This window comes from Clostridium sp. TJA085, from assembly GCF_058310235.1.
The window spans coordinates 403,701-452,662 of record NZ_JBZEEZ010000002.1 but is presented as its reverse complement, the minus strand read 5'-3'; the positions used below and the strand labels follow the sequence as shown (position 1 = coordinate 452,662).

Annotated in this window: 41 protein-coding genes, 3 tRNA genes and 1 rRNA gene (1 of these 45 only partly in view); 39 read left to right on the top strand and 6 right to left on the bottom strand. The window is 27.2% G+C overall.

Translation table 11 applies throughout. The annotated features are described in order from the left end of the window. The 4 genes from rrf to AC4FQW_RS09295 form a co-directional block, all read left to right on the top strand. Positions 1-88: ribosomal RNA gene (gene rrf, locus AC4FQW_RS09310) — 5S ribosomal RNA — on the top strand; the annotation flags it as partial. A gap of 7 nt (positions 89-95) precedes the next feature. After that, a tRNA-Phe gene (locus AC4FQW_RS09305) sits at positions 96-171 on the top strand. A gap of 10 nt (positions 172-181) precedes the next feature. Beyond that, positions 182-257, top strand: a tRNA-Ala gene (locus AC4FQW_RS09300). Between the two features lie 245 nt (positions 258-502). Beyond that, positions 503-1,246, top strand: a complete 744-nt coding sequence (locus tag AC4FQW_RS09295; RefSeq protein ID WP_491148693.1) for a peptidylprolyl isomerase — start codon at positions 503-505, stop codon at positions 1,244-1,246. Between the two features lie 152 nt (positions 1,247-1,398). Here AC4FQW_RS09295 and AC4FQW_RS09290 read toward each other — a convergent pair whose 3' ends face one another. The 3 genes from AC4FQW_RS09290 to AC4FQW_RS09280 all read right to left on the bottom strand — a co-directional run bounded on the left by AC4FQW_RS09290 (position 1,399) and on the right by AC4FQW_RS09280 (position 3,829). Further along, positions 1,399-2,064: an HAD family hydrolase gene (locus tag AC4FQW_RS09290; protein ID WP_491148692.1), complete on the bottom strand. Its 666-nt coding sequence runs from the start codon at positions 2,062-2,064 to the stop codon at positions 1,399-1,401. Between the two features lie 85 nt (positions 2,065-2,149). Then, on the bottom strand, positions 2,150-3,496 hold the full coding sequence (locus tag AC4FQW_RS09285) for a [Fe-Fe] hydrogenase large subunit C-terminal domain-containing protein (protein ID WP_491148691.1): 1,347 nt from the start codon (positions 3,494-3,496) through the stop codon (positions 2,150-2,152). Positions 3,497-3,753: 257 nt separating this feature from the next. Beyond that, positions 3,754-3,829, bottom strand: a tRNA-Pro gene (locus AC4FQW_RS09280). Positions 3,830-4,268: 439 nt separating this feature from the next. Between AC4FQW_RS09280 and AC4FQW_RS09275 the strand changes: the two genes are divergently transcribed. From AC4FQW_RS09275 to rsmI, 3 genes are all read left to right on the top strand, one after another. Continuing rightward, complete coding sequence (locus tag AC4FQW_RS09275; RefSeq protein ID WP_491148689.1) at positions 4,269-5,567, top strand: C40 family peptidase; 1,299 nt, start codon at positions 4,269-4,271, stop codon at positions 5,565-5,567. Between the two features lie 128 nt (positions 5,568-5,695). After that, a complete protein-coding gene (locus AC4FQW_RS09270) occupies positions 5,696-6,451 on the top strand; it encodes a tRNA1(Val) (adenine(37)-N6)-methyltransferase (protein ID WP_303127691.1) in 756 nt (251 codons plus the stop codon). Positions 6,452-6,455: 4 nt separating this feature from the next. Then, positions 6,456-7,301: a 16S rRNA (cytidine(1402)-2'-O)-methyltransferase gene (gene rsmI, locus AC4FQW_RS09265; RefSeq protein WP_491148687.1), complete on the top strand. Its 846-nt coding sequence runs from the start codon at positions 6,456-6,458 to the stop codon at positions 7,299-7,301. 91 nt (positions 7,302-7,392) lie between these two features. On the opposite strand, the gene AC4FQW_RS09260 is transcribed toward rsmI, so the two are convergent. Then, positions 7,393-7,632 carry an AbrB/MazE/SpoVT family DNA-binding domain-containing protein gene (locus AC4FQW_RS09260; protein ID WP_024614332.1) on the bottom strand — a complete coding sequence of 80 codons (240 nt, stop codon included), beginning with the start codon at positions 7,630-7,632 and terminating at the stop codon, positions 7,393-7,395. 569 nt (positions 7,633-8,201) lie between these two features. Between AC4FQW_RS09260 and AC4FQW_RS09255 the strand changes: the two genes are divergently transcribed. The 3 genes from AC4FQW_RS09255 to AC4FQW_RS09245 all read left to right on the top strand — a co-directional run bounded on the left by AC4FQW_RS09255 (position 8,202) and on the right by AC4FQW_RS09245 (position 11,333). Next, the gene (locus AC4FQW_RS09255; RefSeq protein ID WP_303127699.1) at positions 8,202-8,792 is read left to right on the top strand and encodes a DUF1836 domain-containing protein; all 591 of its coding nucleotides are present in this window, start codon (positions 8,202-8,204) and stop codon (positions 8,790-8,792) included. Positions 8,793-8,871: 79 nt separating this feature from the next. After that, on the top strand, positions 8,872-9,021 hold the full coding sequence (locus AC4FQW_RS09250; protein ID WP_491148709.1) for a YvrJ family protein: 150 nt from the start codon (positions 8,872-8,874) through the stop codon (positions 9,019-9,021). Between the two features lie 38 nt (positions 9,022-9,059). Further along, complete coding sequence (locus AC4FQW_RS09245) at positions 9,060-11,333, top strand: ATP-dependent DNA helicase (RefSeq protein WP_491148685.1); 2,274 nt, start codon at positions 9,060-9,062, stop codon at positions 11,331-11,333. Between the two features lie 120 nt (positions 11,334-11,453). On the opposite strand, the gene AC4FQW_RS09240 is transcribed toward AC4FQW_RS09245, so the two are convergent. Then, a complete protein-coding gene (locus AC4FQW_RS09240) occupies positions 11,454-12,332 on the bottom strand; it encodes an aldose 1-epimerase family protein (protein WP_491148683.1) in 879 nt (292 codons plus the stop codon). 189 nt (positions 12,333-12,521) lie between these two features. On the opposite strand from AC4FQW_RS09240, the gene AC4FQW_RS09235 reads away from it, so the two are divergent. Then, positions 12,522-13,370, top strand: coding sequence for a YihY/virulence factor BrkB family protein (locus AC4FQW_RS09235; protein ID WP_303127707.1), 849 nt, complete (start codon positions 12,522-12,524; stop codon positions 13,368-13,370). Positions 13,371-13,401: 31 nt separating this feature from the next. Here AC4FQW_RS09235 and galE read toward each other — a convergent pair whose 3' ends face one another. Next, positions 13,402-14,388: a UDP-glucose 4-epimerase GalE gene (galE, locus tag AC4FQW_RS09230; protein WP_491148681.1), complete on the bottom strand. Its 987-nt coding sequence runs from the start codon at positions 14,386-14,388 to the stop codon at positions 13,402-13,404. A gap of 147 nt (positions 14,389-14,535) precedes the next feature. Here galE and AC4FQW_RS09225 point away from each other — a divergent pair, with 147 nt between their 5' ends. The 28 genes from AC4FQW_RS09225 to AC4FQW_RS09090 all read left to right on the top strand — a co-directional run. After that, positions 14,536-14,892 (top strand): single-stranded DNA-binding protein, encoded by a 357-nt coding sequence (locus AC4FQW_RS09225; RefSeq protein ID WP_303127713.1) that lies wholly within the window; start codon positions 14,536-14,538, stop codon positions 14,890-14,892. A gap of 392 nt (positions 14,893-15,284) precedes the next feature. Then, the gene (locus AC4FQW_RS09220) at positions 15,285-15,599 is read left to right on the top strand and encodes a DUF6514 family protein (RefSeq protein ID WP_303127715.1); all 315 of its coding nucleotides are present in this window, start codon (positions 15,285-15,287) and stop codon (positions 15,597-15,599) included. 92 nt (positions 15,600-15,691) lie between these two features. Continuing rightward, positions 15,692-16,063, top strand: a complete 372-nt coding sequence (gene acpS, locus AC4FQW_RS09215) for a holo-ACP synthase (protein ID WP_491148679.1) — start codon at positions 15,692-15,694, stop codon at positions 16,061-16,063. 2 nt (positions 16,064-16,065) lie between these two features. Beyond that, positions 16,066-17,571 (top strand): NAD(P)H-hydrate dehydratase, encoded by a 1,506-nt coding sequence (locus tag AC4FQW_RS09210; protein ID WP_491148677.1) that lies wholly within the window; start codon positions 16,066-16,068, stop codon positions 17,569-17,571. Between the two features lie 60 nt (positions 17,572-17,631). Beyond that, complete coding sequence (locus AC4FQW_RS09205; RefSeq protein WP_303127722.1) at positions 17,632-18,312, top strand: germination lipoprotein GerS-related protein; 681 nt, start codon at positions 17,632-17,634, stop codon at positions 18,310-18,312. A 208-nt stretch (positions 18,313-18,520) separates the two neighbouring features. After that, positions 18,521-18,748: a hypothetical protein gene (locus AC4FQW_RS09200; protein WP_303127724.1), complete on the top strand. Its 228-nt coding sequence runs from the start codon at positions 18,521-18,523 to the stop codon at positions 18,746-18,748. An 8-nt stretch (positions 18,749-18,756) separates the two neighbouring features. After that, positions 18,757-19,110, top strand: a complete 354-nt coding sequence (locus AC4FQW_RS09195; RefSeq protein ID WP_303127726.1) for a type II toxin-antitoxin system PemK/MazF family toxin — start codon at positions 18,757-18,759, stop codon at positions 19,108-19,110. A gap of 288 nt (positions 19,111-19,398) precedes the next feature. Further along, positions 19,399-20,223: a transketolase gene (locus AC4FQW_RS09190; RefSeq protein WP_303127729.1), complete on the top strand. Its 825-nt coding sequence runs from the start codon at positions 19,399-19,401 to the stop codon at positions 20,221-20,223. A gap of 1 nt (position 20,224) precedes the next feature. Next, positions 20,225-21,169 (top strand): transketolase family protein, encoded by a 945-nt coding sequence (locus AC4FQW_RS09185; RefSeq protein WP_303127731.1) that lies wholly within the window; start codon positions 20,225-20,227, stop codon positions 21,167-21,169. Positions 21,170-21,836: 667 nt separating this feature from the next. Next, positions 21,837-22,691 (top strand): YitT family protein, encoded by an 855-nt coding sequence (locus AC4FQW_RS09180; RefSeq protein ID WP_303127733.1) that lies wholly within the window; start codon positions 21,837-21,839, stop codon positions 22,689-22,691. A 158-nt stretch (positions 22,692-22,849) separates the two neighbouring features. Then, positions 22,850-23,536 carry a cell division ATP-binding protein FtsE gene (gene ftsE, locus AC4FQW_RS09175; protein WP_303127736.1) on the top strand — a complete coding sequence of 229 codons (687 nt, stop codon included), beginning with the start codon at positions 22,850-22,852 and terminating at the stop codon, positions 23,534-23,536. Then, entirely contained in the window at positions 23,526-24,416 is an 891-nt protein-coding gene (gene ftsX, locus AC4FQW_RS09170) for a permease-like cell division protein FtsX (protein ID WP_303127823.1), read from the top strand. The genes ftsE and ftsX overlap by 11 nt, the downstream gene beginning before the upstream one ends. Before the next feature lie 145 nt (positions 24,417-24,561). After that, positions 24,562-25,812 (top strand): S41 family peptidase, encoded by a 1,251-nt coding sequence (locus AC4FQW_RS09165; RefSeq protein ID WP_491148674.1) that lies wholly within the window; start codon positions 24,562-24,564, stop codon positions 25,810-25,812. A gap of 8 nt (positions 25,813-25,820) precedes the next feature. Next, positions 25,821-27,086 carry a PDZ domain-containing protein gene (locus tag AC4FQW_RS09160; RefSeq protein ID WP_303127739.1) on the top strand — a complete coding sequence of 422 codons (1,266 nt, stop codon included), beginning with the start codon at positions 25,821-25,823 and terminating at the stop codon, positions 27,084-27,086. Between the two features lie 20 nt (positions 27,087-27,106). Continuing rightward, positions 27,107-29,080, top strand: a complete 1,974-nt coding sequence (gene uvrB / locus AC4FQW_RS09155; protein ID WP_491148672.1) for an excinuclease ABC subunit UvrB — start codon at positions 27,107-27,109, stop codon at positions 29,078-29,080. A gap of 193 nt (positions 29,081-29,273) precedes the next feature. Further along, the gene (locus tag AC4FQW_RS09150; RefSeq protein ID WP_303127744.1) at positions 29,274-29,720 is read left to right on the top strand and encodes a C-GCAxxG-C-C family (seleno)protein; all 447 of its coding nucleotides are present in this window, start codon (positions 29,274-29,276) and stop codon (positions 29,718-29,720) included. A gap of 222 nt (positions 29,721-29,942) precedes the next feature. Then, positions 29,943-32,768, top strand: coding sequence for an excinuclease ABC subunit UvrA (gene uvrA / locus AC4FQW_RS09145; RefSeq protein WP_491148670.1), 2,826 nt, complete (start codon positions 29,943-29,945; stop codon positions 32,766-32,768). Between the two features lie 156 nt (positions 32,769-32,924). After that, positions 32,925-33,398: an FHA domain-containing protein gene (locus AC4FQW_RS09140; RefSeq protein WP_491148669.1), complete on the top strand. Its 474-nt coding sequence runs from the start codon at positions 32,925-32,927 to the stop codon at positions 33,396-33,398. Between the two features lie 19 nt (positions 33,399-33,417). Further along, on the top strand, positions 33,418-34,638 hold the full coding sequence (locus tag AC4FQW_RS09135; protein ID WP_303127752.1) for an FtsW/RodA/SpoVE family cell cycle protein: 1,221 nt from the start codon (positions 33,418-33,420) through the stop codon (positions 34,636-34,638). Between the two features lies 1 nt (position 34,639). Next, positions 34,640-36,118: a peptidoglycan D,D-transpeptidase FtsI family protein gene (locus AC4FQW_RS09130; RefSeq protein ID WP_491148666.1), complete on the top strand. Its 1,479-nt coding sequence runs from the start codon at positions 34,640-34,642 to the stop codon at positions 36,116-36,118. A gap of 124 nt (positions 36,119-36,242) precedes the next feature. Next, on the top strand, positions 36,243-38,111 hold the full coding sequence (gene uvrC / locus AC4FQW_RS09125) for an excinuclease ABC subunit UvrC (protein ID WP_491148707.1): 1,869 nt from the start codon (positions 36,243-36,245) through the stop codon (positions 38,109-38,111). Between the two features lie 100 nt (positions 38,112-38,211). Continuing rightward, positions 38,212-39,120 carry a UDP-N-acetylmuramate dehydrogenase gene (gene murB, locus AC4FQW_RS09120; protein ID WP_303127756.1) on the top strand — a complete coding sequence of 303 codons (909 nt, stop codon included), beginning with the start codon at positions 38,212-38,214 and terminating at the stop codon, positions 39,118-39,120. A 262-nt stretch (positions 39,121-39,382) separates the two neighbouring features. Further along, positions 39,383-40,261, top strand: a complete 879-nt coding sequence (gene rapZ / locus AC4FQW_RS09115) for an RNase adapter RapZ (protein WP_303127758.1) — start codon at positions 39,383-39,385, stop codon at positions 40,259-40,261. Further along, positions 40,258-41,631: a gluconeogenesis morphogenetic factor MgfK gene (gene mgfK, locus AC4FQW_RS09110; RefSeq protein ID WP_303127761.1), complete on the top strand. Its 1,374-nt coding sequence runs from the start codon at positions 40,258-40,260 to the stop codon at positions 41,629-41,631. Before rapZ ends, mgfK begins: the two co-directional genes overlap by 4 nt. Positions 41,632-41,903: 272 nt before the next feature. Next, entirely contained in the window at positions 41,904-43,391 is a 1,488-nt protein-coding gene (gene malQ, locus AC4FQW_RS09105; protein WP_491148663.1) for a 4-alpha-glucanotransferase, read from the top strand. A gap of 223 nt (positions 43,392-43,614) precedes the next feature. Then, a complete protein-coding gene (gene whiA, locus AC4FQW_RS09100; RefSeq protein WP_303127772.1) occupies positions 43,615-44,565 on the top strand; it encodes a DNA-binding protein WhiA in 951 nt (316 codons plus the stop codon). A gap of 36 nt (positions 44,566-44,601) precedes the next feature. After that, positions 44,602-48,183 carry a DNA polymerase III subunit alpha gene (locus tag AC4FQW_RS09095; RefSeq protein ID WP_491148661.1) on the top strand — a complete coding sequence of 1,194 codons (3,582 nt, stop codon included), beginning with the start codon at positions 44,602-44,604 and terminating at the stop codon, positions 48,181-48,183. Between the two features lie 208 nt (positions 48,184-48,391). Further along, a protein-coding gene (locus AC4FQW_RS09090) for a DUF975 family protein (protein ID WP_491148659.1) crosses the window boundary here: on the top strand, positions 48,392-48,962 show its 5' portion. The gene runs 143 nt beyond the window's last position; the window shows 571 of its 714 coding nt (coding positions 1-571); its start codon is at positions 48,392-48,394; the stop codon falls past the right edge of the window.

The following is a 48,962-nucleotide window of genomic DNA, read 5'->3' as shown; positions in this document are numbered from 1 at the left end:
CCTTCCCATTCCGAACAGGAAAGTTAAGCTCTATAGCGCCAATGGTACTGCATGGGTGACCGTGTGGGAGAGTAGGACGTTGCCAGGTATGGTGTGGCTCGATAGCTCAGTCGGTAGAGCAGAGGACTGAAAATCCTCGTGTCGCTGGTTCGATTCCTGCTCGAGCCACCATACAAATTTTGGGGGTATAGCTCAGCTGGGAGAGCACCTGCCTTGCACGCAGGGGGTCAGGAGTTCGAATCTCCTTACCTCCACCAATTTTAAGATGTTCATTAGAACATCTTTTTTTACTTTTAAAAAGAATTAAATAAATTTATAAACAAATACTATAAAAACTGTGGATATTTTTATTTTAAAAGACAAAAATCTGTGGATAAATTTTAAATAATGAAGAAATTTCGTAATAAATATTTTGAAAAAATAATTTACGTTGTTAATTTATAAGTATATTGGTAAAATTAAATAGTATAATAAATTACTTATCTAAAAAGGAGAAGATAATATGGAAAACAAAATATTAGCAACAGTTGGTTCAGAAGAAATAACTGAAAAGGATTTAAATGATATAATTTCAAAATATCCAGAAGATAGAAGATTAATGTTTGAAAATGAAAATGGAAGAAAGCAATTATTAGAGCAAATAATATCTTTTGAATTATTTAATAATTTAGGAAAAGAATTAAAGTTAAATGAAACTGATGAATATAAAGAAACTGTTGAGCGTTTAGCTAAAGAAATATTAACTCAAATGACTATTTCAAAGGTATTAGCTGATGTAACAGTTACAGATGAGGAAGCAAAGGAATTCTATGAAGCAAATAAAGAAAGATTTGAAGAACAACCTACAGTTTCAGCTAAACATATTTTAGTTGACAATGAAGGGGATGCTATAAAGATTAAAGAAGAAATCGATAATGGAATGACTTTTGAAGAAGCTGCAAGCAAGTATTCAAGCTGTCCATCAAAAGAGCAAGGTGGAAATCTTGGAGCATTTGGTAGAGGTATGATGGTTCCTGAATTCGAAAAAGCTGCATTTGAAGCAGAAGTAGGAAAAGTGACAGAGCCAGTACAAACTCAATTTGGATATCATTTAATATTAGTTGAATCTAAGAATGATGCTAAAGTTAGACCTTTTGAAGAAGTTAAGGATGGAGTTGTTCAACAATTACTTCAAGAAAGACAACAAAGAAAATACTTAGATGTATTAAAAGAATTAGAAGGAAAATATGGCGTTACTAGAAAATAATAAGTACACATATATGTAAAGGGAATTTTCGAAAGAGAATTCCCTTTTTGTGTACCTATATTTAAAAATTAAATTTTATAGATTTTTTATTCTAATAATAATTTTTTATATGATATTATATTTATAATATCGTATAAAAAATAAATCAAGCTTTATATAACCATATCTTTTGATGGAATTAATTCAAAAAAGTCTGATATAAATTTATCTGATAGTGAAATTAAATTATCCTTGTCAGATAAACTTCTTTCGTCTTCTACTGCTACAACTTTCATATTAGCTTTTTTAGCACCTTTTACAGCTTGTACAATGTCTTCAAATACAATACAATTTTTAGGATTTACATTCAATTTTTTTGCAGCTAATAAATAAACATCTGGTTCATGTTTACCTACGGATACTTCATCTGTAATTGTTATAGAATCAAAATAAGAATATATTCCATTTTTCTTTAATGTTAGCTCTAATAATTCTTTAGAATTACTAGTAGCTAGGCCGATTTTTATATTTGATTTTTTTAGAAAATCAAGAAATTCTTTGACACCTTTTTTTAATTTTATATTATTTGAATAATGATAATTAGCCATATCATGCCAACAATTTTTTATTTCATCTAATGAATCTTTTAATTGGAATTTTTCTTTGAAGTATATAGCAACTTGATTAAAGCTTAAGTGTCCAATTTCAGCATTTAAATTTTCAGGAATTGGTATATTTTTATTTGTTAAATAATCAATATCTATTTTATCCCATATCCACATAGAGTCTATTAGTGTTCCATCTAGATCAAATATTGCAGCTTCTACGTTATCAAACATTCTGTACCTCCTTTTATGTTAATAAAAAACTGTAGGAATTAAAAAATAAAACCTACAGTTTATTATACAATAGTATTGAAAGCTATTAAAAATTTCTATGAAAAATTTTAGTTTTTTCTTCATCCAATAAATCTTCAAAATCATTTATACCCAATCTTTTAAATAAATCTATTATTATATCACTATGAGTTGGGATTTTTATAGGTGATGAATATGCAAATTCCTTTACATATTTAGTACCGTTATTTGTATCTATTAGTTTTTTAGGACCACCTACACATCCACCAATACATCCCATGCCTTCGATAAAGTTAAATTTAGTATTAGAACTTTGTATTTCGGTTAACAATTCTTTACAAGATTTAACTCCACTTGCACTTTTGCCTTTAAATAGTGATGCTTTATCAGGATATAATTCTTTTACCGCATCATTTATAGCTTTAGTTACACCGTTAGCTTTTGCGTAAAGTCTACCGCATCTAGAAGCATATTCACTGGTAACGGTTTCTTGTAATTGTGATGGATCTATATTTAGGGTTTCAAATAATCCTTTAACTTCTTCAAAAGTCAAAACTAAATCAACATCACCTATTAAATCTTTTTCCCTTGCTTCAGCTTTTTTAGCTATACAAGGACCTATAAATACAATTTTTACATCGCTATTAAGGTATTTTATAACTCTAGCAGCAGCTATCATTGGAGATACTGAAGGTGTTACATGTTTGACTAGAGAACTATAAACTCCTTTTATCATTCCAATCCACATTGGACAGCAACAAGAAGTTATAAGTAAATCATTGAAGCTATTTATATGACTATTAAATTCACAGGCTTCTTTTATTGTTAGCATATCAGCAGCAAATGCTACTTCTATCATATCAGTAAACCCGAGTTTTATAAAAGCAGTTCTAAGTTGATCCATTGATACATTTTCACCAAATTGACCAATTATTGCAGGAGCAACTGTTGCTATTACTTTAGTATTATTTTTCAATAATTCTAATAGTGGAAGTATTTCTATTTTTTCAAGATAATGTCCATCATCACAACTAGAAACACAAATACCACAGTCGGTACATAAATTATTATCAATATAAATATTATTATTTTTTGAATCTTTTAATATAGCATCAAATGGACATGCTTTTTGACAAACAGTTTTGGAGTTAATATCAGTATTACAAGAATTACATTTTGAAATTTTTTCAACTAATTTAGTTTTTACTGAGTAGTCAGTAATAGATTTCTTTAAGTTATAAATAAAGTTATCTCCTTTAGGCACAGATACTCCACATAAAGATGAAATAATATGTTTTAGAGTTTCATTTGAAAAATCATTAGATTTAAGAATTTTTTCTACTTCTTTATCAAAATTATCATTATAATAAGAAGAAATTAGTTTGTTAAGTATATCTTTATACTTTTTATTCATAGATTTCACTCCTAAGAAATTAATAGTAATCATGTTAATATTATTTATATTTTTGTCAATAATAATACTTAGAATATAAATTTTTATAGATTAAGGAGTTTTTAATTTATGGTATATTTTGCATTAGGGTATATAGGGATTTTTATAATAACATTATCATTGTGTAAAGCAGCTAAATTAGGAGATAAATATATAGAAGAAAATTATAAGGAATAGATAAATAAAAAAAAGACTATGAAATACTTCATAGTCTTTTTTGGTCGGGGTGACAGGTCTCGAACCTGCGACCTCATGGTCCCAAACCATGCGCGCTACCATCTGCGCCACACCCCGTAGCGACAAAAAATATTATATATGAATAAATAAACAATGTCAATATGTTTATAATTTATTAAAAAAGGTTACAATTTTGTAATTTATGTGTTATTATATATATGTCAATAAATTAATAGTATGTGAAAATTTTAGATATAATATTTAATTTATAAAATTACAGATTATAAATAAAATACTATGTTTATTGAAAAAAATACAATAAATTGTAATATTAATTTAAATTGTTTCAAAATTAATATTAATATATTTTTATTGCATATTACTGTAAACAATATCACGTCAGAAATAAAATGTTTCAAATTTTTTATTGACCTTAATTAATATGTAATAAATTACGGTTGTACCATTTATAATGTGATGTTATAATAATAAATGTATTTTTTTACTAGATACACATTTTGAAAGGGGGGAGGTTCTAGAAAGAACCGATTAACTCATGAAGAAAAAAATAGTTGCAGCTGTTATTGCAGGTATGTTAGTTATGAATTCTGCTATCCCTGCATATGCTACACCAAGTAATAAAGAAGTGAATCAAGCAAGAGATGAATATGCTGAATTAGGAGCAAAAATTTCAGGAATACAACAAAAAATAGACGAATTAAATGTTAAAATAGAACCATTAGTTGAAAAAGTAAAAAGTAATCAAAGTGAAATAGACAGTACTAAAAAAGCAATTGATACAACTGAAAAAGAAGTTGAGAAAACTAAGGAAGATATCAAAAAACAAGAAGGTGTTTTAGGTGGAAGACTTAGAGAGCTTTATAAAAATGGTGGACAAACTAGCTACCTTTCATTAATATTTGGAGCACAAAGTCTATCAGATTTAATAGGAAAAATTGATTCTGCAAGCAGATTAGTAAATATTGATAAAGATGTTGCAGATCAATTAATTGAAAATAAAAAAGATTTAGATCAAAAAGTTACATCACTTCAAGAAAAGAATAAAAAGTTAGAAGAATTAAATGTGGAAACTAAGAAAGAATTAGCTAATTTTGAAAATTTAAAGAAAGAACAAGAAAAATTATCAGAAGATGCTAAAGTAGCACAAAAAGAATTTGATTCAAAATATCTTTCAAAGATGGAAAGACAAATTATATCAGGACAAATTGATGTTATAAATAACTCAAATAGTTCAATTGATGCTTTAAAATCAGCAGTTTCACAATTAAAAGATTTAAAAGCTAATCAAATTAAGAGTCCAACTGTATTATCAGAAATAGATTCTGCTATATCAAAAGGACAAGATGCTATTTCTAAAAAGCAAAGAGAAGAAGCAGATAGACAAGCTGCTGCTAATAGAGGTGGATCAACAAGCAGTTCTTCATCAAATAGTGGATCATCAAACAGTGGTAGTGGATCAAATGGAGGTAGTGCATCTGTTCCATCAGCACCATCTGGAAGCGTACAAGCAGTTTTAAATGAAGCATATAAGCACCTAGGAAAGCCATATGTATTTGGAGCAACAGGACCAGATTCATTTGACTGTTCAGGATTTACAAGTTATGTATATCGTAAAGCAACAGGAATAGATATAACTAGAACTACATTTAGCCAAATTGGAGTTGGAAGACCTGTATCTAGAGATCAACTTCAACCAGGTGATTTAGTATTCCCACATACTGGACACGTTGGAATATATGTAGGTAATGGAAATATGATACATGCTCCACATACAGGAGATGTTGTAAAAGTATCACCAGTTTGGAAATTCTACGCAGCAAGAAGAGTATTATAATAAAATTTTATTTGACTTATAGAGATCTTAGAAGCTTCTAAGATCTCTTATTTTTTTATCGAGTTGTTAACTAATTTTTTATAATGTATAATTAAAAAAGAATTTTAGATGTAAAAGGATGATTACATATGCAAGTAAATAAAGATAATTTAGTAAGGTCTGATGAAAATATAGATGATTTACAACTTAATGGTTTAATGTTAATTCAAAAAAAGGACGGATTTAAATTTGGGATTGATGCTGTTCTTTTATCAGATTTTGCTAATGTAAAAAAGAAACATAAAGTAATAGATTTTTGTACTGGAACTGGTATAATACCTTTTTTATTATATGGTAAATATTCACCTATACATATAACAGGAATTGAAATACAAGATGATATGGTTGAAATGGCAAAAAGAAGTGTAGAGTTGAATAATATAGATAATATTAATTTTATAAATATAGATTTAAAGGATATAAATTATTTAAAAACTTTAGAAAAAGTAGATATTGTAACTGTAAATCCTCCATATAAACTTAATAATGCAGGAATAGTTAATCCATCAGATAAATTATCAATAGCAAGACACGAAATAATGTGTAATTTAGAAGATGTTATAAAGGCTTCAAGAACTGTATTAAAAGACAATGGTAGATTATTTATGGTACATAGGCCTGAAAGACTTATAGATATTTTTATGTTAATGAGAAAATATAAAATAGAGCCAAAAAGAGTAAGAATGATTCATCCTAATAAAAATAAAGCACCTAATATAGTTTTAGTTGAAGGGCAAAGAGATGGTGGAGCATTTTTAAAATGGGATACACCTCTTTATGTTTATAATGAAAATGGAAGTTATTCAGAGGAAATAAATAGAATATATGGTAGAGAGGAGAAGTAAAAAATTGAGTAATGGAAAATTATATTTAGTACCTACACCAATAGGTAATTTAAAAGACATAACTTTAAGAGCTTTAGAAGTATTAGAAAATTCAGATGTTGTTGCGGCTGAAGATACTAGACAAACAATTAAGCTATTAAATCACTTTAATTTAAAGAAAACTTTAATTAGTTACCATATGCATAATGAACAAGGAAAAAGTAATGAAATTTTAGATAGATTAAGATTAGGAGAAAATATAGCTCTAGTAAGTGATGCAGGAATGCCAGGAATATCAGACCCAGGTAGCGTTATTGTTAAAAAGTGCATAGAACAAGGGTTAGAGTTTGAGGTTTTACCAGGAGCAACAGCTTTTGCAACAGCATTAATATATTCTGGATTAGATAGTTCAGCTTTTACGTTTAGAGGATTTATTCCAAGAGATACTAAATCAAGAAAAGTTGTTGTTGGAGAATTAAAAAATCAGAAAGAAACTTTAATTTTTTATGAGGCACCGCATAGATTATTAAGTACGCTTACATTTTTAAAAGAAAATTTTGGAAATAGAAATTTATCAGCGTGTAGGGAACTTACAAAATTGCACGAAGAAATAGTAAGAGGAAAAATTTCAGAAGTAATAGAATATTTTAATAATAACAATCCAAGAGGAGAATTCGTTCTTGTAATGGAAGGATTAACTGAAGAAGAAATAGAAAAAGAAAAAAGAGCAAGTTTTGAAGAACTTTCAATTGAAGAACATATAATAAAATATATTGAAGAAGGAATGAGCAAGAAAGATGCTATAAAAGCAGTAGCAAAAGATAGAAAAGTTCCTAAAAATGAAATATATAAGTATTCAACTAATATATAAAAAAAGGCCACTAAGAATAAACTTAGTGGCTTTAGTTTCATTATGATATAAATATATTTTAGGGGAATATATTTATATGTAATATAAAAAACTATTTTTTTAATTCTGCTAAACAATTTTTGCAGATGTTCTTTCCTTTATAGTTAACTACGTCTCTAGCGTCACCACAGAAGATACAAGCTGGCTCATATTTTTTTAATATGATTTGCTCTCCATCTACATATATTTCTAAAGCATCCTTTTCTGCTATATCTAGAGTTCTTCTTAACTCTATAGGAATAACTATTCTTCCTAATTCATCTACTCTTCTAACTACACCTGTTGATTTCATATAAGTTTCCTCCTTAAATTATACACTTAATAATAAATTATCTAAAAATCCACAAATTTCGACAATTCACTATGTTATCTTACCAAAATTGTAATTTAAAGTCAACATTAAAAATATTAAGTTTTATTTAAATGCAAAATTTGCTGATAAGATTATATTAATAAATATACTACCAAAAATTAGAAATGTCAATACTTTACAAATTTAAAATAAAAGTTTACATTTATTAACTTAAAATACATTAATCTGTATAAAAAATTAAATATAAATAATATAAATTAAAAAAATATGTATAAAAATAGAAAAACATTGAGATAATTAATAAGTTATATAATAAATTAAATATATGAAAAAAATAGAGAAAGTTGTTGAATTTTAAATATTAATTATTATAAGATAACAGAGGTATATTATTTAATAAGATAAATTCATTTTGTATAAATAAACATTTTATAAAAAACTTTTAAATAGTATAATAAAATATAATAATGGTAAAAATAACTTGTAATAAGTTTATTCATACTATATAATAAGTATTGAAACTTGTATGGAGGTAAAGGTGGTAAATAATGAATAAAAAAATTGATGCAAACTATATTAATGAACTTACTGAAGAAATGTCAAGAAGTAGTATGATTTCATATGATGAATTGCCAAAGTACGATTTATTTTTATCACAAGTTATAGATTATTTAAATGATAAATTTACTGATGATAAATATACAAATAATATAGTTCAAAATTATATTAAAAGTGAAGTTATAAGCAAGCCTGAAGATGGTAAAAAGAGAGGATATACAAAGATACATTTAGCTCAGCTTGTTTTATTAAGTTATATGAGACCTATCCTTACTACAGAAGAAATTAAAAAGGTATTTAGTTTAGCATTCAATGAAATTAATGATAGGACAGATGATATAATATCATGGGAAACGGCGTATAAAATTTTTGCAGAAACGCAAAAAGAAAGCTTAGAATCATTTTTATCAAGCTCTGTAGAGACGGAAGAAAAGTTAGATAAAATAATTAAAAGTCTTAACTTAGAAAATAATGATGAAGAAAGAATTAGGATATTTTTATTAGTAGTATCTTTAATAGCACAAGCTAGTGTAATTAAAAAGTTAGTACAAAAGATAGTAAAAGAATATCATTCAGAATAGATTTTATAGATGGTTTTATACCATCTTTCTTTTTTATATTTTAAAAATATGCATATTTTTAAAATATAAGGAGGTGTTAATATTGGAAAAATTTATTGATATTATAGGAAATGTAGGTTTTCCTATTGCTATTTCATTATATTTACTTATAAGAATAGAAGGAAAACTTGAAATTTTAACTAATAGTATAAATAATTTATCTAATACAATGAACAAATTTGAAAAATAGTCATGATATTTTCCTATGTTAAGAGAGGGTGTGATATTGTGAAACGTACTGTAAGAGAGTCTGTAAGAGGATTAGTTGAGTTTATACTGAAAACTGGAAGTATAGATAATAGGTTTTCTATATCTAAAAGAGCTATTGAGGGAATAAAAGCTCACCAAAAGCTTCAAAAAAGTAATCAAACCTTATATAAAAGGTATGATAAAGAAGTGTATTTAAGTGAAGAATTCAATTTTGAAAATTTTACACTTAAGCTTGATGGTAGAGCTGATGGAATTATATATGATAATGAAGATATTATAATAGAAGAGATAAAATCTACCTATAAGCCTTTTTTAGAAATCAATGATAGGAATGAAGTGCATTGGGCGCAAGCTAAAGTTTATGGATATATGTATTTACTTAAGAATAAATTAATGAGTATATATATTCAATTAAGTTATTATCAATTAGAGTCTGATGAAGTAAAAAGCTTTAAAAGACAGTATACTTTTAGTGAATTAGAAAATTTCTTTAATGATTTAATTAATAAGTATGAAAAATATATAAAATTACAATCCAATCATAAGTATAGTAGAAATAAATCTATAAAGGAATTAAATTTTCCATTTGTTAAATATAGAGATGGTCAATTAAAAATGGCTAAGGCTGTTTATGGTACAATAAAAGAAGGAAAAGAATTATTTGTTCAAGCTCCTACGGGAATAGGTAAAACTATATCTACTATTTTTCCAGCTATAAAGGCTATAGGTGAAGGACATATAGAAAAAATATTTTATTTAACTGCTAAAACTGTAAATAAGAAAGTTGCAGAAGATACATTTAATATTTTAAGGAACAAAGGATTGAATTTTAGAAGTATAACAATAACTGCTAAACAAAAGATTTGTTTAAATGATAAGATTAGTTGTAATCCGGATGAATGCAAATATGCAATTGATTATTATGATAAAAGTAGAAATGCTATATATGAACTTTTAAAAGAGGAGAGGAATATTAATCGTGATTTAATTTTAGAAATTAGTAATAAGTATGGTATTTGTCCTTTTGAATTATCTCTTGAATTAATTAATTGGTGTGATGGGATAATTTGTGATTATAATTATATTTTTGATAAAAGAGTTGGTTTAAAAGGCGTTATTGATGATATTGGAAATGAAATTTCAGTATTAGTAGATGAAGGTCATAATCTTGTTGATAGAGCTAGGTCTATGTACTCAGCTTCCTTAAACAAAGAGAAGTTTTTAAAATTAAGAAGAAATTTAAAGAATAAAAGTAAAAAGTTATATAAAACAGTCAATAAGGTAAATTCTTATTTTATTGATTTAAGAAAAGAATGTGAAAGTATAGAAAAAAATAGTTATTATCAAACAGAAGCTCCAAAAGATTTATATAAAATTTTAAGGAGCTTTATGAATCAAAGTGAAGATGAACTTATAAAACTCAAAGATGAGCCTTATTATGATGAGTTATTAGAAGTTTATTTTGATATAAATAGTTTTTTATCTATTAGTGAAGAATATGATAAGAATTATGTAACTTATATTGAACAGAATGGGCAAAATATAAGTATAAATTTATTTTGTGTAAATCCATCAGAAAAGATAAAAAGTATAATTAAGAAATTAAATGGAACAATAATATTTTCAGCTACATTATCACCAATTGAATATTATATAGATTTACTTGGGGGGAGTGATGAATCTTATAGGTTAAGATTAAAATCACCATTTGATAGTAAAAAATTTAATGTAAGAAGATGTTCTATAAATACAAGATTTAAATTTAGAGAATCTACAATTCAACATATAGAAAAAGAAATTAGTTATTTTTTAAGTAAAAATAAAGGAAATAGTATGATATTTTTTCCTTCATATGAATATTTAGAATTATTTATGAGAAATTCTAAATATGATTTTAATGGATATAACTTGTTGATTCAAAAAAGAGAAATGGATGAGATAGATAAAGAAAACTTTATAAGTGAATTCAGAAACAAACAAAATGTAGTTGGATTATTTGTATTAGGTGGAGTTTTTTCTGAAGGTATAGATTTACCAGGAGATATGCTAATAGGAGTAATTATTGTTGGTGTTGGATATCCTAAGATATCTATGGAAAGAGAAATAATAAAGGAATATTTTAATGAAAAAGGATATGATTATTCATATATATATCCTGGGATAAATAAAGTGTTTCAAGCGGTAGGAAGAGTAATAAGAACAGAAGATGATAAAGGTAGTGCATTATTAATAGATGATAGGTATTTTAATAAAAAATATGATAGATTATTGCCAAGTGATTGGAATTTGTAAATAAGATATATAAATTTAATTTTAAGTATAAAATAAAACCAGTAGACTTTTGTATTTCTACTGGTTTTATTTATTATAATTATAACCTTAATTTAAGGTTATAATTTTTTATATAAGCTTTTACTCTGATAATGTTATAGTATAGCTAACATTGAAAGTTTGACCTATATTTAACTCTTGTATTCCTGATTTGTCTTTTAATTCACCATTAAAATCAAAGAAATCAGCATGTCCATACCAAGGTTCTATGCAAACGAATGGAGCTCCTTCAGCTTTTGACCATAATCCCATAAATGGAAAGCCTTCAAAGTTCATAGTTAGGAATTTTGAGTGGTTTTTAGATTTTAATGATACTTCATTTGATTTTAAGTTATCAAATACTAAAGCATCGTTTTTGAATAATTCCTTACTTAAATTTATTATATTTTCATTATTTAATAATTCTTTTCTATCTTTAACAAAATAGCCGTCTTTATTTAAAAGCATTGTACTAACAGTTTCTTTTTTATTAAATTCAAAGTAATAATCATCTATTGTTTCATTAGGTTCTATTGAACATAAAAATGCAGGGTGAGCACCTATTGAGAAATAGATTGTTTTATTATCTAAATTTTCTACTATATAAGATACTTTTACACTGTTTTTTATAAGAGTATATTTAATTTTTAATGAAAATTTATAAGGATAAACTTTTAAAGTAGCCTCTGAATATTTAAGTTCAAAAGTTATAGAGTCAGAAGTTTTTTCTATCATTTCATAATTAGAAATTCTTCCAAGACCATGTTGAGGAAGTTCATAAACATTACCTTCAGCTTTATACTTTCCGTCTTTAACTTTACCTACAATTGGGAAAAGTACTGGTGAATGATACTTCCAATATTCTGGATTACCATTCCATAAAAATTCTGTATTACTTTTTTTTGAAATTAAATTATGTAATTCAGCTCCATAAGTACTAGCTGTGATTTTAACTAATTCATTTTCAAGTGTATATAACAAAAAATCACTCCTTTTATTTATGAAATAAATATACAGTAAATTATACTATAATTGGAAACGTTAATAAATACATAATAGATTTAATAATAAAAATAATATATAATAAATAAGTTTTGCTACAATTAATAATAAATGTTATATTATACAATAGAAATAATATAAAAAAATAATTTTTATGTTGGTGAAGATATGAAGAGTAAGAAGAAAAATGTATGCAAAAAATCTTTTTTAGATACTATGCTGTATTTGTTTGTAAAAGTAAAAAGAGATGATTTATTTGCATTAGGTTCACAAATGGCATATTATTTAATACTATCGTTTTTTCCGTTTTTAATATTTTTAATAACATTAATAGGTTTTATTAAATTAAATTCAGACCAAGTTTTATTAGGATTACAGAACCTTGTTCCAACTGCTGTATTTGAGTTAACAGCTAATACTATTGAAGAGGTTGTAAATTCGCAGAATACAGGTATATTAGGAGTTTCTATTATTTTGACAATATGGTCAGCATCATCTGCTTTTAGAGCTGTAACTAAAGGGGTAAATAAAGCTTATAATATACAAGAAAATAGATCCTTTATAAAAAGATCTATAATAGGAATGTTAAGTGTGATAGCTTTAGCATTAACTATTATATGTACTTTGCTTATGCTTGTATTTGGAGATATAATAGGTAATTTTTTGAATGAATTATTACCTTTTGAGCATATAATAAATTTTATTTGGAATATTTTAAGGTATTTAATAATTATAATTATGATGATTGTAGTTTTTGCTAGTATATATAAGGTTACTCCGGCGAGGAAGGTTAAATTTATAAATGTACTTCCAGGTGCCATAATAAGCACTATTGGGTGGTTAATAGTATCATTAGGATTTTCTTTTTATATAAATAATTTTAGTCATTATTCACGATTATATGGAAGTTTATGGGCAGTTTTTGTTCTTATGATTTGGCTTTTTATAACTTCGATGGTATTTATATTTGGAGTTGAAGTTAATTCGGTTTTAGATGATGAAAAAGAAAGGATGTAATAATTATTACATCCTTTCTTTTTATTAAAAATTATTTTTCGAATCCATTTGGATGGTTTTTATGCCAATTCCAAGCAGTTTCTATTATAGTTTCAACACTATTAAATTTAGGCTTCCAATTAAGTTCTTTCACAGCTTTATCGCTTGATGCTATAAGAACAGCAGGGTCCCCAGCTCTACGTGGAGCAACTTCTGCAGGGATTGGATGGTTAGTTACTTTTCTAGCTATTTCAATCATTTCCTTAACTGAAAATCCAGTTCCATTTCCTAAATTATAAATTCTACTTTCTCCGCCATTCATAAGTCTTTCAAGTGCAAGAGAGTGAGCTGATGCTAAATCTGAAACATGGATGTAATCTCTTACGCAACTTCCATCTTCAGTATCATAGTCATCTCCAAAAATCATTATTTTTTCACGCTTTCCTAATGCTACACTAAGTATTAATGGAATTAAATGAGTTTCAGGTGAATGATCTTCTCCAATTTTTCCATTTATATGAGCTCCGGCAGCGTTAAAGTATCTAAGAGTAGTGTACTTTATACCGTAAGCGTGATCACACCATTTTAATATTTTTTCTACTAAAAGTTTAGATTCACCATAAGCATTTGTTGGAATGGTTTCACTTTCTTCTAGTATAGGAACCTCCTTAGGTTCACCATAAGTAGCTGCTGTAGAAGAAAATACTATATATTTTACGTTATGTTCTTTCATAGTTTCAAGTAAATTTATAGTTCCATAAACATTATTATTAAAGTACTTTAAAGGTTCCGTCATACTTTCACCAACTAAAGAATAAGCAGCAAAATCAATAACAGCATCTATTTTATTTTCAGTAAATACTTTATTTAATACGTCTTTATCTCTTAAATCTCCTATATATAGTTTTCCTCCCAAAAGTGCATCTTTATGACCTTTTTCTAAGTTATCTAAAACAACAACATCATTTCCTTTTTCTATTAATTCTGCAACCATATGGCTTCCTATATAACCAGCACCACCGCAAACTAATATTGTCATTAAATCACTCCCTAATTATTCAATTTATAACTCTATTTACTAACATAATAATTATATCATTAAAAATTAACAAATTTAAACTATAAATATGAATAATTTTATTAATTAGGGAAATAATTCTAGGTATATTATTCAGGAGGTATATATATGAATAAAATAGTTTTATTAGGAAAATTAATTAAAGACCCTGAACTTAAACAATTAGATAATAGTGATAAAGTAAATACTAGATTTATTATTGCAGTTGAAAGAAGCTTTAAATCATTAGATGGAGTTAGAAAATCAGATTTAATACCTATAAGTGTTTGGGGAAAAAAAGCAGAAGTAATATGTAAGTATTTAAAGAAAGGAAATTACATAAGTATAAGTGGAAGACTTAGAACTGGAAGCTATGAAGATAAGGATGGAAATAAAAAATATATAGCTGAAGTTGTTGCGGAAGATTTTAAATTTGTTGGTGGTAGAATTAATAATGTAAGTGAATATAAAAGAGAAATTAAATAAGCATAAAAAAATAAATGTAAAAAATTATAAAAAATTTTCTAGAATATATTGTAATTCATTTAGAAAGTATGTTATAATAAATTCAAGTTATGGTAACGTATTCACGTTTCAATTATGGTTGTTTAGGGGAATTATGAGAAAAAAAGAAAGCTGTGGGAGCTTTCTTTTTTTATATCTATATGGAAAATTTATACTTAAACATTAATCGACATAGTGACAATAAAAAGTTAAAGAAAGTATTGTACTATGTAAAAAAAAATACATTTTATAGGAAAATTACGAAAGATGTCAATAAAAAAATAATTATACAAACACTCTTTGACATATTTCACACAATATCTATGATATATTGAAATAGAAGGGTTATTTTAATATATTAAAGGGGGATGGAAATGATTAAGGAGAATTTTGTATTTTCAAGAATTAACAATGGAATAGAAAGGAAGTATTATTACAAGTTAATTAAGAGTATAAGAGGAAATGAAGACGTATTTGGAATAGAAGTTGAAAGGGTAGACATAAAAGGAGACATAATCATAGATTCTTTTAAAGATTCTATTGAATTAATATCACCAGTAGAAGAAAAGGTAAAAAAATTATTAAAGATGCTTTATGATAATCAAGTATCACCTATTCATTTAATAGATATAATAGGTCCATTTGCAGATGAATATGTAAATGATTTTAAAGAAATTAATTTTAATTAATCTCATATAATATTTTTTATAAATACCTAAAAGAAATATTTATATTTATAGTAAAATATAAATATAAATGTATTTTTAAGAAGGTGAAATAATTGATATTTGGAATAGGGACAGACATTATAGAAATAAATAGAGTTGAAATTGCATCAAGGAGAAATCCAAAGTTTCTTGAGAAAATGTTTACAAAGAGAGAACTTGAGTTTTTAAATAGTAGAAAATTTAAATCTGAGACTTTAGCTGGATCATTTTCAGTAAAGGAAGCTGTAAGTAAGGCATTAGGAACTGGGATAAGAGGTTTCACATTTAAAGATATTGAAGTTCTTAGAGATAACCTAGGAAAGCCTGAGGTTATATTAAGTGAGCATATAATAAGTATCTTTAAATTAAAAAATATAAACATACATGCTAGTATATCTCATAATAATGATACTGTAGTATCGTTTGTAGTAATAGAGGTGTTGTAAATATGGAAATTTTAGGTAGAAAAAAGTGTATGATTATAGATAAGGAAACTATAGAATGCATAGGAATTCCTTCTATTGTACTTATGGAAAATGCAGCAAATTCAATTATTAAAGAAATTGAGGAATTTGGTGATAAGGTTGTTATATTTTGTGGAGTTGGAAATAATGGTGGAGATGGACTAGCTATAGCTAGAAAGTTACATTTACTTAACAAAAGTGTAAAAGTTATTTTAGTTGGTAATGATGAAAAATTAACTGAGGATAATAGAAAGAATCTAAAGATATTAGAAAATATAAATATAAATGTAATTAAATTAAATAAACCAATAAATTCAATTAATAGAAGCTATATAATAGAAGAAATAAGAAATTCGCATTATGTAGTTGATGCTATATTTGGAGTAGGTTTAAATAGAGAAATAAAAGGTATATATAAAGAAGTAATAGAATTAATAAATAAGTTTTCTAAATTTACAGTTTCTATAGACATACCCTCAGGGCTAGACTCAGATACAGGAGAGATTCTTGGGGTAGCAATAAAAGCTAATAAAACATTTACTATAGAAGTTATGAAAAAAGGATTTTTTCAAACAAAAGCTGTAAACTTAATTGGTGATATAGAAATAGTAAAAATTAATATTCCAGAATTTATAAAAGAAAAAAATAGCGAAAAAACTTACATAATAGAAAAAAATAAATATAAAGAAATGATTCCAATAAGAGATATCACTGGACACAAGGGGAAATATGGCAAGGTTTTAATAATAGCAGGTAGTAAAAAATATAGTGGAGCAGCATTTATAACAACTGAAGCTTGTGTTAGAACAGGTAGTGGATTAGTTACATTATTATCTCACAAGGATATAGTAAATTCATTAAAATGTAGATTAATAGAGGCTATTGTTGATGAATATTCAATAGTTAAAGATATTAAAGATTTAAATTGCTTTGATGTAATAGCCTGTGGACCAGGACTTAGTACTGAAGAAGAAAGCGTTAAAGTATTAGATAAAATAATAAAAGAAAGCAAATGTAAACTTATTTTGGATGCAGATGCTTTAAATATAATAAGTCAAAATAAATATATGCTAGATAGTTTAAAAGGTAGGGCTATAATAACACCACATCCAGGTGAATTAGCAAGATTAATGGGAGTTTCTATTAAGGAAATTGAATCAAATAGAATAGATATAACAAGAGATTTTGCCAAAAAGTATCAAATTATAGTATTACTTAAAGGGTATAATACAGTTATATCAGATGGAAAAAACACTTTTATAAATCCAACTGGAAATAGTAAGATGGCTTCAGGAGGAATGGGTGATTGCTTAACTGGAATAATAACCTCATTTGTAGGTCAAAAAGTATCTATGATAGATTCTGCATTGCTTGGCGCATACATACATGGATATATAGGAGATACACTTTCAAGTTCTAGATATTCAGTTAATGCAAGAGATATAATAGAAGAATTACCAAAAACAATAGAAAAATTATGTGAAAATTAGAATAAATCTTACGTTAGCTTAATATTAGTATTAATAAACAATTAAGCTACGGAGGTTTAAATGAAAGTTTTAGATAAAATAAAAAGTAATTTTAATAAAAAACAAAAAAATGTTAAATCAAAGGATAATAATCTAAAAAAGAAATTATTAATAACAGTTTTAATGATAATACCCTTTATTTCAATAATACTTATAATATCATTAAGACATGTGGTAACCCCAACTAATGAAGATATATTAAATACTGTTAAAAATTTAGATGATTATACATCTATAGTTGAATATACAATAACAAATGATAATGGAACATACAATCAAAAGGCGGAATTATCTTATTGTAAAGATAACGGTATAAGGTTAGATTTTGGGGAAGAGCTTACAAAAATATATACTGATGATAGTATAACTATGATTTACAATAAAACAAATGAAAAGTATGAGGTAGATAGAGAACTAGATAGAGTATATGACTTAGCCGCGATGAAAGAACTTTTTAAAAACCCAATTTTAGAATTTAAAGAAGGACAAGAAGAGTGGGGAGATTTAAAATATTTAAAGGTTGAGTTTGATTTAGTAACTAAAAATCTTCATATTGATAGGGCAACTTTATATATAGATAAAAATAAGAAAGAACCAATGGTTTTAAAAATATTTGATAGTAATAATAAAGAAAGAATAAAAATAGAATATAGAGAATTTTTGAATAAAAAGTTATGTGAAAAGGATAAGTTTAAAAAATAAAAATCAGCCAAAGATCAAATCAAAACATTACAAAGGGTTAAATAATTAATTTAAGTGTACATATAGGATAAAAAAATGGGTATCAAATGATTTTAAAAAAATTTAAAACAAATTTAAATATATAATACAAATCCTTTGACATTGTGACATACTTTTATATATAATTTGAATATACATAAAATTCTTTGTTGAATTAGGAGGAATTATCATGTCACGTCAAAAGGATTTAGAAAAGTTAGGTCAATTAGAAGAAAGTTGTAAATATAATGGAGATAATTTAATAGTATATATAGATAGGGAAAATAATAAAGAAATTGAGGATATTATGAAAAAAGGATATCAAGAGATGGCTTTATTAAATTTACAATTAGCTTTAATGACAGAACATGAATTAGTTGATGTTGATGATTATGAGACATGGCTTTGCGGAGTGTGATAATTCTTATGACGACTATGGTAGTAAAAAGAGGAGATATATTTTATGCTGATTTGAGCCCTGTTATTGGATCAGAACAGGGAGGGATAAGACCTGTTATCATAATTCAAAATGATATAGGTAATAGATATAGTCCTACAGTTATTGTGGCAGCTATAACATCTCAAATTAATAAAGCAAAATTACCAACACATGTTGAGATATCTTCAGAAGAATATGGGTTAAATAGAGATTCTGTAGTTCTACTAGAACAAATTAGGACATTAGATAAAAGAAGGCTTAAGGAAAAAATAGGACATATGACAGATGAAGATATGAAAAAAGTAAATAAAGCTTTATTAATAAGCTTAAATTTAATTTAAAGTAATTAACAAAATTTTAATAAAAGATGAACAAGCTATGCGAATGTAATCATTTGCGTAGCTTTTATTGTTTTATAATATCTATTAATTATATAAAAGTTCAATAAAAGATATGCAAAGGATATACTATTACAAATAGAGTATACTAAAGTGTTAAATATGAGATACTAATTCAAAATAGTATATATTATTATGTATACAAAGTGGAAAATATATGATAAAATAAAAAACGTAAATAGCGGAAAACTAAATCTATATAATGTTAAATTAATACTGGGAGGATAAAAAATGAAAATGAATAAACAAGAGCTAATGGACACAGCTAAAATTATAAGAAAAGACATAGTATCAATGTTAACTGAATCTGCATCAGGACATCCAGGTGGATCATTATCAGCTGCAGATATAGTAACAACATTATTCTTTAATGAAATGAATATTGATCCAAAAAATCCTAAAATGGAAAATAGAGATAGATTTGTTTTATCAAAAGGTCATGCTGCACCAGTTTTATACAGTGCTTTAGCAAGAAGAGGATTTTTTAGTCCAGAGGAGTTAAAAACTTTAAGAAAATTTGGTTCAAATCTTCAAGGACATCCTAATATGAATGATTTACCAGGAATAGATATGTCAACTGGATCACTTGGTCAAGGTGTATCAACTGCTGTTGGAATGGCTCTAGCAGGTAAGGTCGATAACAAAGATTATAGAGTATATGCTCTACTTGGGGATGGAGAATTAGAAGAAGGTCAAGTATGGGAAGCTGCAATGTCAGGAGCCCACTACAAATTAGATAATTTAACAATATTTATAGATTTTAATGGTCTTCAAATAGATGGAGATATAACTAAAGTAATGAACCCTTCACCAATAGATAAAAAGTTTGAAGCTTTTGGTTGGAATGTATTAGTAATAGATGGACATAATTATGATGAAATATTAGAAGCTATAGAAAAGGCTAAAAATCATAAAGGTCAACCAACTGCAATAGTATGTAAGACTGTAAAAGGAAAAGGTGTTTCATTTATGGAAAATGAAGCAAGCTGGCATGGAACAGCTCCAAGCAGAGAACAATGCGAAGAAGCTTTAAAAGAAATTGGAGGGGACAAATAATATGAGTAAAAAAATAGCAACAAGAGAATCATACGGAAAAGCATTAAAAGATTTAGCTGAAATCAACAAAAATGTTGTTGTATTAGACGCTGACCTTTCAAAATCAACAAAAACTGCAGAATTTAAATCAGTTGCACCAGAAAGATTTTTTAACATGGGAATAGCTGAAGCTAACATGATGGGTGTAGCAGCAGGTATGTCAACTTGTGGTAAAATACCTTTTGTTAGTACATTTGCTATGTTTGCTGCTGGTAGAGCATTTGAGCAAATAAGAAACTCAATTTGTTATCCAAGACTAAATGTTAAAATATGTGCAACTCATGCTGGTTTAACAGTAGGAGAAGATGGAGCTTCACACCAAGCTATTGAAGATTTATCATTAATGAGAAGTATTCCAAACATGACAGTTATAAATCCATCAGATGATGTAGAAGCGCAAGCTGCTATAAAAGCTGTTGCTGAATTTAATGGTCCTTGTTATGTAAGACTTGGAAGAGCTGCAGTTAATGTTATAAATGATAATGCTGATTATAAATTTGAAATAGGTAAAGGAGTTACTTTAAAAGAAGGTAACGATGTTACTATAATAGGAACAGGTATAATGGTTGATACAGCTATAGAAGCTGCAGAAATTTTAAAGGCTGAAGGAATAAATGCAAGAGTTTTAAATATTCATACAATAAAGCCTATAGATAAAGAACTTTTAATAAAAGCAGCTAAAGAAACTGGTGCAATAGTAACAGCAGAAGAACACAACATAATTGGTGGATTAGGTTCAGCTGTTTCAGAAGTTTTATGTGAAGAATATCCTGTACCAGTATTAAAAGTTGGTGTTATGGATACTTTTGGTGAAAGTGGAAAACCAAACGAATTATTAGAAGCTTATGGATTAACTGCAAAAAATGTAGCTGAAAAAGCAAAGAAAGCTATAAGTTACAAAAAGTAATAGAAAAAATTACCTTATTTATGATATAACAGTATAGTGAAGGCTATACTGTTATTTTTATATATAAAATTATGTATTTAAATTATGAGGGTAATATGTAGGGTGATTTAAATCGTATGGGTTCATAAAATTTAGAAACGAATTTAAATTGTATTTAATCAGAATACTTTAATTTATGTAATAAAAGCAATAGAAAAAATTTAAAATAAGCTCCTTTAGAATATGTATTTGAATTTCAATATAAATAGTGAACTTACATTATATTAATGATTAGTTGTATAAATTAGTATTGGCAAGAGATATATACAGAAATATGTATTTTATTAAATAGAATTGTTATATATAAAATTATAAATACATTAAATATATTTAACCAAGTTATTATTTTTACTAAAACCTATGATTAAAAAATTACATAATAAAAGCTATCAATAGAAAATAAGCTTTATTAATTATGAAATTTATATACTAGAAATAAAAAGTTATTTTAAAAGTACAAGTTATTAAGCTTAGAAAATTTATAAAAGATAACAATTAAATAAGCCTTTATAATTATCAATACTTTGTTATTCAAAGGATTTTGTAGCGTAGGATAGTATAATTAAAGCTAGAGAAACTAATAATAAAGTATTGAAGAATATTTTATTAAGAATTGGGGTGTTAACTAATGGAAAAGAGAGTATTAAAAGATTATGTAATAATAACATTGGGGGTAATATTAGTAGCAATATCAGTAGAATATTTCTTCGCACCAAATAACTTAGCAGCTGGAGGAGTTACTGGATTTGCTATAGTGGTAAATAATTTTATACCATCAATAGGTGTAGGTATTATAACATTAATAATAAATATTATTTTATTTGCTGTTGCATTTATATTTATAGGTGGAAATTTTGGAAGTAGAAGCGTTTATGCAACCTTAATGCTTTCAGTAGTTATGTGGATTATTGAAAAATTTCTTAATCCTTTTGCAATAACTCATGATTTAGTTATTGCTACAATAATAGGAACACTTATATCAGCTTTAGGAATAGCTTTAGTATTTAATGCTAATTCATCAACAGGTGGAACAGATATTTTAGCAAAAATTATGAATAAGTTTATGCATATTGATATTGGTAAAGCTTTATTAATAGTAGATCTTATAATTACAATTTCAGGAGCTTATGTGTTTGGATTGGATTTAGGTTTTTATTCAATGTTAAGTGTAATAATACTTGGTGTATCAGTTGATAAGTTTATAGAAGGGTTTAATTCATGTAAACAAGTAATGATTATAAGTGATCATACAGAAAAAATAAGTAAGTTTATACTAGAAGAGCTTGAAAGAAGCTATACCGCAATAAAAGGAGTAGGTGGATTTTCTAAGAAAGAAAGTTATATAATATATACAATTCTAAATAGAAATGAATTTATAAAATTAAAGAAACATATAAGAGATGTAGATAAAAGGGCTTTTATTACAGTTGGAGAAGTTCATGAAGTTTTAGGAGAAGGCTTCTCAGATATTAATGAAGCATAATTCTACAAAAAATTTAATAAGTTCTTGTAGAAATTTATCTTAATACAAAAAACTTAATAAAATATTATATTATATGTGTAGATACATGTGATATAATGGTTCTGTATAATGGACAAGGGGTTTATGGAGGAGTCCAATTTATAAGGAGTGTTTAGAGAATGATAGAATTTAAAAATGTATCTAAGGTTTATGATAATAACGTAAAAGCTCTATCAGATGTCAACGTAGAAATAGCATCAGGTGAATTTGTTTTTCTAGTTGGTCCATCAGGGGCAGGTAAATCAACATTCATAAAAATGTTATTAAAAGAAGTAGAACCTTCTTCAGGAGAAATAGTAGTTTCAGGTCAAAATTTAGCAGATATAAAGAGAAAACAAACACCATATTATAGAAGAAAAATAGGAATGGTATTCCAAGACTTTAGATTAATACCTAATCTTAATGTTTATGAAAATGTTGCCTTTGCTATGAAAGTAGTTGAAGCGGCACCAAAAGAAATAAGAAGAAGAGTTCCGATGGTGTTATCATTAGTTGGATTATCACACAAATATAAGATGTTTCCACATGAGTTATCAGGAGGAGAACAACAAAGAGTTTCTTTAGCAAGAGCAATAGTTAATAATCCATCAATTTTAATTGCTGATGAGCCTACAGGAAACCTTGACCCTGATACAGCGAAGGAAATAATGGAACTTTTAGATGATATTAATAAGGCTGGTACAACTGTTCTTATGGCAACACATGCTCAAGAGATTGTTAATGATATGAAAAAAAGAGTTATAGCTATTGAGAAAGGTGAAATTGTAAGAGACGAAAAGAGAGGTAGGTATAATGATGAAAATTAATACAGTAAATCATTTTATTTCTGATGCCTTTAAAAGCTTGAGAAGAAATAAAACTCTTTGCTTTGCATCTGTTATCACAGTACTTATTACATTTTTTGTTTTAGGTATATTCGTACTTATAAGCAAAAATGTAGGTTTAGCTCTTAATGATGTGCAGTCAAAAGTAGACGTTAGAGTATACTTAAAAGATGATATCAAATTAATTGAGCAAAGAGAAGTTGAAATAAAGTTAAATGAGCTTCCAGGTGTTAAAGAAATACAATATGAATCAAAAGAACAAGCATTTAAAAATTTCCAAGAAAGCACTAAGGAAAGTAAAGGACTATTAGAAGGATATAATTTAAATAATAATCCTTTCCCAGCATCATTTGTAGTAAAATTACAAGACCCTAGTTATGCAAAATCAATAGCAGATGCTGTTCAAAGTATGCCAGGGGTTGAAAGTATAGGAAATCAACAAGATATAGTAAATACAATTACTAAAGTAGTAAATGCATTTAGAGTTTTAGGATTTGTTTTATTTGTAATACTAACTGGTGTTGCTGTATTCTTAATTATGAACACAACAAAATTAACTGTTTACTCAAGAAGAAGAGAAGTTGGTATAATGAAGTTTGTTGGAGCTACTGATTGGTTTATTAGATGGCCATTTATAATTGAAGGAATGATAATAGGACTTATAGGTTCAGTATTAGCAATAATATTCTTAGTACTTGCATATAATGGATTTGTAAGTTGGATTTCAGATAAAGTACTATATATATCATTACTTCCAGTAAGCTATGTTGGAACTAATTTATTACTATACTTTGGATTAGGTGGATTAGTAGTTGGTGGTGTATCAAGTTATGCTTCATTAAGAAAATTCTTAATAGTATAAAATTATTAAATATGAATAAAATATTATTATAATAACTCAGTAGGAAGAAATTCCTACTGAGTTTAGTTTAATATGGAAAAATTTTATAATTTAAGTTATACTATTAAATTATATGGCTTGAGAAGATTGAAAGGATGTTGTGGTTATGTATCAGTATAATAAAAAGAAAAATCAAAACAACAAAAAGGTTATCTACATAATGTTAGGTACTCTTTTTGTTGTTTGTTTATGTTTAGGAAGTTTTTATTTAGGGAACTTATTTGCTACTAAGGGATTAGTTCTTGCAACTACTAATTCAAAGGTTGATAAAGAGCTTAAGGAATTTAATAACGTTAATGAATATAAAGAATTATTTAAAGTTAGAGATGCATTAATAAAGAATTACGATGGAGAAATTAATGATAGCATAGCCGCAGAAGGAGCAATAAAGGGAATGGTTAATTCTCTTGGAGATCCTTATACAATTTATATGAATAAAGATGAATATAAAAAGTTTAAAGAACAAAACTCAGGGGAATATATGGGTATTGGGGTGTATGTTGGTGTTAAAAATGACAAGGTTACAGTTATATCACCAATTGAAGATTCTCCAGCATATAAAGCGGGAATAAAAAGTGATGATGTTATTGTTGCTGTAAATGGACAGCAAGTAGGTAATGATGTAGATAAGGCTACTTCATTAATTACAGGAAAGGAAAAAGAAGAAATAACTTTAACTATAAAGAGAGCTGGTAAAGATACATTTGATGTTAAAGTAAAAAGAGATGTTATAAAAACTGATTCTGTAAAAGGTGAAATGATAGAAAAAAATATTGGTTATATTCAAATAAAATCATTTAATGCAAATGTTACAGAAGATTTTAAGAAAGAAATAGAAGATTTAAAATCAAAGGGTATGAAAGGATTAATATTAGATTTAAGGGGAAATCCAGGTGGCTATCTTAAGGAAGCGGTTGGGGTTGCATCACAATTCATACCAAAGGGAAAATTAATAACGTATACGGTAGATAAATATGATAATAGGTCAGAAGAATTATCAAAGGGTGGTATAGCAGAAGGAATGCCATTAGTTGTACTTGTTGATAAAGGAAGTGCCAGTGCATCAGAAGTTGTTACAGGAGCTTTAAGAGATTATAATGTTGCTACAATTATAGGAACTAACACATTTGGTAAGGGGATAGTTCAAGCACCAGTAGAATTTAAGGATGGAAGTGCACTTAAAGTTACTATATCAAAGTATTACACACCAAATGGAGAAAACATTCATAAAAAAGGAATAAAACCAGATATTAATGTAGAGTTATCTAAGGATGTATTAGGAAAACAATATAATAGAAGTTTAGATAATCAATTTAAAAAAGCATTAGAGATTATAAACCAAAAGGTAAGTAAGTAGGAGGAAAGATGGACTTAATTTTAAACGCAATAAAATCAGTAGCATATATTTTTATAGATCCATTATTTATAATATTTTTAATTGCTATGTCCTTTGTGTTTTATGTAAAAAATAAAAAATTAGCTTTTATGCAAAGAATGATTATAGGGGAGAATATTAATTCTCCCTTAGAATTAACTTTATCTCAAATAACATTAGGAATAATTGCAGGCTTTCTTGCAAGTATATTAATAAGCATTTTAGGAATAACGTTTAAAGAGGGGTCAGGTATAGAGTTAATATTTAGTTTGACTATTTTATCTATATTTTTTAGAGGAAGAGCAATTAAACTTCCTTACTTAGCATTTATTTTTGGAGCTTTAAGTATAGTGTTTACATATTTTAAAATTGGGGGAAGTGATATTAATTTATTTAGAATAAATATTACTTCTTTAATAGCACTTATAGGAGTTATATACATATTAAAAGGTTTTTTAATTATATTTGATGGTAGCAAAGGATCAATGGCAGTATTCTCTAAAAAAGAAGAAAAAATAATTGGAGGATATGTATTGAGTAGAAATTGGATGTTGCCAGTTGCAATATTTATAGCATTAAAATTGAGTGGAGATAGTGCCACAACATCAGACGTTATAAATACTCCATCATGGTGGCCTTTATTAAACTCAAGTAGTATACTTGAATTAATAAAAGTTTCAGTTTTAGTAATGGTTCCTTTTTTTACTTTAATAAATTATAGTGCAACTACTTTTACTAAAACTAAAAAAGAAAAAAGTAGATTAAGCGGAATATATACAATTTTATATGGAATTATAATTATTTTAATTTCAATATTAACAAAGTTTGGACTGGCTATGGAAGTATTAGCAATAGCACTAACCCCTATAATATATGAATTTATATTTAGGTTTGAAAGAAAAATGGAAGATAAAAGAGAACCTATATTTTTTAGTGATGACGCAGGAATATGTGTTTTAGATGTAATTCCTTTTTCAAGAGGATATAATGTTGGAATTAAAGCTGGAGATAAAATAATAAGATTAAATGGTAATAAAGTATTAAATGAAAAAGAAATATATGCATCAATTACTAATAATTATATGAGTGTGGAATTAGAATTAATAGATTTATGTGGAAATAATAAAAAAGTAATGTTTGAAAAAGGAAAAATGCCAGGAATATTACTTGTACCAAAATCTATAGATGAAAATAAGAAAATTAATTTAACGAAAGAAAAAATATTAGAAATGGTTAAAAAGTTAAAGAATAAATAAATTTGAGATGAGGTGAAGTTATGGGTGAATTTAAAATAAAATCAAAGTTTAAGCCTATGGGAGATCAACCAAAAGCTATAGATAAGTTAGCTAAATCTATTAATGAGGGAAATGAATTTCAAACTCTTTTAGGTGTTACAGGTTCAGGTAAAACTTTCACTATGGCAAATATAATAGAAAGAGTTCAAAAACCTACAATAGTGTTAGCACATAATAAAACATTGGCAGCACAACTTTGTTCAGAGTTTAAGGAGTTTTTTCCAGATAGTATAGTTGAATATTTTGTTTCTTATTATGACTATTATCAGCCAGAAGCTTATGTACCTCAAACAGATACATTTATTGAAAAAGATGCATCTATAAATGATGAAATAGATAAGCTTAGACACTCAGCAACATCAGCATTATTTGAAAGAAAAGATGTAATAATAGTTGCTTCAGTATCTTGCATATATGGATTAGGTAATCCAGATGAGTATAAAAAGCTTACAATAAGTCTTAGACAAGGTATGATAAAAGATAGAGATGAAGTAATAAAGAAACTTATTGAAATCCAATATGAAAGAAATGATGTTGATTTTTCTAGAGGAACATTTAGAGTTAGAGGAGATTCTTTAGATATTATTCCAGCATCATCTTCAAGCAAAGGAATAAGAGTAGAATTCTTTGGTGATGAGATTGATAGAATTAGGGAGTTTGATGTTCTTACAGGAAAAATTTTAGGAGAAAGAAATCATGCGCAAATTTATCCAGCATCTCACTTTGCTGCATCAAAAGAAGTTTTAGATAGGTCAATAAATAGAATAGAAGAAGAACTTGAAGACAGGCTTAAAGAGCTTAATTCACAAGATAAGTTGCTTGAAGCTCAAAGGCTTAGACAAAGAACTAATTTTGATATAGAAATGATAAGAGAAATGGGATATTGTAGTGGGATAGAAAATTATTCAAGAATACTAGATGGAAGAGCGCCAGGAACTCCACCAAAAACATTGTTAGACTATTTTCCAAAAGATGATTACTTAATGTTTATTGATGAAAGTCATGTGACGCTTCCTCAAGTTAGAGCTATGTATGCTGGAGATAAATCAAGAAAAGATTCGCTAGTTGAATATGGATTTAGACTTCCATGTGCATATGATAATAGACCATTAAAATTTGAGGAGTTTGAAAAGAAAATAAATCAAGTTGTGTTTGTTAGTGCTACACCTGCAAAATATGAAGAAGAACATTCAAAGGTTGTGGCAGAACAAATAATAAGACCTACAGGACTTTTGGATCCTGAAATTGTTATTAAACCAGTAAATGGACAAATAGATGATTTGTATAGTGAAATAATAAGTACAACAAAGAGAGGTTTTAGAACCTTAATAACAACATTAACTAAAAAAATGGCAGAAGACTTAACTAAGTATTTAATAGAACTTGGTGTAAAAACAACTTATATGCATTCAGATATAGATACAATTGAAAGAATGAAAATAATAAGAGATTTAAGACTTGGAAAATATGATGTTTTAGTTGGAATAAACCTTTTAAGAGAGGGACTTGATATTCCTGAAGTTGCTTTAGTTGCAATTTTAGATGCTGATAAAGAAGGATTCTTAAGATCAGAAACTTCACTTATTCAAACAATAGGAAGAGCAGCTAGAAATTCAGAAAGTAAAGTAATAATGTATGCAGATACAATAACAGGTTCAATGGATAGGGCTATTAAAGAAACAGAAAGAAGAAGAGAAATACAAAAGGAATACAATAAAGAGCATAATATAGTTCCAAAGACAATAATAAAGGATGTAAGGGAAGTAATAGAAGCTACTAAAGTGGCTGAAGAAGAAACTAAGTATGAAATAGAACATCAACCTAAAAATATGACTAAGAAAGAAAGAGAAGATTTAATTAAGAAATATACAGATGAAATGATGGATGCTTCTAAAAATCTTCAGTTTGAAAGAGCTGCTGAACTTAGAGATATGATAAATAAACTTAAAAAATAATAAAAAGCTAATCGGTATTTTAAAGATTATCGGTTAGCTTTTTTATTTATAAGATAGACCAAATTTATAAATTATTAAAGGAAAATAATTAAATAACAGAAGTGTTTTAATAAAAAAAGTGAAAGAAATATAACAGAATATAATTAAATAATATGATAAAATTATTTTGTATATAATTTAGGAGGCGTTAATTATGAAAGATGAAAGATTACTTAGAATAAAAGAAACAGCTGAAAAATATTACAGAGATGGACAACTGTTCTGTTCAGAATCTATAGTTAAAACTTTAAAAGATGAATTTATGCCAGAGTTAAGTGATGACGTAATAAAATTTGCATCAGGATTTCCAGTAGGAATAGGGAGAGCTGGATGTACATGTGGAGCTTTAACAGGTGCTGTAATGGCTATAGGAATGATATTTGGTAGAAATGAACTAGGTGGAGAAGAGGTAAATAAGACTTTAGAACTATCAAAAGAATTACATGATAGATTTAGAGAAGCAAATAAGCTAACTTGCTGTAGTGTGTTAACAAAAGGTATGGTTATGGGTTCAAAAGAACACAAAGATCAATGTGTAAGATTTACAGGAGAAATGGCAGAGGCTGCTGCTGAAATAATAATAAGAGAAAAAAATTTATAATAAAGAGTTTATACATAAATGAAATAAAAGCTAAACAATATAATATTATATTGTTTAGCTTTTTTTATTCAAATAAAGTATATAATTATTAAATAATATTAATTATTAAAGAACTGAATGAATGGTATAATTGACAATAAAGAGAGATAAATTTAAAATTAATAATGAGAATATATGTTCGTGTATTTAATTATAAACTTAAGTTAAAAGAGAGGTAGTTATATGAAAGATAAAATTATAATAAAAGGAGCTAAAGTACATAATTTAAAAAATGTTAGTTTAGAAATACCTAGAGATAAGTTAATTGTATTTACTGGACTTTCAGGTTCAGGTAAATCATCATTAGCTTTTGATACATTATATGCTGAAGGTCAAAGAAGATATGTGGAATCTCTTTCAGCTTATGCAAGACAGTTTTTAGGTCAAATGAATAAACCAGATGTTGAAAATATCGAAGGATTATCACCAGCTATATCAATAGACCAAAAAACAACAAGTAAAAATCCTAGGTCAACAGTTGGAACTATAACAGAAATATATGATTATTTAAGATTGCTTTACGCAAGAGTAGGAATTCCACATTGCCCAAAGTGTGGAAAAGTAATAAGCAAACAATCTGTAGATCAAATAATTGATAAAGTTATGGCGTTAGAAGAGAGAACAAAAGTTCAAATTTTAGCACCAGTTATAAGAGGTAGAAAAGGAGCTCATGAAAAATTATTAGAAAATATAAAGAAAAATGGTTTTATAAGAGCAAGAATAGATGGTGAGGTATATGACCTTACGGAAGATGAAGTAAAATTAGAAAAGAATAAAAAGCATAATATAGAAGCAATTGTAGATAGATTAGTAATAAAAGAAGGAATAGAAAAAAGGTTAACTGATTCAATAGAAACGGCATTAAAGCTTGGAGAAGGATTAGTTATTATTAATGAGATAGGTGGAGAAGATACTCTTTATAGTGAAAATTTTGCTTGTCCTGATTGTAATATAAGTATTGAGGAATTAGCACCTAGAATGTTTTCTTTTAATTCACCTTTTGGTAAATGTGATTATTGTGATGGACTTGGTTCATTAATTGAAATAGATGAAAATTTAATAATACCAAATAAAGATTTAAGTATAATGGAAGGTGCCATAGCTTGTTGGGGTGAAGGTAGACTAAAAGAAGATTCATGGACATTTGCCTTTTTAAAAGCTTTAAGCAAAGAATATAACTTTGATTTAAATACACCAATAAAAGATTTATCAAATGAAGTTGTTAAAGTATTGTTATATGGAACAGAAGGTAAAAGATTAAAGGTTGATTATGTTAAAGATGGTGTAAAAGCAACATATAATTCTGTATGGGAAGGTGAAATAAATGCCCTTCAAAGAAGATATAGAGAAACAAATTCAGATTTAATAAAAGGTGAAATAGAACAATACATGAGTAATAAACATTGTCCAAAATGTAAGGGGGCAAGACTTTCAAAGGAAGCATTATCTGTAACTGTTGGTGATAAAAATATTTATGAATTTACTCAAATGTCTATAAAAGATGAATTAGATTTTATAAAATCTATAAAATTTTCAGAAAAAAATAAAATAATAAGCGAGCAAATATTAAAAGAAATTATTAGTAGATTAGAATTTTTAGTTAATGTAGGATTGGATTATTTAAATCTTTCAAGAAATTCAGGTACATTATCAGGTGGAGAGTCTCAAAGAATAAGACTTGCTACACAAATAGGTTCAGCCCTTATGGGTGTTTTATATATTTTGGATGAACCAAGTATAGGACTTCATCAAAGAGATAATGATAGACTTATAGGGACACTAAAACATTTAAGAGATGTTGGTAATACAGTAATAGTTGTAGAACATGATGAAGATACAATGAGAGCGGCTGATTACATTGTTGATATTGGTCCAAGAGCTGGAGAGCATGGTGGAGAAATTGTTGCGGCAGGTACATTAGAAGAAATAGAGAAAAATGATAACTCAATAACTGCTCAATATTTAACAGGAAAGAAAAAAATAGAAGTTCCGAATGAAAGAAGAAAAGGTAATGGAAATAAAATTACTGTAGTTAAAGCTAAAGAAAATAATTTAAAAAATGTAACGGTAGACTTTCCACTTGGAGTATTGACTATGGTAACTGGAGTATCAGGTTCAGGAAAGAGTACATTAGTTAATGAAATTCTTTATAAAGGATTAAATAAATTAGTTAATAAGAGTAAAAATTCAGTTGGAAATCATAAAGAAATTAAAGGTTTTGAAAATATAGATAAGATAATAGATATAGATCAAAGTCCTATAGGAAGAACACCGCGTTCAAATCCAGCCACTTATACAGGTACTTTTGATATAATAAGAGAATTATTTTCGCAAACACCAGAAGCAAAAATGCGTGGATATAAACCAGGAAGGTTTAGCTTTAATGTAAAGGGTGGAAGATGTGAAGCTTGTTCAGGAGATGGAATTATAAAAATTGAAATGCAATTTTTATCTGATGTATATGTACCTTGTGAAGTTTGTAAAGGAAAGAGATATAATAGAGAAACTTTAGAGGTTAAATATAAGGGGAAAAATATAGATGATGTTCTTAATATGACAGTGGAAGAAGCGTTAGAATTTTTTGAGCATATACCAAGAATAAAAAATAAGCTTCAAACATTATATGATGTAGGACTTGGTTATATAAGACTTGGTCAACCATCAACACAATTATCTGGTGGAGAAGCACAAAGAATAAAGCTGGCATTTGAACTTTCAAAGAGAAGTACAGGAAAAACTTTATATATATTAGATGAACCAACAACAGGTCTTCATATAGACGATGTTAATAGATTAGTTGGAATACTACAAAGGTTAGTTGATTCAGGAAATTCAGTTATTGTTATAGAACACAATTTAGATATGATAAAATGTGCTGATTATATAATAGATTTAGGACCAGAAGGTGGAGATAAAGGTGGTACCATCTTGGGAACAGGAACACCTGAAGAAATATGTAACATAAAAGATTCATATACTGGCCAATATTTACGTAAGATATTAAAGTAAAATAAAATTATGAAATAATTAGCTAGGTTTTAAGATATTTTACTTAAATACCTAGTTAATTATTATATAGTTTATTAATTGTAAGATAAATGTATGAATTTAATGGTATTTTGGTGTATAATCAAAAAGATAAAGTATTTTTTTTGAGGTGAAAAGATGGATTTTTCAAAATTTATTGCAGGTGTATTTGGAATAATTTTTATAGTAATATTATATTTCATAATTGTATACGCCTTAAAAATAATGGCTAAAGATGTTAAAAGCGGTGGAAATCCAAGTACTGCCAATAAAAAAGCTAGCAATAGAAGACCTATACCTAATAAAAAGAGATATCTAGGTATAGAAATAGTAAAGGCTGGTGAAAATACATCGCTAAAAGTTGGGTCGGTAGTCCCTATAAGAGATTTAGCCACAATAGGTAGAAGAAGTAACAATACCATAATATTAACTGATAAATATGTATCAGGAAACCATGCTAGAATAATGGCAAAAAATAATGTACTTATTTTAGAAGATTTAAATAGTACTAATGGAACATATTTAAATGGTGAAAAAATAAATGGTAAGGTTAAGTTATTTCCAAAAGATCAAATTGCTATAGGAACAGCTATATTCAAGGTTATTCCTTAGATAGTGGTGGGGTGATTAAATGAAAAAAGACAATAAAGAAAGAATAATGCTTGGATTAACATATTTATTATGTATAGCTCTTTTTACTAACCTAGCACTTTTAAAAGCTCCTATAGATAAAGATGCATTATATTTAGGTGGAATATTATGTGTAGTTATATTTATTGCTAATTTGATTGTAAGAAAATTTTATCCAGAGGGAGATAAGTTTATTCTTACATTTTCGTGTATTTTAGTAGTTATAGGTATAGCTATGCTTTATAGACTTGATCCAAAGGTTGCAGAAAAACAACTTATTTGGTTTTTAGCAAGTATAGTAGTATTTATTATAGTACTTAAAGCATTTCCTAACTTTAAAAATTTTGCTAAGTATAAAAATTTATACATGATTGGTGTAATAGTGTTTATGCCTATGGCACTTTTATTTGGTAAAGTAGTTTTTGGAGCTAAAAACTGGGTAATAATAGGTCCTATAAGCTTTCAACCTTCAGAGTTTGGTAAAATAGCATTGGTTTTGTATTTAGCAGCTGCTCTTAAGGAATATAAGGTTGGGGATAATTCAAAGGGGAACTTTAAAAATCTTATAAGACCAGGACTTGTAGTAATGTTTAGTTTAGGTTGTATGGTTCTTCAAAGAGATTTAGGGTCTGCACTTATTTTCTTTGGAATATCCGTAACTATGCTGTATATTGCAACAGGAAAGAAAAAGTATATATTTACATGTTTAGGACTTTCAGTAATAGGTTCAATTGGAGCATATAAATTTTTTGGACACGTAAGAGATAGAGTTTTAATATGGAAAAATCCATGGGAATATGCTCAAGATCAGGGATATCAAATAGTTCAAGGTCTATATGCTATTTCTTCAGGTGGAATGTTTGGATCAGGACTTGGAGAAGGGTATCCACAATATGTGCCAGTACATACAACAGACTATATCTTTGCGATAATATGTGAAGAACAGGGTATGATATTTGGTATAGGAATAATGATATTATATTTCTTATTATTTTATAGATGTATAAGAACAGCATTTGTAACTGATGATGAATTTTCACAATTAAGTGCAGTAGGATTTAGTGCTATGATAGTTTGTCAGGTACTTGTTATTATTGGTGGAGTATTTGCAGTAATACCATTAACAGGTATAGCATTACCTCTTATTAGTTACGGTGGTTCATCAATATTAACAATGTTTTTTGCATTAGGAATATTACAGAAAATATCAGAGGAGGGCTAGAATGAAAGGTGATATTAAAAATAGTGTAACAAAAGTAATGATTGTTTTCTTATTTTTACTTATAGCCCTTATATCATATATGGCTTATTTTCAGGTGTTTAAAGCTCCTAAAATTTCAGAGATGCCAGGTAATCAAAGATCATGGGCTAAGAGAAATGAAGTTTTAAGAGGGGAAATAAAAGATCGAGATGGGAATGTAATTGCAAAAAGTGTAAGAGAAAAAAATAATACTCAAAAGAGAGAATATGAGTATGGAGCTTTGTATGCTCATCCAATAGGATATGTTGATAGTAGATTTGGAATATCAGGGCTTGAAAATTCTTATGATAAACAGCTTACAACTTGTACATCATCAAGTTTCAATGAATTACTTCATAATTTTAGTATAGATAATTTAAAAAAAGCTTTTGAAAATAGAAATAATGATAAAAATAAAATAGGAAATACAGTAATTACTACTCTTGATACAAATTTACAAAAAATAGCATATAATGCTTTAGGAAATAATAGAGGTGCAGTTGTCGCACTTAATCCTAAAACAGGAGAAGTTATAGCATCTGTTTCAAAGCCTAGTTTTAATCCAAATAATTTAGAAGCTGAAATGAAGAAAGCAAATTCAGGAGATAAATTAAATAGTCCACTTATAAATAGAGTTACAGCAGGAAAATATCCACCAGGATCAACATTTAAAATAATAACAACAGCAAGTGCGCTTGAAAATATTCCAGATGTTACAGGCAAGACCTTTAATGATAGTGGTGAAATTAAATTCCAAGATGGAAAAAATTTAGCTAATGCAGGTGGAGCTTCATATGGAAATATTGATTTAAGAAAGGCATTTATAGTTTCAAGTAATGTTGTTTATGGAACACTTGCTATGCAACTTGGAAATGATAAGTTATTAAAAACAGCAGAAAATTTTGGATTTAATAGTCAGATACCAGCAAATGGTTTTACTATATCTCCAAGTGAATTTCCAAAGCTTGAAAGTTATCAAATTGGTGATATAGCAAGAAGTGGTATTGGGCAAGCAAGTATACTTGCAACTCCTATACAAATGGCACTAGCAACTTCAGCAGTTGCAAATAATGGTGTTATAATGGAGCCACAATTAGTAAAAAGTGTTGTTGATGACAAAGGAAAAACTGTTGAAACAATGAAATCTAAAGAATATAGAAAAGCTATGACTGAAGGTCAAGCTACAATTATTAAAGGATATATGCAAGGATTGGTTCAAAAAAATGTAAAAAGTGGAAAATGGAGTTTCTTTGATGGAATAAATGCTGCTGGTAAAACTGGAACAGCAGATCACAATAATGCAGATGGTAGTCCTGCAACTCCACATTCTTGGTTTGTTGGATTTGCTCCGGCAAATGATCCTAAGATAGTTGTGGCAGTCATAGTTGAAGAAGGTGGATTTGGAGCTGGAAAAGCTGCAACAGTTGCTGGAAAAGTAATGAATAGTGAATTAAATAAATAAAAAAGAGCATTTATAAATGCTCTTTTTTATTTATTTAATTTATCTATAATTTAATTATATTTTTATTTTGCTTAAGTGATATAATTATTTATATAATAATTATTATAGCTTGGAGGTGATTAGAATTTTTGATTTTGAATATCAATTAAAGATATTACCAGATAATCCAGGTGTTTATTTAATGAAAAATAATCTTGGAGAAATAATTTATGTTGGTAAAGCAAAAAATTTAAAAAATAGAGTAAGGCAATATTTTAGAAATTCAAAAAATCATTCAGAAAAAGTAAGAGCTATGGTGAAAAATATAGCTGAATTTGAATATATAATTACTGATTCTGAAATTGAAGCATTAATATTAGAGTGTAATTTAATAAAAAAGCATAGTCCGAAATATAACATATCTTTAAAAGATGATAAATTTTATCCTTTTATAAAAATAACTACTAATGAAGACTTTCCAAGAGTTTTTATAACAAGAAATTTTGCAAAAGATGGTAATAAGTATTTTGGACCTTATACTAATGGAGCTGCCGTATATGAAACTATAAATTTAATAAGAAAAGTTTTTCCAATAAGAACTTGTAAAAGATCTATAACTGAATATGGAGAAAGAACAAGGCCTTGTTTAAATTTTCATATAAATAAATGCAATGCACCTTGTGGAGGTTATGTCTCGAAGGCTGATTATGGAAAAATGATAAATTCAGTAATTGATATATTAAATGGAAAAGATAAAGATGTTACTAAAGAGCTTAAAGAGAATATGGAAGAGGCTGCTAATAATTTAGAATTTGAAAAAGCAGCATCTTATAGAGATAAAATATTAGCAATCGATACTTTAGTTCAAAAACAGAAAATGTTTAAAATAACTGATGAAGATGAAGATTTTATAAATATATATAGTGATGAAAAAGATAGCTGTGTTCAAGTTTTCTTTTTAAGAGAAGGAAAAGTAACTGGAAGAGAGCATTTTATGATTGAAAATACTTTTGGTGAAGAAGAAAGCGAAGTTATATCTAAATTTATAGTTAGTTTTTATAGTGGGGCTTCTAAAATACCTAAGAATATATATTTACCATATGTTGATGATCATGATATTTTGGAAGAATTATTAACAATAAAAAGAGGATCGAAGGTTTGGATTAAAATTCCTAAAAAAGGCGAGAAGAAAAGTATGTTAGATATGGTAAAGGAAAATGCTAAAATAACTTTACAGCAATTTAAAGATAAAATTTTAAAAGAAAAAGAAATAAATAAAATTTCTTTAGAAGAACTTGCGCAGTTACTTAATTTAGATGATATCCCAAATAGGATAGAAGCTTATGATATATCTAATATACAAGGGGTAGATTCTGTAGGAAGTATGATTGTTTTTGAAAATGGTAAAGCAAAAAATAGTGATTATAGAAGGTTTAGAATAAAAACTGTAAAAGGTGCCAATGATTATGATAGTATGAGAGAAATATTGACAAGAAGATTTGAACATGGTTTAAAAGAAATAAAAGAGATTCAAGAAAGAAACTTAGTATTTTCAAATGGTAAATTTTCTAACTTTCCTGATTTAATAATGATGGATGGAGGAAAGGGACAAATTAATATAGCTTTAGAAGTTCTAAATAAACTAAGGATAGAAATACCTGTATGTGGACTTGTAAAGGATGATAAGCATCAAACTAGAGGTATTATATATAATAACGAGGAGCTTATAATAAATAGAAGTTCAAATCTTATGCAACTTATAAGAAGAATACAAGATGAAGTACATAGATTTGCAATTACATATCATAGATCACTTAGGGATAAAAGAACACTTCATTCTATATTAGATGATATACCTAATATAGGGGCAAAGAGAAGAAAAGAGCTTCTTATGAAATTTGGTAGTGTTGAAAATGTTAAAAAGGCAACTTTACAAGAATTATTGGATACGCCGAGCATAGATAAAAAAGCAGCTAAAAGTATAATAGAATATTTTAATGGAACTAAAATTTAATTAAAATAATATAAATGTAATAGTAAAAGACTTGTTTTAATTTCCAATTTAGAATATACTAATTAATTGTAAAAAAAATATATTTCAAGGAGTTTTATGGATGAATAAGTATAGTGGATTATTCAAAAACATATATTCAGAAAATCAAATAGAGTTAAATGCAAAAATGCGTGATCATATATATTTCAAGGTTGGTGGACCAGTAGATGTGTTGCTTAAGCCTAATACAAAAGAGCAAGTAGTTAAAACTATAAAAGTTTGTTTAGAAAATAACATTCCTTATTATGTTATAGGAAATGGTTCAAACTTACTTGTTAAAGATGGTGGAATAAGAGGAGTAGTAATTAAGCTTACAGAACTTAATTCAATAAGAGTAGAAGGTAATAAGATTATTGCTGAAACTGGAGCACTTTTAAAGGATGTTTCAAATGAAGCTTTAAACAATAAGTTAACAGGTTTGGAATTTGCTTGTGGTATACCAGGATCTATCGGTGGAGCTGTATTTATGAATGCAGGTGCTTATGGCGGAGAAATTAAAGATGTTATTGAAAGTGCAGAAGTATTATTAGAAGATGGAAGTATAGTAAGTCATAATAATGAAGAGTTAAAATTAGGATATAGAACTTCAAAAGTTATGACTGAAAATGGAATAGTTTTAGAAGCTACTTTTAATTTAAAAAATGGTGAATATGATGATATAAAGAATGTGGTTGAAGACTTAACTCAAAAAAGAGAATCTAAACAACCGTTAGAATATCCATCAGCAGGAAGCACATTTAAAAGACCAGAGGGATATTTTGCAGGAAAATTAATTCAAGATGCTGGACTTAAAGGTTATTCAATAGGTGGAGCAGCTGTATCATCAAAGCACTCAGGCTTTGTTATAAATAAAGGTGGAGCAACAGCTAAAGATATATTAGACCTTATAGCTCATATTCAAAAAGAAGTTAAAGATCAATTTGGAGTAGATCTTCATCCGGAAGTTAGAATAATAGGAGAAGATTTATAATTTAATAATTTATAATTTTTAAATAAGCTCATTTTTATGAGCTTATTTTTTATATATTAAACATCAAAAATAATTTTATATTTAATAATGAAAAAAATAAAGAGTTTATTAAGTTATTTAAATAGTCTATAAAATATAAAAGTAGTGATTTATAATATAATTTATTGCTAATATTATAATAGCTACATTGAAGGTTAGATTATATATTAAAAAGTATATATGATATAATTATATATATAGGACTTTTAAAGGAGGAGTAAGTATGAGATTCGTAATAGTTACAGGATTATCAGGAGCAGGAAAGACAGAAGCAACAAGAAGTTTAGAAGATTTAGGATACTTTTGTGTTGATAACCTTCCACCACAATTAATACCAAAATTTGCTGAAGCATGTAAGAATGGAAATATAGAAAAAGTAGCAATAGTTACTGATATAAGAGGTGGAATATTCTTTGATGATTTATTTGAGAGCTTAGTATACTTAAAAAATAATGATTTTAAATATGAAATTTTATTTTTAGAAGCATCAAATGAAGTATTAGTAAAGAGATTTAAAGAAGCAAGAAGAACACATCCTCTTTCACCAAAGTCTCGTGTACTTACAGGAATAATTGAAGAAAGAAATAAACTTAGAGAAGTTAAAGATAGAGCTGATGTAATAATTGATACATCAAAGTATGCAATTAGAGATTTAAGGGAAAAAATGAATTCATATTATGGTTCAGCAGAAGAGCCAGATAAAGAACTTTCAGTAACTGTTTTAAGTTTTGGATTTAAATATGGTATACCAGTTGATTCAGATTTAGTATTTGATGTTAGATTTATTCCAAATCCATTTTATATACCGGAGTTAAAGCAGTTTTCAGGTTTAGAAGAGCCGGTTCAAAAGTATGTTTTAGAGCAAAAAGAAACAGAAGGCTTTTTGGAAAAACTTATGGATATGCTTAAATTTTTAATTCCTAATTACACTAAGGAAGGAAAGAGACAGCTTATTATTTCAATAGGATGTACAGGGGGAAGACATAGATCTGTTGCAATAGCTAATAAAGTTTATGAGCTTTTATCAAAAGAAGGATATAAAACAGGCATTGAGCATAGAGATATAATTGAAGATGTAAACAAGGGAGAAAAGAAACTATGAGGCTCTCTGATTGGATTAAACCTGGCATTAGAGTTAAGAGATGGATTGCATTTGGATTATTTGGAGTGCTTTTAATAGCATTTGGATTTAATGAATTAGTTACTCATAGAGTTTATGATATTTATTATAAATTATTTTATATATGTCTTAATGTTACTGGGATATTTGTTATATATATATCAATAACAGAGGGAATGAAGTCTGTTATTGCACTTATGAATAAAGGTTATATAAGAATGTCTTTAGATAGTAGAAAGATAGAGACGTTAATAACTGAAAAAAGACTTTTAGTAAAAGGTCCCAAAATAGTTGTTATAGGTGGTGGCACTGGACTTTCAACGATGCTTAGGGGATTAAAATATTATACATCAAATATAACAGCTATAGTTACTGTTGGTGATGATGGTGGAGGTTCTGGAGATTTAAGAGAAGATCTTGGAATGTTACCACCAGGTGATATAAGAAACTGTATATTGGCATTAGCTGATACTGAACCTTTGATGGAAGATCTTCTTCAATACAGATTTAAGGATGGAAGGCTTAAAGGACAAAGTTTTGGTAACTTATTTTTAGCTGCCATGGATGGAGTTTCAGGAAACTTTGAAGAAGCAGTACAAAAGATGAGCTCCGTTCTTGCTGTAACTGGTAAAGTTTTACCTGTTACATTAGATGATATGAAACTAATTGCAGAACTTGAAAATGGAAATACTATAATAGGTGAATCTTATATACCAGAAGAAGCTATAAAGCAGAAATCAAAAATAAATAAGTTATCTATTGAACCTAAAGATGCTAAACCTTTAGAGGAAGCAATTAAGGCAATAGAAGAAGCTGATGCTATAGTTATGGGACCAGGAAGTTTATACACAAGTGTTCTTCCGAATCTTTTAGTAAATGGTATTGTAAGCACAATAAAGAAATCAAATGCTTTTAAAATATATATATCTAATGTAATGACACAACCAGGAGAAACTGATGGATTTAATGTATCGGATCATATAAAAATTTTAAGAAAATATGGTGGGAAAAATATAGTTGATTGTGTTATTGCAAATGTAGGTAGTATAAGCGATTTTATGAAGGAAAAGTATAAGGAAAAAGGATCAGAACCTGTTAAAATTGATAATAAAAAACTAAATGATCTTGGAATCGACATAGTTGAGAAAAATCTTGTAAGAGTAAGTAAAGGAACTATAAAGCATGATTCAGATTATTTAGCACAAGTATTAGTTGAAACTATAATGGAAAAGAAATTATTATATGATAGAAAGAAAATAATTGAGTACATGTACCTTTCACAACGTATAAAAGAGAGAGATAAGACAGAAAAGAAACATAAAAGAGAAAGTACCAATAGTCAAGAAAATTAGTATTTGATTATTTAAATAAAAAGAGCTAAATAGAATTCTTAATATTTAAGGATTTTTCTATTCAGTTCTTTTTTTATTGTTATTTTAATTTAAAAATAGAAAATAAATAGTTTTAGAATTTTATTTATGGACATGTAATTTTCGAAATTAATATAAGTATATATAAAATATAATATTAATCTTAAAATTTTAATGATTTTAATTTAACATTATATGTAAATAAAAATTTTTAGAATTAATATTTATGAATTAAACATGAAGGTAGGTATATTATGAAAAGGTCAAGTGGAATTTTAATGCATATATCATCTTTGCCAGGGAAATATGGAATAGGAACATTAGGAAAAGAAGCATTTGAATTTATAGATTTTTTAAATGAGTCTGGACAAACTTATTGGCAAGTATTACCTTTAGGGCATACAAGTTATGGAGATTCACCTTATCAATGTTTTTCTGCATTTGCAGGTAATCCATATTTTATTGATTTTGATAATCTAAGAGAAGAAGGATTTTTAAAAATAGAAGATTATGAAAATATAGATTTTGGTGAAGATAGGGTTAAGATAAATTATTCTAAATTATTTAAAAATAAAATGAAAATTTTAAAAAAGGCATATGAAAATTCAAAAGAAATAAATAAAAAAGAAATAGAGATATTTAGGGAAAAAAATAAATTTTGGATTGAAGATTATGCATTTTTTATGGCTCTTAAGGAAAAATTTTCTCTAGTAAGTTGGCAAAATTGGGATGAAAAAATAAGGTTAAGAGATAGCAAAACTTTGTATGAATATAAAGAAATATTAAATGAAGAAATTAATTACTGGATATTTTTACAATATAATTTCTTTAAACAATGGAATAAGCTTAAAAATTACGCAAATAAATTAGGTATAAAAATAATAGGAGATATACCTATATATGTAGCTGAGGATAGTGTAGATATTTGGTCTAATCCCAAGATATTTTTATTAGATAATAATAAAAGGCCTATAAAAGTTTCTGGTTGTCCGCCAGATGCTTTTTCAAAAACTGGACAGCTTTGGGGAAATCCAATATATAATTGGGCTTATTTAGAAAAAACAGATTATTATTGGTGGGTTGAGAGAGTGAGACAAAGTTTAAGTATTTATGATGTTTTAAGAATAGATCATTTTAGAGGCTTTGAATCATATTGGGAGATTCCTTATGGAGATAAAACTGCAATAAATGGTAAGTGGGTAAAAGGTCCTGGAATTAAATTATTTAATGCTATAAAAGAAAAACTTGGAGAAGTTAATATTATAGCAGAAGACTTAGGATATTTAACTAAAGAAGTAATAGATTTTAGAAATAAAACAGGCTTTCCAGGTATGAAGGTATTACAATTTGCTTTTGACTCTCAAGGGGATAGCTACTATTTACCACATAATTATATAAATAATTCAATAGCTTATACAGGTACCCATGATAATGATACCGTAAGAGGTTGGTTTGAGGTTACAGGAAATAAAGAAGATATAAAGTATGCTATAAATTATTTAAGACTTACTGAAGAAGAGGGTTATAATTGGGGTATGATAAGAGGGGCTTGGAGTAGTGTATCAAATATATCAATAGCTCTTATGCAAGATTTTTTAAATTTGGGAAATGAAGCAAGAATGAATTTTCCATCAAAATCAGAAGAAAATTGGATGTGGAGAGCTAAGAAAGAAGATTTAACTAATGAATTAGCTAAAAAAATATATGAAATTACTAAAATTTACAGGAGATTAAAAAAGTGATAAAAATATAATAAATAAAAATAATACCTAATAAAAATTTTTAAATTTATTAGGTATTATTTTTATGTTTTCTAATTTATTAAGAAAAAAGTATTAGTTTATGTAAAAATATATATTTCCTTGACAACATTGGTATAATTATTTACATTAAATTATGCTATAATTAAGAATTGTATATAGTTAGATATTAAATGAATTATCGTATATAGAAGGAGATTTATAAATGTCGTTTTCATCAAAAGTTAAAGGAGAAATCTGTAGATATATTGATATAACAAAAAGAGAAGCTTTGGCAGAAATATCTGCAATTATGAAAGTTAGTGGAACTATTGCTTTTACCGGTAAGGGATTAGCATTTAGGATTACTACTGAAAATCCTTCAAGTGCAAGGCTTATATTTACTTTATTAAAAGAACATTTTGATATTCACTCTAAACTTATGGTAAAGAAGAGTAATTCCCTTAAGAAAAATAATATATATATGGTTGTTATTGATGCAGAAATGGGAGTTAAGGAACTTCTTGAAGAAACTGGAATATTAAAAGAAATTGATGGTATTATGAGTTTAGATTATACTATAGATCCTTCTTTTGTAGATACTATTGAAACTAAAAAGGCTTATATAAGAGGTGCGTTTTTAGGTGGGGGAAGTATTAGTAACCCTGAAAAAACATATCATTTAGAATTTGTAACTCATAGTGAGGAATATGCAAATGATTTATGTGCTCTTGTAAATAGCTGTGGACTTAATTCTAAAGTTATTCAAAGAAAAAATAGTTTTATTATTTACATAAAAGAAGGGGAACAAATAGTTGATTTACTTAATATATTAGGTGCACATACATGTCTTTTAGAATTAGAAAATATAAGAATCAAAAAAGAAATGAGAAATAATGTTAATAGACTTGTAAACTGTGAAACAGCAAATCTTTCAAAAACTGTTAATGCAGCAGTTAGACAAGTTGAAAGTATTAAGCTTATAAGAGATAGTATAGGACTTAAAAGACTTCCTCAAAATCTTAGAGAGATAGCTGAACTTAGACTTCAATATCCTGAGGAATCTTTAAAGGAACTTGGACAATTACTTGATCCTCCAGTAGGAAAATCAGGTGTAAATCATAGACTTAGAAAAATTGAAAAGATAGCAGAAGAGGTAAGGTCAGGTACATACTAATGGCCTTTCTCTTATATATGAAAGGAGTGTGGGTAAGTGGGAGATAAAAAATTTTGTCATTTACATCTTCACACAGAGTACAGCCTTTTAGATGGATCTGGAAAAGTTAAGAAGCTTGTAAAGAAAGCTAAGGAGCTTGGTATGGAAAGTATGGCTATTACTGACCATGGAGTAATGTATGGGTGTGTTGATTTTTATAAAGCAGCTAAGGAAGAAGGGATAAAACCTATACTTGGTTGTGAAGTTTATGTAGCTAGTAAGTCAATGCATATTAAAAATATAGATAAAGATAATAGTACAAATCACTTAGTTCTTTTAGTTAAAAATGAAATTGGTTATGAAAACTTAATGAAGATAGTTTCAGAGGCTTCAATAGAAGGATTTTATTATAAACCTAGAGTAGATCATGATTATTTGAGAAAACATAGTGAAGGGATTATAGCATTAAGTGCATGTCTTGGAGGAGAAGTACAAAAGGCATTACTTAATGATAACTATGAAAAAGCAAGAACTGTAGCTTTAGAATATAATGATATATTTAAAGAAGGTTTTTATTTGGAGCTTCAAAATCATGGTATGGAAGAACAAAGAAAAGTAAATGAATTAAATATAAAGCTTTCAAAGGAGACAGGAATACCTCTAGTTGCAACAAATGATGTTCATTATATTGAAAGAAAAGATTCAAAATCACATGATATTTTAATGTGTATACAAACAGGAAAAACTGTTGATGACATAAATAGACGTAGATACCCTTCTGATCAGTTTTACTTAAAGTCACCAGATGAAATGTATGATATGTTTTCTTATATACCAGAGGCTTTAGAAAATACTATAAAGATATCAGAACAATGTAATTTTGATTATGAGTTTCATGTATCAAAATTACCTAAATTCCCATTACCAGAAAATGAAGATAATCCTTATACATATTTAAGGGATACATGTTATAAAGGACTTATAGAAAGATATTCAGTATTTGATTGTATTAAAGAGGATAAATATGATTATGATAAAGTCTTTAATATGAGGGAAGAAAGTGAAGAGGCAAGAGAGCTTATTGATAGACTTGATTATGAACTTGGAGTAATCAAGCAAATGGGATATGTTGATTACTTTTTAATTGTTTGGGACTTTATAAAGTATTCAATAGATAATGGAATACCAACTGGGCCAGGGAGAGGTTCAGCAGCTGGTTCAATTGTTGCATATACTCTTGGAATAACAAAAATAGATCCAATAAAGTATAGTTTATTATTTGAAAGATTCTTAAATCCAGAGAGAGTAAGTATGCCAGATATAGACTCTGATTTTTGTTATGAAAGAAGACAAGAAGTAATAGATTACGTTGTTGATAAATATGGGGAAAAAAATGTATCTCAAATTATAACTTTTGGAACAATGGCTGCAAGAGCATGTATTAGAGATGTAGGAAGGGCAATGGATTATTCTTATGCAGAAGTTGATAGAATAGCTAAAATGATTCCAACTATGCTTGGAATAACAATAGAGAAAGCATTAGATTTAAATCCAGAACTTAAATCAGCCTATGATACAGATGAGCGTGTTAAAAATTTAATTGATGTTAGTAAAGATTTAGAAGGTCTTCCAAGGCACTCATCAACTCACGCAGCTGGAGTAGTTATAGCATCAAAGCCATTAGTTGAGTATGTACCACTTCAAAAGAATGATGAAATGATAGTAACTCAATTTGGAATGACCACATTAGAAGAGCTTGGTCTTCTAAAGATGGATTTTTTAGGCCTTAGAACGTTAACTGTTATGAATGATGCTGTTAATATGATTAAGTATAATAGAAATGTTGATATAGATTTAGATAAAATAGACTTTGAAGATAAAGAAGTTTATAAGATGATTGGTGAAGGTAAAACTGCAGGGGTATTCCAGTTAGAATCAGCTGGGATGGTAGCTTTCATGAAGGAACTTAAGCCAGATTCATTAGAAGATATTATAGCGGGTATTTCATTATATAGACCAGGTCCTATGGCTGAAATACCTAGATATGTTGAAAGAAAGAGAAATCCTGAAAAGGTTGAGTATTTAACACCAGAGTTAGAAGATATATTAAATGTTACATATGGAGTAATGGTATATCAAGAACAGGTTATGGAAATAGTTAGAAAGCTTGCAGGATACTCAATGGGAAGAAGTGACCTTGTTAGAAGAGCTATGTCAAAGAAAAAGCATAAGGTCATGGAAGAAGAAAGAAAAAACTTTATATACGGAATAGAAGATAAAGATGGAAATATTGAAGTACCAGGATGTTTAAGAAATGGAATATCAGAAGATGTAGCAAATAAAATATACGATATGATGATGGATTTTGCTTCATATGCTTTTAATAAAAGTCATGCTGCAGCTTATGCAGTTGTTGGTTATCAAACAGCTTATTTAATGAAGTATTATCCAGTTGAAATGATTGCAGCTATGCTTAATTCAGTAATGGGAACAAGTGAAAAAGTTGCATCATATATAAAGTTTGCAGAAAGTTTAGGCATACAAGTGGTTCCACCTGATATAAATAAAAGTTATTCAAAATTTACTGTTGATGGAGATAAAATAATATTTGGTCTTGCAGCAATAAGAAATGTTGGAGTAAATGTCGTTGAAAATATAGTAAAGTCTAGAAATGATAAAGGTGAATTTTTATCAATAATGGATTTTATAAATAAATTAGATCTTGGAACAATTAATAAAAGAGCTGTAGAAAGTCTTATAAAAGCTGGAGCTTTAGATTCATTTAAAGTATATAGATCAAAGCTTTTAGCTGTTTATGAAAAAATAATGGATGGTGTTTCAGGAGAAAGAAAGAGAAATATTGATGGCCAAATTAGTTTATTTGGACTTGATGAAGAAAATGCAAGTATGCCAGAAATTAAATATCCTGATATAAAGGAATTTAATAAAAAGCATATCCTTTCAATGGAAAAAGAAATGACAGGTATATATTTATCAGGACATCCTTTAGATGAGTATGGAAAGAGTTTAAAGGTACAAACTACAACAACTATAAGTAATATATTTAAAGTTTATGAGGCTATGGAAGAAAATATTGCTAAAGGTATAAGCTTAGATGATATGTCAAGTGAAATGCCAATAAAAGATAATCAAACAGTAATATTAGGTGGAATTTTAACAGAAGTAAATCAAAAGGTTACTAGAAATAATACAATAATGGCATTTTTAAAGCTTGAAGATTTAAGTGGAGAAATAGAAGTTATCGTTTTTCCTAGAACATTAGATAGAGTTAGAGAAAGTATAAACGAAGATGCACTTGTTACAATAAAAGGGCGTATAAGTCTTAAGGAAGATGAACCACCAAAGCTTATATGTGAAAAAATTGAAGGTCTAGAAAAAGTAGATTCAAATAAAATATATATAAGAGTAAATGATGCTAAAGAAGCAAAAATATTAGCAAATGAAATAAAAAATAATTTTAATCAATATAAAGGTGAAACAGTAGTTTATATATTTAATAATGAATTAAGAAAAAGTTATAGACTTTCAAGAGAATGTTGGCTTGATTTAAATAGTGATGCAATAACAATATTAAAGGAAAAATTAGGTGATGATAACGTAAAGGTAGTGGAATCTTAAAATCTTTAAAAATGTAATTTAAAAATAAAAAAAGATGGTTTAAGAAGTTAATTTTTAAATCATCTTTTTATTTTTTAAAACTATAAGTAAATAATATAAATCTACATAATTTTTTAATAATTAGATTAGTTTATAATATTGTTATATATAATAAATGAGTTTAATAGAATTATACAAATGCTTATATTATTTAATAGGAGGGAATTGTATGGAAAATTCGGAAATTAAGAAATTATCGAAAGAAAATCTTAAGGGGAACTGGCTTAAGTTTGTATTGGTAACTTTAGTAGTTTTTATTTTAACAGGAATTCCTGAACTTATATTTAATGAATCAAATATATCAATAGCAAATAATGTGTTAACTTTTATAATATCGGTATTAACAGGAGTATTTTCAATAAATTTATACTTAAATTTAGTTAGGAATGGTAAATTTGATATAAATAATATAACAAAAGATTTTAAAGTATATTTAAGATATGCAGGGTTTTCGTTAATATTAGGAATAGTTGTAGTTGTAATAACAATAATTTTAATTTCTATATTTATAGGAAGTATATTTAGTATTACTTTTTTTGAATATGAAATTAGTTATGTTATATTTTCACTTATTTTAGTTGCAGTATCATTAAGTTTAATGATGCTTATAATAAATACATTCTTTTTACCAGTGGAATATTTAATAGTTGATGGATTTACATTATCAGAAAGTTTGTCAAAGTCATTTAGTTTAATGAAAGGGAACAAATGGAGATTCTTTAAATTTCAATTATCATTTT

Excerpts from the sequence above, each read along its gene's own strand:
- AC4FQW_RS09295 (WP_491148693.1), top strand. The coding sequence starts at position 503 with ATGGAAAACAAAATATTAGCAACAGTTGGTTCAGAAGAAATAACTGAA.
- AC4FQW_RS09290 (WP_491148692.1), bottom strand. The coding sequence starts at position 2,064 with ATGTTTGATAACGTAGAAGCTGCAATATTTGATCTAGATGGAACACTA.
- AC4FQW_RS09285 (WP_491148691.1), bottom strand. The coding sequence starts at position 3,496 with ATGAATAAAAAGTATAAAGATATACTTAACAAACTAATTTCTTCTTAT.
- AC4FQW_RS09275 (WP_491148689.1), top strand. The coding sequence starts at position 4,269 with ATGAAGAAAAAAATAGTTGCAGCTGTTATTGCAGGTATGTTAGTTATG.
- AC4FQW_RS09270 (WP_303127691.1), top strand. The coding sequence starts at position 5,696 with ATGCAAGTAAATAAAGATAATTTAGTAAGGTCTGATGAAAATATAGAT.
- AC4FQW_RS09260 (WP_024614332.1), bottom strand. The coding sequence starts at position 7,632 with ATGAAATCAACAGGTGTAGTTAGAAGAGTAGATGAATTAGGAAGAATA.
- AC4FQW_RS09255 (WP_303127699.1), top strand. The coding sequence starts at position 8,202 with ATGAATAAAAAAATTGATGCAAACTATATTAATGAACTTACTGAAGAA.
- AC4FQW_RS09235 (WP_303127707.1), top strand. The coding sequence starts at position 12,522 with ATGAAGAGTAAGAAGAAAAATGTATGCAAAAAATCTTTTTTAGATACT.
- galE (WP_491148681.1), bottom strand. The coding sequence starts at position 14,388 with ATGACAATATTAGTTTGCGGTGGTGCTGGTTATATAGGAAGCCATATG.
- AC4FQW_RS09225 (WP_303127713.1), top strand. The coding sequence starts at position 14,536 with ATGAATAAAATAGTTTTATTAGGAAAATTAATTAAAGACCCTGAACTT.
- AC4FQW_RS09220 (WP_303127715.1), top strand. The coding sequence starts at position 15,285 with ATGATTAAGGAGAATTTTGTATTTTCAAGAATTAACAATGGAATAGAA.
- AC4FQW_RS09210 (WP_491148677.1), top strand. The coding sequence starts at position 16,066 with ATGGAAATTTTAGGTAGAAAAAAGTGTATGATTATAGATAAGGAAACT.
- AC4FQW_RS09205 (WP_303127722.1), top strand. The coding sequence starts at position 17,632 with ATGAAAGTTTTAGATAAAATAAAAAGTAATTTTAATAAAAAACAAAAA.
- AC4FQW_RS09200 (WP_303127724.1), top strand. The coding sequence starts at position 18,521 with ATGTCACGTCAAAAGGATTTAGAAAAGTTAGGTCAATTAGAAGAAAGT.
- AC4FQW_RS09195 (WP_303127726.1), top strand. The coding sequence starts at position 18,757 with ATGACGACTATGGTAGTAAAAAGAGGAGATATATTTTATGCTGATTTG.
- AC4FQW_RS09190 (WP_303127729.1), top strand. The coding sequence starts at position 19,399 with ATGAAAATGAATAAACAAGAGCTAATGGACACAGCTAAAATTATAAGA.
- AC4FQW_RS09185 (WP_303127731.1), top strand. The coding sequence starts at position 20,225 with ATGAGTAAAAAAATAGCAACAAGAGAATCATACGGAAAAGCATTAAAA.
- AC4FQW_RS09180 (WP_303127733.1), top strand. The coding sequence starts at position 21,837 with ATGGAAAAGAGAGTATTAAAAGATTATGTAATAATAACATTGGGGGTA.
- ftsE (WP_303127736.1), top strand. The coding sequence starts at position 22,850 with ATGATAGAATTTAAAAATGTATCTAAGGTTTATGATAATAACGTAAAA.
- ftsX (WP_303127823.1), top strand. The coding sequence starts at position 23,526 with ATGAAAATTAATACAGTAAATCATTTTATTTCTGATGCCTTTAAAAGC.
- AC4FQW_RS09165 (WP_491148674.1), top strand. The coding sequence starts at position 24,562 with ATGTATCAGTATAATAAAAAGAAAAATCAAAACAACAAAAAGGTTATC.
- AC4FQW_RS09160 (WP_303127739.1), top strand. The coding sequence starts at position 25,821 with ATGGACTTAATTTTAAACGCAATAAAATCAGTAGCATATATTTTTATA.
- uvrB (WP_491148672.1), top strand. The coding sequence starts at position 27,107 with ATGGGTGAATTTAAAATAAAATCAAAGTTTAAGCCTATGGGAGATCAA.
- AC4FQW_RS09150 (WP_303127744.1), top strand. The coding sequence starts at position 29,274 with ATGAAAGATGAAAGATTACTTAGAATAAAAGAAACAGCTGAAAAATAT.
- uvrA (WP_491148670.1), top strand. The coding sequence starts at position 29,943 with ATGAAAGATAAAATTATAATAAAAGGAGCTAAAGTACATAATTTAAAA.
- AC4FQW_RS09140 (WP_491148669.1), top strand. The coding sequence starts at position 32,925 with ATGGATTTTTCAAAATTTATTGCAGGTGTATTTGGAATAATTTTTATA.
- AC4FQW_RS09135 (WP_303127752.1), top strand. The coding sequence starts at position 33,418 with ATGAAAAAAGACAATAAAGAAAGAATAATGCTTGGATTAACATATTTA.
- AC4FQW_RS09130 (WP_491148666.1), top strand. The coding sequence starts at position 34,640 with ATGAAAGGTGATATTAAAAATAGTGTAACAAAAGTAATGATTGTTTTC.
- murB (WP_303127756.1), top strand. The coding sequence starts at position 38,212 with ATGAATAAGTATAGTGGATTATTCAAAAACATATATTCAGAAAATCAA.
- rapZ (WP_303127758.1), top strand. The coding sequence starts at position 39,383 with ATGAGATTCGTAATAGTTACAGGATTATCAGGAGCAGGAAAGACAGAA.
- mgfK (WP_303127761.1), top strand. The coding sequence starts at position 40,258 with ATGAGGCTCTCTGATTGGATTAAACCTGGCATTAGAGTTAAGAGATGG.
- malQ (WP_491148663.1), top strand. The coding sequence starts at position 41,904 with ATGAAAAGGTCAAGTGGAATTTTAATGCATATATCATCTTTGCCAGGG.
- whiA (WP_303127772.1), top strand. The coding sequence starts at position 43,615 with ATGTCGTTTTCATCAAAAGTTAAAGGAGAAATCTGTAGATATATTGAT.